This is a genomic window from Paraburkholderia dipogonis (assembly GCF_046027395.1).
Taxonomy (GTDB): domain Bacteria; phylum Pseudomonadota; class Gammaproteobacteria; order Burkholderiales; family Burkholderiaceae; genus Paraburkholderia; species Paraburkholderia dipogonis_A.
Window position 1 is genome coordinate 1 of sequence record NZ_JAQQEG010000048.1, and the last position, 57,671, is coordinate 57,671.

48 protein-coding genes and 1 pseudogene (1 of these 49 running past the window's edge) are annotated in these 57,671 nt (G+C 63.8%); 31 read left to right on the forward strand and 18 right to left on the reverse strand.

Translation table 11 applies throughout. The features are described from left to right. Positions 1–60: 60 nt before the first annotated feature. The 3 genes from PQR32_RS35360 to polA all read right to left on the reverse strand — a co-directional run bounded on the left by PQR32_RS35360 (position 61) and on the right by polA (position 5,294). Positions 61–933: a dienelactone hydrolase family protein gene (locus tag PQR32_RS35360; RefSeq protein ID WP_408238475.1), complete on the reverse strand. Its 873-nt coding sequence runs from the start codon at positions 931–933 to the stop codon at positions 61–63. A gap of 101 nt (positions 934–1,034) precedes the next feature. Continuing rightward, positions 1,035–2,387 carry an NAD(P)/FAD-dependent oxidoreductase gene (locus PQR32_RS35365; protein WP_408238478.1) on the reverse strand — a complete coding sequence of 451 codons (1,353 nt, stop codon included), beginning with the start codon at positions 2,385–2,387 and terminating at the stop codon, positions 1,035–1,037. 165 nt (positions 2,388–2,552) lie between these two features. Next, positions 2,553–5,294 carry a DNA polymerase I gene (gene polA, locus PQR32_RS35370; RefSeq protein WP_408238481.1) on the reverse strand — a complete coding sequence of 914 codons (2,742 nt, stop codon included), beginning with the start codon at positions 5,292–5,294 and terminating at the stop codon, positions 2,553–2,555. Between the two features lies 1 nt (position 5,295). Between polA and PQR32_RS35375 the strand changes: the two genes are divergently transcribed. Then, positions 5,296–6,039: an LOG family protein gene (locus PQR32_RS35375; RefSeq protein ID WP_106282655.1), complete on the forward strand. Its 744-nt coding sequence runs from the start codon at positions 5,296–5,298 to the stop codon at positions 6,037–6,039. 65 nt (positions 6,040–6,104) lie between these two features. Here PQR32_RS35375 and PQR32_RS35380 read toward each other — a convergent pair whose 3' ends face one another. Continuing rightward, positions 6,105–7,022 carry a transcriptional regulator GcvA gene (locus tag PQR32_RS35380; protein ID WP_408238484.1) on the reverse strand — a complete coding sequence of 306 codons (918 nt, stop codon included), beginning with the start codon at positions 7,020–7,022 and terminating at the stop codon, positions 6,105–6,107. Between the two features lie 97 nt (positions 7,023–7,119). Here PQR32_RS35380 and PQR32_RS35385 point away from each other — a divergent pair, with 97 nt between their 5' ends. Both PQR32_RS35385 and PQR32_RS35390 read left to right on the forward strand, forming a co-directional pair. Continuing rightward, positions 7,120–7,689 carry a chromate transporter gene (locus PQR32_RS35385; RefSeq protein WP_408238487.1) on the forward strand — a complete coding sequence of 190 codons (570 nt, stop codon included), beginning with the start codon at positions 7,120–7,122 and terminating at the stop codon, positions 7,687–7,689. Then, on the forward strand, positions 7,686–8,216 hold the full coding sequence (locus tag PQR32_RS35390; protein WP_408238490.1) for a chromate transporter: 531 nt from the start codon (positions 7,686–7,688) through the stop codon (positions 8,214–8,216). Before PQR32_RS35385 ends, PQR32_RS35390 begins: the two co-directional genes overlap by 4 nt. Positions 8,217–8,275: 59 nt before the next feature. On the opposite strand, the gene PQR32_RS35395 is transcribed toward PQR32_RS35390, so the two are convergent. Further along, entirely contained in the window at positions 8,276–9,802 is a 1,527-nt protein-coding gene (locus PQR32_RS35395) for an AMP nucleosidase (protein ID WP_012428586.1), read from the reverse strand. 199 nt (positions 9,803–10,001) lie between these two features. Between PQR32_RS35395 and PQR32_RS35400 the strand changes: the two genes are divergently transcribed. The 7 genes from PQR32_RS35400 to PQR32_RS35430 all read left to right on the forward strand — a co-directional run bounded on the left by PQR32_RS35400 (position 10,002) and on the right by PQR32_RS35430 (position 15,867). Next, the gene (locus PQR32_RS35400; protein ID WP_408238493.1) at positions 10,002–10,397 is read left to right on the forward strand and encodes a hypothetical protein; all 396 of its coding nucleotides are present in this window, start codon (positions 10,002–10,004) and stop codon (positions 10,395–10,397) included. Between the two features lie 224 nt (positions 10,398–10,621). Next, on the forward strand, positions 10,622–11,617 hold the full coding sequence (locus PQR32_RS35405; protein ID WP_408238496.1) for a homoserine kinase: 996 nt from the start codon (positions 10,622–10,624) through the stop codon (positions 11,615–11,617). Further along, a complete protein-coding gene (locus PQR32_RS35410) occupies positions 11,608–12,414 on the forward strand; it encodes a BPSS1780 family membrane protein (RefSeq protein ID WP_408238499.1) in 807 nt (268 codons plus the stop codon). Before PQR32_RS35405 ends, PQR32_RS35410 begins: the two co-directional genes overlap by 10 nt. 172 nt (positions 12,415–12,586) lie before the next feature. Beyond that, positions 12,587–13,039, forward strand: coding sequence for a MarR family winged helix-turn-helix transcriptional regulator (locus PQR32_RS35415; RefSeq protein ID WP_408238502.1), 453 nt, complete (start codon positions 12,587–12,589; stop codon positions 13,037–13,039). A 174-nt stretch (positions 13,040–13,213) separates the two neighbouring features. Then, on the forward strand, positions 13,214–13,633 hold the full coding sequence (locus tag PQR32_RS35420; RefSeq protein ID WP_408238505.1) for an organic hydroperoxide resistance protein: 420 nt from the start codon (positions 13,214–13,216) through the stop codon (positions 13,631–13,633). Positions 13,634–13,856: 223 nt separating this feature from the next. Beyond that, a complete protein-coding gene (locus PQR32_RS35425) occupies positions 13,857–15,356 on the forward strand; it encodes a cryptochrome/photolyase family protein (protein WP_408238508.1) in 1,500 nt (499 codons plus the stop codon). Between the two features lie 52 nt (positions 15,357–15,408). After that, positions 15,409–15,867: a TspO/MBR family protein gene (locus tag PQR32_RS35430; RefSeq protein ID WP_408238511.1), complete on the forward strand. Its 459-nt coding sequence runs from the start codon at positions 15,409–15,411 to the stop codon at positions 15,865–15,867. An 85-nt stretch (positions 15,868–15,952) separates the two neighbouring features. On the opposite strand, the gene PQR32_RS35435 is transcribed toward PQR32_RS35430, so the two are convergent. Together PQR32_RS35435 and PQR32_RS35440 are read right to left on the reverse strand one after the other, a co-directional pair. Next, positions 15,953–16,129 carry a DUF3563 family protein gene (locus PQR32_RS35435; RefSeq protein ID WP_074766744.1) on the reverse strand — a complete coding sequence of 59 codons (177 nt, stop codon included), beginning with the start codon at positions 16,127–16,129 and terminating at the stop codon, positions 15,953–15,955. A 107-nt stretch (positions 16,130–16,236) separates the two neighbouring features. Next, complete coding sequence (locus tag PQR32_RS35440; protein WP_408238514.1) at positions 16,237–17,433, reverse strand: extracellular catalytic domain type 1 short-chain-length polyhydroxyalkanoate depolymerase; 1,197 nt, start codon at positions 17,431–17,433, stop codon at positions 16,237–16,239. A 418-nt stretch (positions 17,434–17,851) separates the two neighbouring features. Here PQR32_RS35440 and PQR32_RS35445 point away from each other — a divergent pair, with 418 nt between their 5' ends. The 4 genes from PQR32_RS35445 to PQR32_RS35460 all read left to right on the forward strand — a co-directional run bounded on the left by PQR32_RS35445 (position 17,852) and on the right by PQR32_RS35460 (position 20,863). Then, complete coding sequence (locus PQR32_RS35445) at positions 17,852–18,553, forward strand: phosphatase PAP2 family protein (protein WP_408238517.1); 702 nt, start codon at positions 17,852–17,854, stop codon at positions 18,551–18,553. Between the two features lie 135 nt (positions 18,554–18,688). Then, the gene (gene modA, locus PQR32_RS35450; protein WP_408238520.1) at positions 18,689–19,462 is read left to right on the forward strand and encodes a molybdate ABC transporter substrate-binding protein; all 774 of its coding nucleotides are present in this window, start codon (positions 18,689–18,691) and stop codon (positions 19,460–19,462) included. A 23-nt stretch (positions 19,463–19,485) separates the two neighbouring features. Next, the gene (gene modB, locus PQR32_RS35455) at positions 19,486–20,160 is read left to right on the forward strand and encodes a molybdate ABC transporter permease subunit (RefSeq protein ID WP_408205317.1); all 675 of its coding nucleotides are present in this window, start codon (positions 19,486–19,488) and stop codon (positions 20,158–20,160) included. A 1-nt stretch (position 20,161) separates the two neighbouring features. Continuing rightward, positions 20,162–20,863: a sulfate/molybdate ABC transporter ATP-binding protein gene (locus PQR32_RS35460; protein WP_408238524.1), complete on the forward strand. Its 702-nt coding sequence runs from the start codon at positions 20,162–20,164 to the stop codon at positions 20,861–20,863. 27 nt (positions 20,864–20,890) lie between these two features. On the opposite strand, the gene PQR32_RS35465 is transcribed toward PQR32_RS35460, so the two are convergent. Then, on the reverse strand, positions 20,891–21,727 hold the full coding sequence (locus PQR32_RS35465; protein WP_408238527.1) for a TOBE domain-containing protein: 837 nt from the start codon (positions 21,725–21,727) through the stop codon (positions 20,891–20,893). Positions 21,728–21,930: 203 nt separating this feature from the next. Here PQR32_RS35465 and PQR32_RS35470 point away from each other — a divergent pair, with 203 nt between their 5' ends. After that, positions 21,931–22,725: an SDR family NAD(P)-dependent oxidoreductase gene (locus tag PQR32_RS35470; RefSeq protein WP_408238530.1), complete on the forward strand. Its 795-nt coding sequence runs from the start codon at positions 21,931–21,933 to the stop codon at positions 22,723–22,725. 71 nt (positions 22,726–22,796) lie between these two features. Here the strand turns inward: PQR32_RS35470 and PQR32_RS35475 are convergent, their stop codons facing one another. Beyond that, positions 22,797–23,180, reverse strand: coding sequence for a tautomerase family protein (locus PQR32_RS35475; RefSeq protein ID WP_408238533.1), 384 nt, complete (start codon positions 23,178–23,180; stop codon positions 22,797–22,799). 100 nt (positions 23,181–23,280) lie between these two features. Here PQR32_RS35475 and PQR32_RS35480 point away from each other — a divergent pair, with 100 nt between their 5' ends. Together PQR32_RS35480 and PQR32_RS35485 are read left to right on the forward strand one after the other, a co-directional pair. Further along, on the forward strand, positions 23,281–24,132 hold the full coding sequence (locus PQR32_RS35480) for a LysR family transcriptional regulator (RefSeq protein ID WP_408238536.1): 852 nt from the start codon (positions 23,281–23,283) through the stop codon (positions 24,130–24,132). An 83-nt stretch (positions 24,133–24,215) separates the two neighbouring features. After that, positions 24,216–24,428: pseudogene (locus PQR32_RS35485) on the forward strand (LysR family transcriptional regulator); the annotation flags it as partial. A 13-nt stretch (positions 24,429–24,441) separates the two neighbouring features. On the opposite strand, the gene PQR32_RS35490 reads toward PQR32_RS35485, so the two are convergent. Next, the gene (locus PQR32_RS35490) at positions 24,442–25,035 is read right to left on the reverse strand and encodes a hypothetical protein (RefSeq protein ID WP_408238539.1); all 594 of its coding nucleotides are present in this window, start codon (positions 25,033–25,035) and stop codon (positions 24,442–24,444) included. A gap of 112 nt (positions 25,036–25,147) precedes the next feature. On the opposite strand from PQR32_RS35490, the gene PQR32_RS35495 reads away from it, so the two are divergent. After that, complete coding sequence (locus tag PQR32_RS35495) at positions 25,148–25,585, forward strand: MbcA/ParS/Xre antitoxin family protein (protein WP_408238542.1); 438 nt, start codon at positions 25,148–25,150, stop codon at positions 25,583–25,585. Beyond that, positions 25,582–26,283: an RES family NAD+ phosphorylase gene (locus PQR32_RS35500; protein ID WP_408238545.1), complete on the forward strand. Its 702-nt coding sequence runs from the start codon at positions 25,582–25,584 to the stop codon at positions 26,281–26,283. The genes PQR32_RS35495 and PQR32_RS35500 overlap by 4 nt, the downstream gene beginning before the upstream one ends. A gap of 46 nt (positions 26,284–26,329) precedes the next feature. Here PQR32_RS35500 and PQR32_RS35505 read toward each other — a convergent pair whose 3' ends face one another. The 4 genes from PQR32_RS35505 to PQR32_RS35520 all read right to left on the reverse strand — a co-directional run bounded on the left by PQR32_RS35505 (position 26,330) and on the right by PQR32_RS35520 (position 30,959). Continuing rightward, on the reverse strand, positions 26,330–27,067 hold the full coding sequence (locus PQR32_RS35505; protein WP_408238548.1) for a metallophosphoesterase: 738 nt from the start codon (positions 27,065–27,067) through the stop codon (positions 26,330–26,332). 145 nt (positions 27,068–27,212) lie between these two features. Continuing rightward, positions 27,213–28,637, reverse strand: coding sequence for a c-type cytochrome (locus tag PQR32_RS35510; protein WP_408238551.1), 1,425 nt, complete (start codon positions 28,635–28,637; stop codon positions 27,213–27,215). Between the two features lie 19 nt (positions 28,638–28,656). Next, positions 28,657–30,258: a GMC family oxidoreductase gene (locus tag PQR32_RS35515; RefSeq protein ID WP_408238554.1), complete on the reverse strand. Its 1,602-nt coding sequence runs from the start codon at positions 30,256–30,258 to the stop codon at positions 28,657–28,659. A gap of 107 nt (positions 30,259–30,365) precedes the next feature. Next, positions 30,366–30,959: a sugar dehydrogenase complex small subunit gene (locus tag PQR32_RS35520; protein ID WP_408238556.1), complete on the reverse strand. Its 594-nt coding sequence runs from the start codon at positions 30,957–30,959 to the stop codon at positions 30,366–30,368. Positions 30,960–31,303: 344 nt separating this feature from the next. Here PQR32_RS35520 and PQR32_RS35525 point away from each other — a divergent pair, with 344 nt between their 5' ends. The 8 genes from PQR32_RS35525 to treY all read left to right on the forward strand — a co-directional run bounded on the left by PQR32_RS35525 (position 31,304) and on the right by treY (position 50,996). After that, positions 31,304–31,966, forward strand: a complete 663-nt coding sequence (locus PQR32_RS35525) for a DUF1345 domain-containing protein (protein WP_408238559.1) — start codon at positions 31,304–31,306, stop codon at positions 31,964–31,966. Between the two features lie 475 nt (positions 31,967–32,441). Continuing rightward, a complete protein-coding gene (locus tag PQR32_RS35530) occupies positions 32,442–35,882 on the forward strand; it encodes a maltotransferase domain-containing protein (protein WP_408238562.1) in 3,441 nt (1,146 codons plus the stop codon). Then, positions 35,879–39,343, forward strand: a complete 3,465-nt coding sequence (gene treS, locus PQR32_RS35535) for a maltose alpha-D-glucosyltransferase (RefSeq protein WP_408238565.1) — start codon at positions 35,879–35,881, stop codon at positions 39,341–39,343. Before PQR32_RS35530 ends, treS begins: the two co-directional genes overlap by 4 nt. Continuing rightward, positions 39,336–41,546: a 1,4-alpha-glucan branching protein GlgB gene (gene glgB, locus PQR32_RS35540; RefSeq protein WP_408238568.1), complete on the forward strand. Its 2,211-nt coding sequence runs from the start codon at positions 39,336–39,338 to the stop codon at positions 41,544–41,546. Before treS ends, glgB begins: the two co-directional genes overlap by 8 nt. A gap of 107 nt (positions 41,547–41,653) precedes the next feature. Further along, on the forward strand, positions 41,654–43,873 hold the full coding sequence (gene glgX / locus PQR32_RS35545) for a glycogen debranching protein GlgX (protein ID WP_408238571.1): 2,220 nt from the start codon (positions 41,654–41,656) through the stop codon (positions 43,871–43,873). A gap of 138 nt (positions 43,874–44,011) precedes the next feature. Next, entirely contained in the window at positions 44,012–45,934 is a 1,923-nt protein-coding gene (gene treZ / locus PQR32_RS35550) for a malto-oligosyltrehalose trehalohydrolase (RefSeq protein WP_408238574.1), read from the forward strand. Beyond that, positions 45,931–48,141 carry a 4-alpha-glucanotransferase gene (gene malQ / locus PQR32_RS35555; RefSeq protein WP_408238577.1) on the forward strand — a complete coding sequence of 737 codons (2,211 nt, stop codon included), beginning with the start codon at positions 45,931–45,933 and terminating at the stop codon, positions 48,139–48,141. Before treZ ends, malQ begins: the two co-directional genes overlap by 4 nt. Beyond that, positions 48,138–50,996 carry a malto-oligosyltrehalose synthase gene (gene treY / locus PQR32_RS35560; protein WP_408238580.1) on the forward strand — a complete coding sequence of 953 codons (2,859 nt, stop codon included), beginning with the start codon at positions 48,138–48,140 and terminating at the stop codon, positions 50,994–50,996. Before malQ ends, treY begins: the two co-directional genes overlap by 4 nt. A gap of 79 nt (positions 50,997–51,075) precedes the next feature. On the opposite strand, the gene PQR32_RS35565 is transcribed toward treY, so the two are convergent. Further along, positions 51,076–51,525 (reverse strand): nuclear transport factor 2 family protein, encoded by a 450-nt coding sequence (locus PQR32_RS35565; RefSeq protein WP_408238583.1) that lies wholly within the window; start codon positions 51,523–51,525, stop codon positions 51,076–51,078. 163 nt (positions 51,526–51,688) lie between these two features. Between PQR32_RS35565 and PQR32_RS35570 the strand changes: the two genes are divergently transcribed. Both PQR32_RS35570 and PQR32_RS35575 read left to right on the forward strand, forming a co-directional pair. Then, complete coding sequence (locus PQR32_RS35570; protein ID WP_408238586.1) at positions 51,689–52,324, forward strand: TetR/AcrR family transcriptional regulator; 636 nt, start codon at positions 51,689–51,691, stop codon at positions 52,322–52,324. Positions 52,325–52,347: 23 nt separating this feature from the next. Further along, the gene (locus PQR32_RS35575) at positions 52,348–53,796 is read left to right on the forward strand and encodes a dipeptidase (protein WP_408238589.1); all 1,449 of its coding nucleotides are present in this window, start codon (positions 52,348–52,350) and stop codon (positions 53,794–53,796) included. A 15-nt stretch (positions 53,797–53,811) separates the two neighbouring features. Here the strand turns inward: PQR32_RS35575 and PQR32_RS35580 are convergent, their stop codons facing one another. The 3 genes from PQR32_RS35580 to PQR32_RS35590 all read right to left on the reverse strand — a co-directional run bounded on the left by PQR32_RS35580 (position 53,812) and on the right by PQR32_RS35590 (position 56,853). Beyond that, positions 53,812–54,534 (reverse strand): sulfite exporter TauE/SafE family protein, encoded by a 723-nt coding sequence (locus tag PQR32_RS35580; protein ID WP_408238592.1) that lies wholly within the window; start codon positions 54,532–54,534, stop codon positions 53,812–53,814. A gap of 60 nt (positions 54,535–54,594) precedes the next feature. Then, positions 54,595–55,938 carry a hemolysin family protein gene (locus PQR32_RS35585; RefSeq protein WP_408238595.1) on the reverse strand — a complete coding sequence of 448 codons (1,344 nt, stop codon included), beginning with the start codon at positions 55,936–55,938 and terminating at the stop codon, positions 54,595–54,597. A 93-nt stretch (positions 55,939–56,031) separates the two neighbouring features. Then, on the reverse strand, positions 56,032–56,853 hold the full coding sequence (locus PQR32_RS35590; RefSeq protein WP_408238598.1) for a sensor histidine kinase: 822 nt from the start codon (positions 56,851–56,853) through the stop codon (positions 56,032–56,034). 187 nt (positions 56,854–57,040) lie between these two features. Between PQR32_RS35590 and PQR32_RS35595 the strand changes: the two genes are divergently transcribed. Beyond that, on the forward strand, positions 57,041–57,382 hold the full coding sequence (locus PQR32_RS35595; RefSeq protein WP_027803023.1) for an FKBP-type peptidyl-prolyl cis-trans isomerase: 342 nt from the start codon (positions 57,041–57,043) through the stop codon (positions 57,380–57,382). A gap of 32 nt (positions 57,383–57,414) precedes the next feature. Then, positions 57,415–57,671: the 5' end (the start) of an AraC family transcriptional regulator gene (locus PQR32_RS35600; RefSeq protein ID WP_408238601.1), read on the forward strand. The gene runs 523 nt beyond the window's last position; the window shows 257 of its 780 coding nt (coding positions 1–257); it begins with the start codon at positions 57,415–57,417; the stop codon falls past the right edge of the window.

The window sequence follows — 57,671 nt, forward strand, 5'->3', positions numbered from 1 at the left end:
AACGCGGCAACGGCCTTTTTATCGCAAGCGAGGGAACTCGGACCACCTCAAGTCGCCGCCTCAAGCCACCCCGTGCTGCTTGAACCACACCAGCACACGGCGCCAGCCGTCCTCGGCATCAGCCTTTTTGTAGCTCGGCCGGTAATCCGCGAAAAACGCGTGGCCCGCATCGTCATACACGACGAATTGCGAACCGCGTCCCGCTTGCGGACCTTGAGCGATAGCCTGCTTCATCTGCTCGAGTGTGTCCTGCGGGATGCTCTGATCCTGCAATCCGTAAAGCCCCAGCACCGGCGCATGAAGCTGCGCGACCTGGTCGAGCGGATTCGCCGGCATCATCGCGTTCTTTGTGCCTGTTACCCGCCCATACCAGGCAACCCCCGCCTTCAGCCCCGGGTTATGTTCGGCGTATAGCCACGCCATCCGCCCGCCCCAGCAGAACCCGTTCACTCCCAGCCGCTTCAGATCGCCGCCATGCTCGCCAGCCCAGGCAGCGGTCGCGTCGAGATCGCTCATCACCTGTTCGTCCGGCACTTTGCTGACCAGTTGCTCGTTCAGTTGCTGCATGCTCGTATAAACGGTCGGATCGCCCTGCCGTTCATACAGATTCGGTGCGATCGCGAGATAACCCTGTTTGGCGAAGCGCCGGCACACGTCGGCGATATGCTCATGCACGCCGAAAATCTCGTGCACGACGATGATCACCGGCAAGTGCGTCTTGCCCTTCGGCTGCGCGCGATACGCCGGCACCAGCGTGTCGCCGGAGCGCACCGCGATTTCGCCGGCTTCGAGGCCGTCAGTATCCGTATGAACGGTTTGCGCCGAGACCGGCAGCACGGCGGCGGCGAAGCCAGTGCCAAGCGCGGCCTTGATGAAGGTACGCCGGTTGAAGGGGACGTGCGGGACCAGGCTGTCGATGTCGGGTTTCAGCATGCGGCGCTCCTCGGTTGAACGTTGGAGGCAACAGGATACGCCTGACACGCATCCTGTTGCAGATGCAACGTTCCAGAGCGCCGCCGGCGCATCAGCGCATGTCAGTGCAGCTTGACCCGCGGCAGCGTGGTGCGGCGCAACCAGTGCGCGAAGGTATCGAGCACCATTCGCGCATAGCCGTGCAACGCGGCAATATGCAGCCGGTACAGCGACATATACATGAAGCGCGCGAACAGCCCTTCGATCAGCATATTGCCGCCGATCACCCCGCCCATCAGATTACCGACCGCGCTGAAATGCCCGAGCGACACCAGCGACCCGAAGTCGCGATAGGTGAACTCCGGCAACGGCTTGTTTTCGAGCCGTGCTGCCAGCGCCTTCATCAGGAAGCTCGCCTGCTGGTGAGCCGCTTGCGCGCGCGGCGGCACGTTGCGCTCGTTGCCCGGCCACGGACAGGCGGCGCAATCGCCGAGCGCGAAGACGTTGTCGTCGGTTTCGGTTTGCAGCGTGCGGCGCACGATGAGCTGACCCAACCGATTGACCGGCAGGCCGTCGAGCTCGCTCAGAATCGCCGGCGCCTTGATGCCGGCCGCCCACACCGTCAGATCGGCGCGCACGGTTTTGCCGCTCGCGGTGCGGATCATGCCGGGCGCGACTTCGGCCACGGTTTCGCCGATCATCAGCTTCACGCCGAGCTTGGTGAGCAACTCGGCCGTGGCGGTCGAGACCCGTTCCTGCAAAGCCGGCAGAATGCGCGGCCCCGCTTCGATCAGCACGATGCCGACGTCATGCCGCGGATCGAGCTTATGCAAACCGTATGCGGAAAGGACCTGCGCGGTGTTGCGCAATTCCGCCGATAGTTCCACGCCCGTCGCGCCGCCGCCGACAATCGCCACCTGAATCCGCGGCTCGCCGGTAGACGCCACGCCCGGCGTCGATTCGACGGGTTCATGCACCTGATGCTCGGCGCGCATGCATGCCGCGATCAGGCGTTTGCGGAAACGCTCGGCCTGGCTGACCGTGTCGAGTGCGAGGGAAAATTCAGGCGCGCCTTTGACGCCGAAGAAGGCGGTCGTGCTGCCGATCGCGATGATCAGCGTGTCGTATTCGAGCCGGCGTTCGGGCAGCAGCTCGGCGCCGTCGTCGTCGAGCACGGTGCCGAGCGTGAGGCGCTTGTTTGCGCGGTCCAGTCCCGTCAGTTCGCCCTGCTGAAATTCGAAGCCGTGCCAGCGCGCTTGCGCGGCATATTCGAGCTCCTGCGTGAACGGGTCCATGCTGCCCGCCGCCACTTCATGCAGGAGCGGCTTCCAGATATGAGTCGGATTGCGGTCGACGAGCGTGACCTGTGCCCGCACACTACTGCCCTTGCTCTTGTGGGGTGTATAGCGATCGCCCAAACGCGTCGCCAGCTCCAATCCCCCCGCGCCTCCGCCAACGACGATAAAACGATGCATGGAACTCTCCGTGTTTGCCGATGGGTTATGCGTCGTGCGGCGCCCATGCAATTTCACATGAGCGCCGTCTTTCAGCGATTGTCCGCGAGCAGCACGGGTTGTCACAAGCCATCAATACGCATGTGTGACATGCGCACGACGATATCGCGTCCCGTCACACGCACGTCAATGCGCTTCTTCCCAGTTCAGGCCGGCGCCCACTTCGGCGACCAGCGGCACTTTCAGGTCGGCGACACCGCACATCAACTCAGGCAAGCGCTTGCGCACGTCGGACAATTCCGCGTCCGGTACTTCGAGAATCAATTCATCGTGCACCTGCATGATCATGCGCGTGCCGATCTTCGACGCTTCGATCCAATTCTGCACCGCGATCATCGAGAGCTTGATCAGATCGGCGGCCGTGCCTTGCATCGGCGCGTTGATCGCGGCGCGCTCGGCGGCCTGACGGCGCGGACCATTGCCGCCGTTGATCTCCGGCAGCCACAGGCGACGGCCGAACACCGTCTCGACGTAACCCTTGGCCTTCGCGCTCACACGCGTTTCGTCCATGTAACGCGCCACGCCCGGATAACGCGCGAAATAGCGGTCGATATAGAGCTTGGCTGCGTCGCGCGTGATGCCGAGGTTCGAGGCAAGACCAAACGAGCTCATGCCGTAGATCAGACCAAAGTTGATGACCTTGGCCACGCGGCGTTGATCGTTCGACACTTCGAGCGGCGTCACGCTGAAGATTTCCGCCGCTGTGGCGCGGTGGATGTCTTCGCCCTGCGAGAACGAGCGCAGCAACGATTCGTCGCCTGAAATGTGCGCCATGATGCGCAATTCGATCTGCGAATAATCCGCGGAGACCAGCTTGTGTCCGGGCGGTGCAATAAACGCTTCGCGAATACGGCGGCCTTCGCCGGTGCGCACGGGAATGTTCTGCAGGTTCGGATCGTTCGAGGCCAGGCGCCCCGTGACCGCCACGGCTTGCGCATAGTTCGTATGCACGCGGCCCGTGGTCGCGTTGACCATGCGCGGCAACTTGTCGGTGTAGGTGGACTTCAGCTTCGACAAGCCACGGTGTTCGAGCAGGATCTTCGGCAACGGAAAGTCTTCGGCGAGCTTTTGCAGCACTTCTTCGTCGGTGGACGGCGCGCCGCTCGGCGTCTTCTTGACCACCGGCAACTCCAGCTTCTCGAAGAAGATCTGCCCGATCTGCTTCGGCGAACCCAAGTTGAATTCGCCGCCGGCCAGCACATACGCTTCGCTTTCCAACTGGATCAGACGCGTGGCGATTTCGCTGCTTTGCTGGCGCAGTTTCTCCGCATCGATCAGCACGCCGGCGCGCTCCATCTTGCGCAGGACACGCGAGGTCGGCAGTTCGATCGCGCGATAGACGTACTCGAGTGTCTTCTCCGCGGTCACTTGCGGATACAGCGCCTGATGCAGCCGCAAGGTGATGTCGGCGTCTTCCGCCGCGTATTCGGCGGCCTTGTCCAACGCGACTTCGTCGAAGCCGATCTGCCCTGCGCCCTTGCCCGCGACCTCTTCGTACTTGATCGTCTTCACGCCGAGATGGCGCAGCGCGAGGCTGTCCATGTCGTGCGTGCGATGCGATTCGACCACGTACGATTCCAGCAGCGTGTCGTGTTCGACACCGCGCATTTCAATGCCGTAGTTCGCCAGCACCTGCTCGTCGTACTTGAGATGCTGACCGACCTTCTTGTGCTCGGCGCTTTCCAGCCACGGCTTGAGCTTCGCGAGGACTTCGTCGCGCGGCAATTGCACGGGCGCGTCCGGGCCGCGATGCGCGAGCGGCACATACGCCGCCCGGCCGGCTTCCACCGACAGCGACAAGCCCACGATCTGCGCAGTCATTGGGTCGAGCGACGTGGTTTCCGTATCGAACGAGGTCAGCTCGGCCGTGTTTATCTTCTCGAGCCACGCGTCGAATTGTTCCCACGTCTGCACGGTGTCGTAGTGCCGCTCGTGATCCACCGACAAAGCCGGCGGCACATCTGTTTCCGGACCTTCCACGGCGTCCGCGATTTCCACTTCGCGCAGCCACGTCTTGAAGCCGTGGCGCGTGAACACGTCGCGCAACTCCTCGCGCGATTCGGGCCGGCTTTGCAGGCTTTCCTCGATCGACACGATATGGTCGGTCATATCGCAGTTGCGCTCGACGGTGACGAGTTTCTTCGCCATTGGCAGAAAATCGAGCGCTCTGCGCAGATTGTCTCCTACCGCACCTTTAATTTCGTCCGCATGTGCGACGATGCCATCCAGCGACTCGAATTGCGTCAGCCATTTGATCGCTGTTTTCGGCCCGCATTTCTCGACGCCGGGCACGTTGTCGACGGTATCGCCGATCAACGACAGGTAGTCGATAATGCGCTCCGGCGGCACGCCGAACTTGGCGAGCACGCCGGCGCGGTCGAGCGTTTCGTTAGTCATCGTATTGATGAGGGTGACATGATCCGACACAAGCTGCGCCAGATCCTTGTCACCCGTCGACACGATCACATTCATCCCACGCTTTTCCGCTTCGGTGCTGAGCGTACCGATCACGTCGTCGGCCTCGACGCCCTCTATCATCAGCAACGGCCAGCCGAGCGCGCGCACGGCCACATGAATCGGCTCGATCTGGCGCGAGAGATCGTCCGGCATCGACGGGCGATTCGCCTTATAGTCGGGATACCAGTCGTCGCGAAACGTTTTGCCCTTGGCGTCGAACACGCACGCGCTATACTCTGCTGTGACTTCCTTGCGCATGCGCCGCAGCATGTTGATCATCCCGTAGAGCGCACCCGTCGGACCACCGTCGGGGCTGCGCAGATCCGGCATCGCATGGTAGGCCCGGTACAGATAACTCGAACCGTCGACCAATAGCAGGGTCTTACCTTCAAGGCTTCGTTCTTCAGGCATTATGACTAAGAGAAAAGTGATTCCGAGTCTGCGATCACTCGCAGATCAAGAGCGCGCAACGGCCAAAAAGGCCCGCGCATCGTGGCAGATGTTCACGATTATGGCAGAGTTTATCGAGGCGACCGAGTACCTCTCGGAGATTCGTCCGGCTGTCAGCATCTATGGTTCAGCGCGTCTGAAGCCGAACTCGCCCTACTACAAACTGGCCACGCAAATCGCCCGCAAGCTGTCGGATGCGGGCTTCGCCGTGATCTCGGGCGGCGGCCCGGGCATCATGGAAGCGGCCAACAAGGGCGCCCATGCGGGCAAGGCGCCGTCGGTCGGCCTGAACATCGAATTGCCGCACGAGCAGTCGGGCAATCAGTGGCAAGACATCTCGTTGCGCTTCCGCCATTTCTTCACGCGCAAGGTCACGTTCGTGAAGAACTCGGACGCGGTGATCGTCATGCCCGGTGGCTTCGGCACACTGGACGAACTCGCCGAAGTGCTCACGCTGATCCAGACCAAGAAGTCGCGCCATGTGCCGATCATTCTGGTGGGCGCCGAGTTCTGGGAAGGCCTGCTTGCGTGGTTCAAGAACTCGCTCACGCCAATGGGCCTGATCAATCCGACCGACATGGACCTCATGCAGGTCATCGACGATCCGGACCAGGTGCTCGAAGCGGTGCTGAAGTTCTATGAAGACCGCGAAGAAACCGAGCCGCAGCCGACCAAGTCGGATGAAGACCGGATGTTCTATCTGTGAGGCTGCCGCTTCGCGCTCTTGCGCGAGGTGAATGCAACGCAACACAGTGCATGAACACGCGCACGCTAACGGGCAGCCTCGAGGCTGCCCGTTTCCGTTTCATCGGTCTGGTCGCCTTGCGCTTGCAACCATTCGCAGAACTGCGCCACTAGCGGCGCATCCGCCACCTCACGCCTCGCCACCCACCAATAGCCGCGCGCATCGATACGCGGACCCGCCAGCGGCACCACGAGCCGTCCCGATGCCAGCTCATCCGCCAGCAAGGGCAACGGGCCGAGCGCCACGCCGAGACCGTCCACCGCGGCCTGCAAGGCCAGATAGAAGTGATCGAACGATTGCTTCTTGCGGCATTTCACCGTCACTCCAGCCGCCGATAACCAGTTGCGCCAGGCATCCGGACGCGTATCGGAATGCAGCAGCACGTGCCGCGCGAGATCGTCGGCGACCTTGATCGGCGAACGTTGCAATAACATGGGACTGCACACCGGAATCTCGGTCTCGCCGAGAAAATGGCCGCTCGCGCAGTTGGGCCAATGCGCGGGGCCGCGCCGCACCGCGACGTCGAAGCCGTCCAGCGTCTCGACCGGCGCGTTCGAGGTCGCCAATCTCAACTCCACATTCGGCACCTTGCGCTGGAACTGATGCAGGCGCGGCAGCAGCCATTTCATCGCGAAAGTGGGCAACGCATTCACGCGCAGCACACGGACGACGCCGGTATCGCGCAATTGATCCGTCGCGAGCGCGATGCTGTCGAACGCGGCCTGAACGGTGGCGAGGTAGCGGCGCCCGTCATCGGTCAGGCGCACGCGCTTGCCGCGACGCTCGAACACCTGCACGCCGAGCCACGTTTCGAAAGCCGCGACCTGCCGGCTGATTGCACCGTGCGTCACATGCAATTCGTTCGCCGCGGCGGTAAAGCTCTCATGCCGCGCGGCGGCTTCGAAGGCGCGCAGCGCCGGAAAAGGAGGAAGATTGCGGGCCATGCTTGTGATTCTAGATCACAAGGCGGCGCTCAAAAATCGTTTTGCCCGACGCCGGTTCGGCGCTAACCTCCTGAGCTTGAACTGGAAGCTAACCGATATGGACCACGATCTCACTTCGTCCGAGCCCGCGCTGGCGCCTACGCCCACATTGCGGGAAATCTTCGGCGGCTTTCTCGGCCTCGGGCTGATCTCCTTTGGCGGCGCACTGCCGTTGGCGCGGCGCGCATTGGTCGAACAACGCCGCTGGCTGAGCGCCGACGAATTCACCGACTTGCTGGGCCTCTGCCAGTTTTTACCGGGCGGCAACGTGATCAATCTCTCGGTGGCAATGGGCATGCGCTTTCGCGGCGTGCCGGGCGCGCTGGCCGGCCTGCTCGGACTGATCGCGGGACCGTCTCTGGTGGTGATCGGCCTCGGCGTGCTGTACGAACACACGCAAAACGACCCGCACGTTCGTCATCTGTTTGCCGGTCTCGCCGCCGCCGCGGCCGGCCTGTTGATCTCGATGGCCGTGAAAATCCTGCTGCCGCTGCGGCATAGCCCAATGGCCGCGATCATCGCGGCACTCGGCTTCATTGCGATTGCGATCATGCGGCTGCCGCTTCTGCCCACCATGCTGGTGCTGACGCCGCTCAGCATCTATATCGCGTCGAGGAGGGCACGATGAACGAGACACTCATCGCCCTCGCCGTTATTTTCAGTCAGCTTTCGCTGCTTGCGTTCGGCGGCGGCAATACGATTCTTCCGGAGATGCAGCGCCAGGTGGTGGATGTGCATCACTGGATGCCGGCCAGCGAATTCAGCGCGCTGTTCGCACTCGCGCAAGCCGCGCCGGGGCCGAATCTGATGATCGTCACGCTGATCGGCTGGCACGTGGCCGGTTGGGCGGGCATGCTGGTGACGTCGGTGGCGAAGTTCGGGCCGTCGTCGCTGGTGACGATCCTCGCGATGCATGCGTGGGAGCGATTCAAGGACCGCCCGTGGCGGCGCTACGCGCAGTTGGGGCTGGTGCCGGTGACCGCCGGCATCATCGCGGCGAGCGCGGCGCTGATTGCGGAAGCGTCGAACTTGACGGCCATTGCGTGGGCGATCACCGGGTTCACCGCTGCCATGGCGATGACGACGCGCATTCACCCACTCTGGCTTCTGGCGGTCGGCAGCTTGATCGGGCTGACCGGCTTCGGGCAGCTTTGACTTTCATCGAGCAAGAGCGAGCAGAAGTGGCGTTCGCTCTTGCCTGTCAAAAAAACCGCTTACTGAAACGCGACTTCCGCGAAGCTCCGCAGCTTACGGCTATGCAAACGATGCAGCCCGTTCATCCGCAATAGCTCCATCGCCTTCACACCGATCTGCAGATGCTGATCGACCTGCGCGCGATAGAACTGATCCGCCATGCCGGGCAGCTTCAATTCGCCATGCAAGGGCTTGTCCGACACGCAGAGCAAGGTGCCGTAAGGCACGCGGAAACGGAAGCCGTTCGCGGCAATCGTCGCGCTTTCCATGTCGAGCGCAACCGCGCGGCTTTGCGAAAGCCGCTGCACCGGCTCACGGTGATCGCGCAACTCCCAGTTGCGGTTGTCCACACTCGCCACCGTGCCCGTGCGCATCACACGCTTCAGTTCGACGCCGTCCAGTTGCGTGACCTGCGCGACCGCGCGCTCCAGCGCCACCTGCACTTCGGCGAGCGCTGGAATCGGCACCCATAGCGGCAGGTCGTCGTCGAGCACGTGATCCTCGCGCACGTAGCCGTGCGCCAGCACATAGTCGCCGAGGCGCTGCGTATTGCGCAGCCCCGCGCAGTGGCCGAGCATGATCCACGCATGCGGACGCAGCACCGCGATGTGATCGGTAATGGTCTTCGCGTTCGACGGTCCGACGCCGATATTGATCATCGTGATGCCGCTGCCGTCCGCGCGCTTCAGGTGATACGCGGGCATCTGCGGCAGACGCGGCGGCGCCGTGCCTTCCTGCTCCTGTTCGCCGAGATTCGCGTTGTACGTGACCACGTCGCCGGGTTCGACGAACGACGTGTATTCGCTGCGATAGGCGCGCAATTCTTCGTCGTCGGTATGCGCCATCATCGTGCGGCCGAGTTTGACGAACTCGTCGATATAGAACTGGTAGTTCGTGTACAGCACGTAGTTCTGGCAATGCGTGGGCGAGGTCGCCGTATAGTGCTTCAGCCGATGCAGCGAGAAATCGACTCGCGCCGCCGTGAACAACGCGAGCGGATGCGGCTCGCCCGGCAACGGTTCATACGTGCCGTTGACGATGCGGTCGTCGAGCAGCGCCAGGTCCGGCGTGTCGAACACGTCGCGCATCAGGAACAGGCGCTCGCGATCCAGATCGCCTTCGAGGTGGATGCCTTCGGCGAAAGCGAAATGAATCGGAATCGGCTGGTCCGACACGCCGACTTCGATCTGCACGTGATGGTTCTTTGCCAGCAGGCGCAATTGCTCGCGATAGTAGTTGCCGAACAGATCGGGCCGCGTGACAGTCGTCTCGAACACGCCCGGACCCGCGACGAAACCATACGAACGGCGCGAGTCGATATGCGTGTTGACCTCGGTGCACACCCGCACGAACGGATAGCAGGCGCGTACCCGGCGCTCGAACAGTTCGTTGCGGCGATAGCGCGCGAAGGCGTCGCGCAGAAACGAAGTGTTCGCTTCGTAAATCGCCGAGAGGCGGGTGACGGCCTCGGTAGCGTCATCGAAGGATTCGGTTGGGAAGCTGTTGGCGGGAGTCTGCACCGCGCGTTGATTGGTATCGTTGTTCATCTTCATTCGCCTCTAATGATCAGGCCACATTACCACGGAACCGTTGATCGCCAAATCACCTGGCGGTGCTGCAACACACGCTGCAACATGGCTCGCAAGATTGCGCGCACGCCGCGCGAAAGCGGCGCAAAATAAGGCGATCGCGCCCGAGGACCAGGTGGGATTTGCTAGAATCGGGGCACCATATTGGAGAATCACCATGAAGCCGCTCCTTCCCGTCGCCGTTGCACTGGCCCTCGCCTTTGGCAACGCCGCGATGGCTGCCCAGCCTGTCGACGACACACCGGCTCCCGGCGCGCCCCAGTCCGCCAACGAACGGGCCGGTCTGCCCGACCTGGAGAAGATCAATCGTCCGGCCGCCGAGGTCAGCTCGAAGGTTGAAATCAACGTCCCGCGCACGCCGAGCTTCTACGAACGCAGCGCCAACGGCACCGAAATCACCGAATACCGCGACAAAGGCAAGCCCGTCGAAATCAACGTGCATTCGAACCTCGGCACGCGCTATCAAATGAGCGCGCCGCTCGACACGTCGCCCACCGTGCGCGACAACGGCCGCCCGAGCACGCGTTTGCCGTCCGTGAACCTGACCTATTGATGTATGCCGGGGCTGCGCCCGGTGTGGGCGCCGCCCGGATCCAAGTGCCCGCAAGGCGCCATCCCGGGCCTCGGCCTGCTTGCCGAGCTTCACCCTGGCGGTAAGGCGTTGAAATGCCGCAGCGCTTCACGGCTCCGAAAGAACGCGTTTTCGATACTGCATCTGCCGCACATCGCACTGGCCGCACCGCGCCAGCCCGACCAACCTGATCTGACGTTTCCCGCATGGCTGTCTTCACCGCTGTCACCGAACCCCAACTTGCAGAATGGATGAGCCATTACGATCTCGGCGACGTCGTCGAATTTCGCGGCATTTCCTCCGGTATTGAGAACAGCAACTTCTTTCTGACGACGACGCGCGGCGAATACGTCCTCACGATTTTCGAAAAGCTGACGGCCGAACAACTGCCGTTCTATCTCGACCTCATGCGGCATCTGGCCGCGCATCGCGTGCCGGTGCCGGACCCCATGCCGCGCGAAGACGGCGCGCTGTTCGGCACCTTGCATGGCAAGCCCGCCGCCATCGTGACCAAGCTCGAGGGCGCGCCGGAACTGGCGCCGGGCATCGAACACTGCATCGAAGTCGGGCAAATGCTGGCGCGCATGCACCTGGCAGGACGCGACTACACGGGCTATCAGCCGAATCTGCGCAGCCTGCCGTGGTGGCAGGAAACCGTGCCGACCATCCTGCCGTTTCTGGAAGGCGAGCAACGCGAGCTGCTGTCGTCCGAACTGGCGCATCAGGAAGCCTTCTTCGCGTCGACCGATTACGCCGCGCTGCCGGCAGGCCCGTGCCACGCCGATCTGTTCCGCGACAACGCCATGTTCGCGCATGCCGCGCCGGACACGGGCCACGAAGTGCGCCTCGGCGGTTTCTTCGACTTCTATTTCGCCGGCTGCGACAAGTGGCTGTTCGACGTGGCGGTGACGGTCAACGACTGGTGTGTCGACCTCGCCACCGGCAAACTCGACGACGCCCGCACCGAAGCCATGCTGCGCGCGTACCAGACCGTGCGCCCCTTCACCGTCGAAGAAAACCGCCATTGGGGCGACATGCTGCGAGCGGGCGCGTACCGCTTCTGGGTCTCGCGCCTGTATGATTTTCATTTGCCGCGCGCGGCCGAACTGCTCAAACCGCACGACCCCGGCCATTTCGAGCGCATTCTGCGCGAACGCCTAACCGGCGTTGCACTTCCAGGCATCCATACCTCATGCAACTGATCGAAGTCCCCGCGAAAGCCGGCTATGTGTGGTTCCGGCAGGGTATCTGGCTGTTCCGCAAGAACCCGCTCGCGTTCCTGACGCTGTTCTTCACGTATCTGCTGGTGATGACGCTCGTGTCGCAGATTCCGGTGGTCGGCGGCGTATTGCCGCTGGCCTTCATTCCGGGCGTCGCGGTCGGCTTCATGGCGGCGTGCCGCAACACGATCGCGGGCAAACCGGTGTTCCCGACGATTCTGGTAGACGGTTTTCACTCGTACGGCCCGGTGGTCGCCAAACGGCTGCTGGTGCTCGGCGTGCTCTACGTCGTCGCAATGGCGCTGGTGCTAGCCGCTTCGGCGCTCGCCGACGGCGGCATGCTGCTGAAGGTCATGCTCGGCGCCGCCACGATGGATCAGGACGCGATCGCCAACAGCAATATCCCGCTGGCGGTGATCACGGCCTTCGCGGTTTACATTCCGGTGGCGATGATTTTCTGGTTCTCGCCGATTCTCGCCGCGTGGCATGACGTGCCGCCCGTCAAGGCGATGTTCTTCAGCCTCGTCAGTTGCTGGCGCAACCGCGGCGCGTTTATCGTGTTCGGCGCGCTGTGGTTCGCGGTGGCGTTGACCGTGTCGCTCGGCTTGTCGGCGCTGATGCAGGCGCTGGGCGCGGGCGACTTCGCGTTCGCGATCCTGATGCCCGCCACGATGATCGTCACGACCATGTTGTACTGCTCGTTCTACGCGACCTATCGCGGCTGCTTCGGCGTGCAAACGCCCGAAGCACCGGACTTGCCGACCACGCCGGCGGCTTGAGTTCCGCACAGGCGCGGGCGCTGTTCTGGCGCCCGTGCCTGTGCTGCCCTCGCGGCAGCTCATGCCTTCGCCGTTTCCTGACTCTCCAACTGCACTCGTCAAACTGTGCCGATTTGCGGCACAATGGTTTGCGCGCAATCCATTTGCACGCTCTTTTTATACGGGATGCATCATGACCCAGCGGCCCGCTTTACCCTTCACGCTCGACGAGCAACTCTGCTTCGCCCTCTACTCGACATCGCTTGCCATGACAAAGGCGTATAAGCCGCTACTGGACAAGCTGGGCCTGACGTATCCGCAATATCTGACCATGCTGGTGCTGTGGGAGAGCGACGACGTCACGGTCAAAGACATGGCCGCGCGCCTGAACCTCGATTCGGCGACGGTCACGCCACTGCTCAAGCGCCTCGAGACACAAGGGCTGCTGGAGCGGGTACGCGGCGTCGAAGATGAGCGTCTCGTCTATATCCGGCTCACCAAAGCCGGCGCGGCGCTCAAGCGCCAGGCGCGCGAAGTGCCTGCGGAGATCCTGTGCGCGACCCAGCAGACGCCCGAATTTCTGCTGCGTTTGCGCGACGACCTGACTCGACTGCGCGCCACTCTCAACGATTACATGGACCACTAGCCGGCCCGTTGCAGAACGCGCGCTATCGCTATGATGCAAAAATTCATTTGCACACAAATGATTTGTGTACTATCTTACTCACATGCCGCTGCGACAATGCTCCGCCAGAACGGCGGGCTCAGCAAAGAGCGGCAAATTTGCACATCCTGACAACCCAGACATAGGAGCAGCACCATGAACATCCTCTACAAAGCAAGCGCAACGAGCACCGGTGGCCGCGACGGCCGTGCAGTATCGTCGGACAACGCATTGGACGTTAAGCTGGCAGCACCGCGTGAACTGGGCGGCACCGGCGCAGCAGGTACGAATCCGGAACAACTCTTTGCAGCTGGCTACTCGGCGTGTTTCCTGAGCGCAATGAAGTTTGTCGCGGGCCAGAAGAAGCAGACTTTGCCGGCTGACACGCAAGTCACGGCGGAAGTCGGCATCGGCCCGAACGACAAAGGCGGCTTCGCACTGGACATCGATCTGCGCGTGTCGCTGCCGGGCCTGGACGCCGGCGCGGCCAAGGAACTGGTCGACGCAGCGCATCAGGTCTGCCCGTACTCGAACGCCACGCGTAACAACGTCGGCGTCCGCTTGCAAATCGCTTAAGCGGCGGATTCAGCGACGATGCATCGCTAAAGAATCGCGCGAGCGGCGGGAAAACCGCGCCGCCTGCCACGATCAGCGCCCGCACCCTGCAAAATAGGGGCGGGCGCTGTGCTGTTTGCGGACGCGGCATGCGATGTGCGACGCAGGTCCATGCCGCCGCTTGCAGCGCTCGCGGCCGGCGATCGAGCTGCCATCCACTTTAGTTCTACTCTCCACGTTCCTGATGACACGCGTCCGACAACTGAACGACTCCTTCGACACCGGTCTGGTCTGGTTTCGCCGCGACCTGCGCAGCACGGACAACGCCGCGCTCTACTACGCGCTCAAGCATTGCGAGCGCGTGTGGTGCGCATTCGTGTTCGACACGACGATCCTGCAGCCGCTGGTCGACGCATGGCAGGCTCGTCATCCGGACACGCAGCCGCAGGATCGCCGCATCGAGTTGATTCTTGCGGCGCTGGGCGAACTGGACGAAGCGTTGCGCGCGAACGGCGGCGGCCTGATCGTGCTTTACGGCGAGCCCGCCGACCTGATGCCGAAGCTTGCCGATGAACTCGGCGTCGACGCGGTTTTCGCGAATCACGACTACGAACCTGTCGCCATCGAGCGCGACGAGACGGTCCGCGAGCGGCTCGCTGAAGCTGGACGCCAGTGGCTGACGTTCAAGGACCAGGTGATTTTCGAGCGCGACGAAGTGCTCACCGGCCAGAGCAAACCGTTCACGGTGTTCACGCCGTACAAGAACGCATGGCTCAGGCAACTGACGGCTTTCGATCTGAAGCCGTATCCCGTGGAAACCTACACGAAGCATCTGGCCGCGCTGCCGTCGAAGCTGGACCGCCGGTTGCCGGCGCCCGCCCAACTCGGCTTTGCGCCGAGCAATCTTGCGGAACTGGATCTTCCCACCGGCATGAGCGGCGCGCAGCGTCTGCTCGACGACTTCGCGACGCGCATCGACAGCTACAAGGACCGGCGTGACTTTCCCGCTGCCAAGGGCCCGAGCTATCTGTCGATGCATCTGCGCTTCGGCACGGTCTCGATCCGCACGCTCGCGCGCCTCGCCCACGAAATGTCACTGCAACCCGACGGTGAAGGCTCCGCGACGTGGCTGTCAGAGCTGATCTGGCGAGACTTCTACTTCATGATCCTGGCGCATCATCCGCGGCTGGCGAGCGGCGCGTCGTTCAAGGAAGAGTACGACCGGCTGCGCTGGGAACAGGGCTCGCAAGCGGACGAGGCATTCGCCGCGTGGTGCGACGGCCGCACCGGCTACCCGCTCGTCGACGCCGCGATGCTGCAATTGAACCGCACCGGCTACATGCACAATCGCTTGCGGATGGTGACGGCGAGTTTTCTGGTGAAGGATCTGGGCGTGGACTGGCGGCTCGGCGAGCGGTACTTCGCCGATCAGTTGAACGACTTTGATTTCTCGGCGAATAACGGCGGCTGGCAGTGGGCGGCGTCGACGGGATGCGATGCGCAGCCTTATTTCCGGATCTTCAATCCGATCACACAGTCCGAAAAATTCGACGCCGAAGGACGCTTTATCAGACGCTATTTGCCCCAACTCGCGAAGCTGCCGCCGAAGTGGATTCATGCGCCGTGGCTGGCGGGAGCGGACCGGCTCGCGGAATTCGGCGTGGTATTGGGCAAGGACTATCCGGCGCCGATCGTCGACCATGCCGAAGCGCGGACGCGCACGCTAGCCCGTTTCGGCAAGTGAGCACACGCTTACGCCGTTTTGCTTTGATTCTGGATATCTAAGGGACTCGGGGATGCGCCGATTGCCGTCGTTGCTGGTGTTTCTTGTTCTGGCGTTCGCAGCCGCGTTCGTCGCGAGCCGGTTTCTGCCTGACGCCTGGTACGTGGCGCTGCAGAAGCCCGCGTTCAATCCGCCGGACTGGGTGTTCCCGCCGGCGTGGTCGCTGCTGTATGTGCTGATGGCGATTGCCGCCTGGCGCGTGTGGAAACGCGACGGCCTGAGCGCAGCGATCGTTTTATGGCTGGTGCAGTTGCTATTCAACGCAGCCTGGATGTGGCTCTTTTTTGGCCTGCATCGGCCGGGCGTGGCGCTGGCCGATATTTTGATACTGCTGATAATGATCGTCGCGCTGACAAGCGCATTCTGGCGACGGGACCGCTGGGCAGGCGGACTATTGATGCCCTATGTCGCTTGGGTGGCGTTCGCCGCGGTGTTGAATCACGCGTTGTGGCAATTGAATCCGGCTGTCTGAGCGCTTGCGGCGATTTGCGACAGCTTGGGCGCCTCACCCCGAACACCGGCGTTGCAATAAGCGCCGATGCTTTAACTTGCGCAGCTTAGTGCTGGCTCATCCACGACGGTTGGCGAACGTTCGCCTCACGGTCGAGCTTACGCATACGGAATTCCAGATCGTATAGATCGGTTGCTTCAGCGAGGAAAGCGTCAGCGCGTTCCTTCGCGAGTTGATCGGGCGATTTGGTCAGAAACAGAAACAGGCGGCTAAGCAGGTACATGGTCAACCTCGGCAATGAGTTTAGGCGTTAACGCCTAAGGGATAACCCGTATTATAGGGAAAACCCTAGGAATGCGCCAGCACTCATTTCGAAGTGTCGCTCCACCGTCACCGCCCGCCCGCGGAGGCCGCTGCGGCATCAGCTTCCGCGATACGGCCTGTGCCCGTGCGGCGCTGGTGCTTGAAAAATTCCCACACCATGGCGCTTGCGTCGGGACCTTTGGCGGAATGAAACGGCACGGCGTCGTCGCCGCCGCTCCAGGCATGGGCGAGGCCTTGCACGCGGCACAGCCGCACCACGCGCCGCCCGCCGCGCAGGTAGTCGCGCATGACCATGCCGCCCTTGCGGTCCTCGCGGACTTCGCCGGATTTGCGCGCGCCGTTCTGGTCGACGATGCGGTTCAGGCGGAGAAACTGCACGGCCAGTTGGTCGGCATTGATCGGCGAGACCACATGGTCGGCATCGCCGTGGATGATGAGGGCCGGCATGCCGGGGTAACGCGCCACGTCGGCGGTTTCGTCGACCAACTCGGCCGGTTCGCGGCGCGCACCGCGCCGCATCACGTCCATCGCCGCGACGCCGGAGCGCGCCTCGCCGAAAGCGGGGCCCGAGTGCAGCGCGACCGCTGCGAAATGCTCCGGATACTTGACGGCCAGAAGCGCCGTCAGGCCGGCGCCAGCGGAGATGCCGGCGACATACACGCGCTCGCTGTCGAAACCATGCTGCGCGACCAACGCGTCCACCAGCGACACCACCGCGCGCGCTTCGGCGCCGCCGGCGCTTTCGCCGGCGTCGTACCAATGCCAGCAGCGGTGCGAATGCACGTGCTTCGACTGTTCCGGATACACCACGGCGAAGCCGAAGCGGTCGGCGAGCACGTTCATCCGCGTGCCTTCGGCAAATTCATCGATCGACTGCGTGCAGCCGTGCAGCATCACCACCAGCGGCATGGCCTCGAGCGCGTGGCCCGTCGGGACATACAAGCCGTACTGAAGGTGATTGACGAGCCGGCCGGGCGCGGCAGGCGCCGAGTGGAACGAGCGCGTCCACGAGCCGCTCGCCCATGCCGACGCGCGCGGACGCACACGCGACTCGCGGGCGGCGGCGCGCGGCACTTCGCGCTTGGCGGGCGCACGCACCGCCGCTTCGAGCTTGAGCGGGCGAACTTTGGTGGACGGCTTACCAGTGGCGGGCCGGGCCGGTCGCGTCGTGGTGCGCTTGGTGGTTTTGCGAGCGTGCTCGGTTTGGATCGCGAGCAGCCGCTTGAGACCGCGCAGCCAGATTTTCGATAGACTTTTTGCCATTGGCGGATAACCTCGCAAAAAGGGACAGGGTCCGTCCGGTAGAACGGCGCTTTGTTGTGCAATGCACAATAACACCAATCCTCATGCGATGCTGGAAGCCTGGGTTGCTATCCGAGGCCGAAATTTCCGCACGGCGAACCTTGTCATGAGGCTGGCGTCAAAGCCCTGCAAGGCTCGTCCACCGTTTGGTTGCCATTTGTCGGCCGAATCTTTATCGCTTGTTCGCCAACTAACGTTAAGCGGCAAAAAGCTACGCACGCGGCGCGACCGCCCTGCAGCACCCGTCTATACTGGCGGTTGATTCCTTGCCGTGCGGGACCATGCCGCGCCGGCCGAGTCGGCAATTTGTGCCGCTCGTGCCGCTCGTGCATTACCCACCACCAACCCGATTCTACGCGGCCTTGGTCGCGCTTTTGCCATGCCCGATTTACCTGCCCACCTTTGGTATTCGATCACCAGCCTCGGCGGTGCTGGCATGACGCTGCCGCTCGCGTTCGCCATTGCGTTGTGGCTGGCGGTCGGCTACACGTGGCGCATGGCGGCGGGCTGGCTGCTGCTGCTCGGCGCGGCCATCGGCATTGTGACGGTGACGAAGCTGGCGTTCCTCGGCTGGGGTGTCGGCGTGCGAGAGCTGGACTTCACCGGCGTCAGCGGCCATGCCATGCTGTCCACCGCGGTGTATCCGGTCGTGCTGTTCCTCATACTGTTGCCGGCGCGTCCGGGCATCCGTCTGGCCGGCGTGCTGCTCGGCCTTGCCGCGGGGATCGCGGTGGGGTTGTCGCGCGTCGTGCTGAGCGCTCACTCGCCGTCTGAGGCCATCACCGGCTGTCTGACCGGCGCGCTGGCGGCGCTGGTGTTCGTCCGCCTCGCGTGGCATGCGGAGCCGGGCCGGCTGTCGGTCCTGCCCGTCGCCGTCAGCATGATGGTCCTCGCGGTGCTGGTGCACGGCGTGCACGTGCCGACGCAGCGCTGGGTCACGCATATCGCGCTGAAAGTGTCCGGTCATGACCGGCCGTTCATTCGCGCGAAGTGGAAGGCGGTACGCGACGTCCGTCCGGCCACGGCGCCGCTGTCGCAAACGCTCAACACGCTGGCGCCGCCGCATTCGTTCGACGCCTGAACCCTCTCCCGTTGTTCGATGAGGCGCGTCATGCGCACGGCTGAATAATTGTCATGGGCCACCGTTATAACCTTTCATATATTACGATAGCGTTTTAACCCGCCGACCCGGTTCACGCCGGACCTCCAAGCCTTCATGACACTCTCCCGCCGCCTTCTGAAGCAAGCGCTGTTCGTCGCCAGCGCCGTCGCCGTCGCCATCAGCGCCAATGCGCGCGCCGACGAACTGGTGGTCTCCGCCGCCGCCAGCCTGACCAACGCGTTCAAGGCGGTCAGCGAAGTGTTCGAGCAGCAGCATCCGGGCACCAAGGTGTTGCTGAACTTCGGCGCCTCCGACGTGCTGATGCAGCAGATCGTCAAGGGCGCGCCCGCCGACGTGTTCGCGTCCGCGGATCAGAAAGCCATGGACAAGGCTGCCGCCGAAAAAGTGATCGTGCCGGCCACGCGTAAGGACTTCGCCGCCAATTCGCTGGTGCTGATCGTGCCGACCGACAGCCATTTCGCGCCGACCGGTCTGAACGATCTGACATCGGCGAGCGTGAAGCGCGTCGCGTACGGCGATCCGGCTTCCGTGCCGGTCGGCCGATACACCCAGGGCGCGCTGCAGGCCGCGGGCGTGTGGGACGCCGTGAGCGCGAAGGCCGTACTGGCGTCGAACGTGCGTCAGAGTCTCGACTACGTGTCGCGTGGCGAAGTCGACGCCGGCTTCGTGTTCAGCACCGACGCCGCCGTCATGCCTGACAAGGTCAAGGTCGCGCTGAACGTGCCGACGCAAACGCCGATCACCTATCCGATCGCGCAAGTGGAAGGCAGCCGCCACGCAGCGGACGCGCAGGCGTTCATGGACTTCGTGCTGTCGCCGGCCGGCCAGGCCGTGCTCGCCAAGTACGGCTTCAAGCCCGCGCACTAACTTCACCGGGACGACGCACGCTCATGCAACAGGCCTGGATTCCGCTGCTGCTGTCGCTGAAAGTGGCGGGTTGGGCCACCGCGCTCAATCTGGTCTTCGGCGTCGCGGCGGGCTTCGGTTTGTCGCGCTGGCGCTCGGGCGCGCGCGACCTGATCGATTCGATGCTGATGCTGCCGCTGGTCCTGCCGCCCACCGTGCTCGGCTATTACCTGCTCGTCCTGCTCGGACGGCGCGGCGTGATCGGCGGCTGGCTCGACCGCTTCGATATCCAGTTGGTGTTCACCTGGCAGGGTGCGGTGATCGCGTCGACGGTGGTGGCCTTTCCGCTCGTGCTGAAATCGGCGCGCGCCGCCTTCGAGGCCGTCGATCCGCAACTCGAGCGGGCCGCGCGCACGCTCGGCGTCAGCGAGACGGCCGTGTTCTTTCGCGTGACGCTGCCGCTCGCTGCGCGCGGCATTCTCGCCGGCGGCCTGCTGGCGTTCGCGCGGGCGCTCGGCGAATTCGGCGCCACGCTGATGATCGCGGGCAATCTGCCGGGACGCACGCAGACGCTTTCGGTGGCGGTCTATTCAGCCGTGCAGGCCGGCGACGACAGCACCGCGAATTTCCTCGTGCTCGTGACCTCGGTGACGTGCGTCGTGATCCTGTTGCTCGCGGGACGTCTTGTGCCGCAGCACACATTGTTGAAGTCGGGTTGATATGCTGCTCGCCGTCGACATCCGCAAGACCTTCCAGAGCGCCGAACGCCGCTTTACGCTCGACGTCGCCTTCAAGGCGACCTCGCAGCGCGTCGTGCTGTTCGGGCCGTCCGGCGCGGGCAAGAGTCTGACGTTGCAGGCTATCGCCGGCCTGCTGCGTCCCGACGAAGGCACGATCGTGCTGCATGGCAACGCCCTGTTTGACAGCGCGCGCGGCGTCGATCTGAAACCGCAAGCGCGCAAGCTCGCCTTTCTATTTCAGGACTACGCGCTATTTCCGCATCTGAACGTGCGGCAGAACATCGGCTTCGGCTTGCAGCAGGGCTGGCTCAATCCGCGCAAGCGGATCACGCATCCGCAGATCGATTACTGGCTCGAAGCGCTGGAATTGAAGAGCGTGGCGGGCAATCATCCGGCGCAGCTTTCCGGTGGACAGAAGCAACGCGTAGCGCTGGCGCGCGCGCTCGTCGCGCAACCTCAGGTGCTGTTGCTGGACGAACCGTTTTCGGCACTCGACAGCGCCTTGCGTCAACGCATGCGCCGCGAGCTGTCAGAACTGCAAACGCGGCTCGATATTCCGATGGTGTTGATCACACACGATCCCGACGATGTCGCCGCCTTCGGCGATCAGGTCGTGCAGGTCAGCGACGGCTGCGTGCGCGAGGATCATCCATTCGCCGGCTACGCGCACACCGAGCCCTGATTCGAGCGGGAGCGTTTCAACGGGGGCTCAGTCCTTCACACCGAGTATCACACTCGACGCCTTGAACGCCGCGACGGCGCTCCCGCCTTCCACGAGGCCGAGCGTGTCGACGCTTTCATTGGTGACGACCGCGGTGATCACCGCGCCGCCATCCAGCACCAGCGACACCTCGGCGTTGATCGCGCCGCGCTTCACGCTCTGCACCGTGCCGCGCAACTGATTGCGTGCCGAGAGTTTGAGCGGCGCGCCGCTGGCGTTATCGACGAGCAGCACGACCCACGACGCCTTGATCAACGCAAACGCCGCCGTGCCTTCGACAAGGCCTAACGTCTCGGTGCTTTCATGCGTGATGACCGAGACGATCGCGTGGCCGCCGGGCAGCGCCAGCGTGACTTCGTCGTTGACGGTGCCGCGCGTGATCGCCGACACCGTGCCGTAAAGCTGATTGCGCGCACTCGTCTTCACGCCGATGCGGCCAATCAGATCCCAGTCCGTCGCGAATCCTTCGGTCGCCGCGCCCGCGCGTTCGAGAAAGCGCCGATGCTCGCGTTCCACGGCGCGAAACGTCTCGATCAGTTTGACGGCGCGCGGCGTCAGCGTGGTGCCGCCACCGCCTTTGCCGCCGGTCAGGCGCACCACGAGCGGCTCGCCGGCGAGATTGTTCATGGTGTCGACCGCATCCCACGCGCCTTTGTAGCTCATGCCGACGGCTTTGGCCGCGCTGGTGATCGAGCCGGTCTCGCCGATCGCCGCGAGCAGCGCGATCCGCGACGCGCCGCCGAGCGTCTGCGCGCCCGCCTGAAACCAGACGGAGCCGCCGAGTTCGAGAGTTTCGCGGGCTGGATCGGTGTGGTCGGATGTCATGGCGAGAAGCGGTCGATGACCGAGGAAAGGACGACGAATCATTATAGCGACGCGGGCCTGCGCCACCGGCCGCTCGCTCAGCGGACCTCGAAAACGGATAGATGGGATACTTTGAGTTCGACGCTTCGAACACCGGGCCCTTTGCATTTTTCGGCGCGGCCGGCTTTGGCTGGCGCGTTGCAACTTCGATAAGGAGCAACACAGTGAACATCGATCTTTCGGGCAAGACCGCCATCGTCAGTGCATCCACGGCGGGCATCGGCCTTGCGATCGCCGCCGGCATTGCCGCATCAGGCGCACAGACCATCATCAACGGACGCAAGCAGGAAGCGGTGGACCGCGCGATCGACACGATCCGCAAGTCTGCACCGCAAGCGAAATTGCAGGGCTTCGCGGGCGACCTCGGCACGCTGGAAGGTTGCGACGCATTGACGAAAGCCGTGCCGCAGGCGGATATCCTGGTGAACAACCTCGGCGTCTTCGGACCCGGCGACATCTTCACCACCGACGACGACGACTGGGAGCGCTACTTCCAGATCAACGTGATGTCAGGCGTGCGGCTCACGCGCCACTACCTCAAAGGGATGATGGAGCGCAAATGGGGCCGCGTGGTGTTCATCTCGTCCGAGTCGGCACTGAATATTCCGCCGGATATGCTCGCTTATGGTTTTTCGAAGACTGCGCAACTGAGCATTGCGCGCGGCATCGCCAAACAGGCGGCCGGCAGCGGCGTGACGGTGAATGCCGTGCTGCCCGGACCGACCTTGTCCGACGGCTTCCGTTCGATGGTCGAAGACACGGCCAAAGAGCAAGGCAAAACCGTCGAGCAGGTCGCCACGGAGTTCGTCCGCGAGCACCGCAGCAGTTCGATCATCCAGCGCGCGGCCACCACCGAGGAAGTGGCGAACATGGTCGTCTATGTCTGCTCGCCGCAGGCGTCGGCGACGACCGGCGCGGCGCTGCGCGTCGACGGCGGCGTGATCGATACGATCGCGTGACGTTGCCGCTTTTCTAACGAGCGACGGGCGGCCTGGCCGCCCGCGTTCATGTCATAAGACGGCCACAGCCATCACAACGCGTACTGCGCGATCCCGTTGCCGAACGACCAGTTCTCCTTCAGCACCTCGACGAGATTGATGAATACATCCTCTCGTCGCAGCCCTGGCGATTCCGCCAGTTCGTCCGCCATACGCTTGTACAGCGCCTTTTTCATCTCGAGCGTGCGGGTGTTGTTCAGCGTGATCTGAATGATCACGAGATCGTCGCTTCGCTGCACGTTCAGATACTGGTTGTCGTACACAAAATTGCCGGCTTCATGCTCGGTGATCAGCATGAAGATGTCGTCCTTCGGCACGTTGAAGGTGTCCACCAGCGAGCGCTGGATACTCTCCGTCACAGCCTTGCGGTATTCGACGGGCTTGCCTGCACGCAATGCGATTCGTGTGAGCGGCATGATGAAAACTCCTTGGTGCGTTGATTGGGTAAACACAGCTTAGGCGCGCTCAGTCATAATTAACAGACATCATTGATGATTTCATCTATATCCATCCGAAATGAAAGTTCTCGATCTCGATGCCGTCCGGGCGTTCGTTCTGGTTGCCGACCTGCATAGCTTCACGCGTGCCGCGGATGCGCTCGACACGACGCAATCCGCGGTCAGCCTCAAGCTCAAGCGGCTGGAGGCGCATCTAGGCAAGCAATTGCTGGAGCGTACGCCGCGTGTGGTGCGCCTGTCCGCGGACGGCAACGCGTTCCTCAGCGCCGCGCGCGACCTGCTGAACGCACATGAACGTGCGCTGGGGTCGCTGTCGGTCGAGCGACGGCGGCTTGCGTTGGGGCTCAGCGAGCATGTCGCGGGACCGGACCTGCCGCTCCTGCTCGGCAGACTCAATGCGCACGATCCGGGGCTGGTGATCGAATTGCATCTGGGCATGTCCGCCGCGCTGCTCGCGCAATTCGACGAACGTCGCCTCGACGCGGTGATCGTCCGCTATGGCGCCGACGAACCGCCACGCGACGACGCGCAAGTGCTCTTTAGCGAACCGCTCGGCTGGCTCGCCACGCCAGCGTGGTTGCCACGAGTTGGCGAGCCATTGGCGCTGGCGCTGTTGAGCCCACCTTGCAACGTGCGCGACGTGGCGCTGCGAACGCTCGCGCAGGCGGGCGTCGGTTGGCAGGAAGTATTCGTCGGTGGTGGCGTGGCGGCCGTCGGCGCGGCCGTGGCGGCGGGACTGGCGGTGTCGCCGCTGGCGCGCCGCGTGGCGCCGCGCGGGCTGATCGACGTCGGCCCGCGGCTGGGTTTGCCGGCGCTGCCAGAATCGCGCGTCACGCTGCATTCAAGGGTGAGAGACGAGCGGTCGGCGGAGACGTTGCGGTTGGTGACGAATGGGTTGGCGATGCAATGACAAAACGACTCACCGCCTTCCCCTGCGGATAAAATTCGCCGCCTTTCGCTTAAGCTAGAAAATTAACCTTTCCAAATAGATCAGTGGACCTCGACCCCCGACAAACCGCCGCCGTCCGCGCAGTCATCGAAACCGGCAGCTTCAAGCAAGCCGTTGTGCGGCTGAACCTCACGTCGTCGGCGGTATCGCAGCGTGTGCGGGCGCTCGAAACGCGGCTCGGCAATCCGCTGATCGTGCGCGCGCGGCCGTGCCGTGCGACGCAGATGGGTCAGCGTCTGCTGCAATATAACGCGCGGCCTGAGTTCGAGATCAGTGCAGGATCGGCGGCAGCGAACCGCTGCTGGCGGTGGCGGGATTGCTCGTCGGGTTCGCCGGAGTGGCGCTAACGTTTGCGGATGGAGCCGGCCCATTCGCATGGGGTGCGGCCGGTTTCTCCGCGCCGGTTTTCGCCACGACCTTAGCCGTTTGCGGGTGAACCTGAGGAGCCGGGACGACCAGATTCGCGCGCACGACCTTGCCTTGCCCCGCTTTCGTCTGGACGAGCTGCGCGTGCGGCTTTTTACTCTGCGCCATCACGGCCGCTTTCGATTTGGTTTTGCCTGCATGCGTTGCGTTGATCCCGCTTTTCGTGGCGCCCTTGGCAGCCACCTTGTTCACGCTGACATCCGCCACCGGCTTGTTGCCATGTCCTGTCGCCACTGCAACGCGCGGCGCGGCGCCCTTCGAAGCAGCCTTCGACGCTGTCTTCGAACCGGCGCCAGACTTGACCTTGTTGCCCTGCTTCGCGACATGCCCGCTCGCCTCTGGCGGGTTCCACACTTCGGCGTAACCCGCGGCCATAGCCGCGCCCGACACACACCACACGGCAAGCGCCGCTCCTGCCGCAACTGCTCGAATGCCCATCTCCTGCTTCTCCTGATCTTCGGCTTTATGACGAGCCAGGATTATATTCCCTTGCAAAAATCCACATTTAGACTAATATCAATTTCAAGTACAAATTAGGACTTACCCGCTCATGGCTCACGCTGCCCGTGCCACTCAACCCGAAGCGCCGATTCGCCGGCCAGTTTCGGAACCCACGCTAACGGAAATGTCCGCGGCAGGTCTACGCGCGTTCTTCAACATCGCGCGCGACTGGGACCTGAGCGCGGAAGAACAGATCGTGCTGCTCGGCTCACCGGGCCGTTCCACCTACTTCAAGTGGAAGCAGGCGCCTGAAACGGCCCGCCTCGGGCGCGACACACTCGAACGCCTGTCGCTGCTGCTCGGCATCTACAAGGCGCTGCAAATCCTGTTGCCGCAAGCCAGCGTCGCCGACGCCTGGATCAAACGCCCCAACAGCGCGCCGCCGTTCGGCGGACGCCGCGCGCTGGACCGCATGCTGGCGGGCAACATCAGCGATCTCGTGGCCGTGCGCCAGTATCTCGACGCAATGCGAGGCGGCTGGGCGTGACACAACCGCATTGGCAGGACCGCTGGCGCACGGCGCCGCTCGATTGGTCGCCCGCGTATCGCGTGATTCCGACGCGCTTTCCGGCCGTCAGTCTGTTCGACCGGGTCGCCTCGCCGGAAGATTTCGACGCCCTGTACGCGCTCGAAGCGATGACCAACGACCGTCTGCGCACCGAAGTCGGCGAACTCGATCTGGTGCCGCGCGAAGAGCGCCGCTTCGGACCGGGCTACGGGCCGATCATGGCCGCGTTGACGCATCTGAATCCGCTCGGCAGCCGCTTCTCGGACGGCACATACGGCGTGTTCTATTGCGCGCGCTCACGCGCCACCGCGATCGCCGAAACGCGTTATCACACAGGGAAATTTCTGGAAGCGACGGCCGAGCCGCCCATGCGCCAGCAGATGCGTCTATACACCGTCGTCGCGCAAGGCAGCGTCGTGGACATTCGCGGCGACACGTCGGTGGATCTCGCGGTGCTGTCGCCGGATGACTATCTGGCCGGACAGTCGCTCGGCCGGGCCGTCCGCGAGGCGGATGCGCCGGGTATCGTGTATCCGTCGGTGCGGGATGACGGCGGCGAATGCCTCGCCGCGTTCAAAACGACGCTGCTGCGCGGCTGCCATCACGCGGCGTATCTGGAATACAACTGGAACGGCGCGAGCGTGGATATGGTGTTCGAACTCAGCCAGGTCGGCTGATCACGCGGCCTAAATGTGGACTGCGCGTAGCCTGCGCGCGCCGCCGTCACGGCAGCGCCAGCGCCGCCGCGCCTTCCGCGCGGGCCTCTTCGGTTGAGACGGACCAGCGCCGCAAGGCAAGCGGCTCCACGATCGTGAGCTTGCCGCCCGACCCGAACGCGCCGGTGTCGATGAACACCTGTGAGCCGACCTGCTTGATGTCGCGCATCGGCGTGTGGCCGCAATAGGTCAGTGAGAGACCGCGCTGCCGCTGTGGATCGCCATTGCCCAACGCCAGGTCGCGGCCCCACAGCAATCGCTGGCGGGTGTCGTCGGAAAAATTCCCCGCGTCGAGCTCCGCATCCGAGCCAAAGAATTCGGCATGCAGAATATTGAAGCGCTCCTTGCCGCTGCCGACCACGCGCGCAAGCGGCAACCCGCGCAAGAGTTCCGCGTAGTCCTGCAAGCGTTCGTCGGATAATTGCGCCGCCCAGATGCCGCCGATTCCGTACCACCATTGACGCCGCAAGCGGCCGTCGGCGACCGCGCACAGCGTGTCTTCGTGATTGCCGAGCACGGCGAAAAACCACGGCTTGTCGAGCAGCGCCAGAGCCAGCTCGGAATTCTCGCCGCGATCCACCAGATCGCCGACCGAAAAGAGCCGGTCCCGCGCCGGGTCGAACGTGATCACGCGCAGCAGATAGCGCAGTGCATCGACGCAGCCATGCAAATCCCCGACCACGAAGTCGCGGCCGCTCCGGTTGGCCGGGTGATGCTGGACGGAATTGACGAGTACGGTAGCCATGGGTCCATGATAATGCGGCATCCGCAATGCGTATGCGCGCTGCCCATCGTTTCTTGGCGCCGTGGAGGGCGAGAATGACGCAAATCAACGCAAAAGCGGCCTGTTTCCGGCAGGCCTTACCGGAAATACACCGTCTGCGTGGTCACTATTGCTGAGTTCGCAATTTGCCGATCTGATCGGCCGTCACGCTCGATTGGGGATTGCCGAACTGTTTGGTCACATAGTTGGTGATGGCGGCCACCTGGTCGTCGGTGAGCTGGTTGGCAAATGCGGGCATCAACACCTCAGCCTGTTTCGTCGTACGGGTGACGCCGTGCAGGATCACCATCGCCAGATTGTTGGCGTCGCTCGCACCCACCACGGAGTTGTGAATCAGCGACGGATACGCCCCCGGCGCGCTCGCGCCCACGCCTTGGCCCGTCCAGCTATGGCAGCTCGCACAATTGGCGACGAACAGTTGCGCACCGTTCACGGCATGGATGGCGGTGCCGCGCAGCGCCGTGACGTCGTCGGCGGGATTGCCCCACTGGTCGCGCGGGCGCGATTCGCCGCCGCTGACCGGCGGCACCGCGCGCAGATACGCGACGATCGAGCCGAGATCCTCACGCGTCAGATATTGCGTACTGTCGGTCACCACGTCGGCCATCGGACCGGCCGCATTGGCCCGGCCGGGCGCCGCGCCGGTCGACAGATACGACACCAGTTCGTCGTCGCTCCAACTGCCCACGCCGCTGTTCTTGTCGGATGTGATGTTGTACGCGTGCCAGCCGGCCTGCACCGCGCCGGAGAAACGCGAACTCGACTTCAGGCCCTGCGTGAAATTGCGCGGCGTATGACATTCCTCGCAATGCGCGAGCCCTTGCACCAGATACGCGCCGCGATTCCACTCGGCGCTTTGCTTGGGATCGGGCACGAAGCGGCCCTCGGTGAAATTGAACAGGTTCCAGAACACCATCAGCCAGCGCTGATTGAACGGGAATTTCAGGCTGTTGCCCGGCGGCGTGTAGTGGATCGGCGTGAGCGTGTTCAGATACGCGCGAATCGCCAGCACGTCCTGATCGGTGACCTTGGTGTACTCCGCATAAGGGAAGGCCGGATACAGGCGCTCGTCGCTTTTGCCGATGCCCTCATGCATGGCGCGCAGAAAATCGGCGTCGCTCCATTGGCCGATGCCGGTGTCCGGATCGGGCGTGATGTTCGGCGTCACGATGGTGCCGAACGGTGTGTTGATCGGCAGCCCGCCCGCGAAGGGCCGCGCTTTGTCCGCCGTGTGGCACGCCACGCAATCGCCGGCGCGCGCGAGGTATTCGCCGCGCTTGACCAGGTCGCTGCCGCCCGCCGTCGCCGGCAGGGCCGCGCCGTTGATCGCTTGCGCGGCGTCGTCGGCGCGGGCCAGCGTGATCGGCAGTTCATCGTTACGTTGCGTGTTGGGGCCGTGCGCCTCATACCAGGCAACATACAGCGCGAACAGCGAGAAAATCGCGGCCAGCGTCGCGACCCTGAGGTGGCGGCGGCGGGCTTTCTGGATCAGCGTATCGAGCGGCTGCACGTGAGAGGTGTTCTTCGTCATTGTGGCTCTCCGTTCACGCTCAGATTTCACGCTTGAGCTTGTCGGCCAGCTTCAGCGACAAGGCCGCGATCGTCAGCGTGCAATTCACCGATGCCGCGGTCGGCATCACGCCGCTGCTGGCGATGAACAGATTGGAATGGTCATGTGTGCGGCAGTCCGCATCGACGACCGAATCCGCCGGATCGCTGCCCATGATCGTGGTGCCCATGATGTGATTGTTCGGCGCGAAGGTATCGTCGAAGGCGACCTCGGCGCCGCCGAACAGCGCGGCGATCTGCGCATATAGTTCGTGCGTATTGGCCGCACTTTTCTTTACGTAGTCGTTGATCGAGTAGTAGATCTCCGGCTGCGGAATGCCGAGTGAATCCTTGTGATCCGCCGAAGGCACCACACGGTTCTGCGGCTCCGCCAGATGCTCGTGGAAGCTGTTGATATTCAGCGTGCGCGCCGCGCGGTCGCGTATCTGCCGGTCGAGTTCGGCGCCGGTCAGGCCTTTTTTTAGCAGGTCGGCGGTCACGGCCATGGTGGGCACCGCGTTCGAGAGATGCAGTTTTTTCGCGGCGAAGTCCGAACGGAACGCGCCATCGCGGAAGTTGACGATCGAGGTCATCTCCATCGGCCCGCGCCCTGGCCACAGCGGTTCATTGGCGAGGAACGCGACGCCCGTGCCCGGATGGTCCATCAGATTGCGGCCCACCTGATCCGAGCTGTTGCCGACGCCGTGAGGGAATTTATCGGACGTCGACATCAGCATCAGCTTCGGCGTTTCGATGCCGTTCGCGGCGAGCACGAACAGTTTGCCGGTCACGCGCGTGCTGTTGCCGTTCGGGTCCTTGTAGTGGACGGCGGTGATCAGCCCTTTGTTGTCCGCTTCGACGCGATACACCACCGCTTCAGGAATCAGTTTCGCGCCGGCCTGTTCGGCTTTCTCCGCATGCACGACGCCGTTGTACATCGCGGCGATCGGGCAGATCGGCATGCAGTTGTTATTGCCGCAGCAGGTGGGCCGCGCGTCGTACGGACGGCTGTTGCGCGCCACCGGCTCGGGCACGACCTTGAAGCCTTGCGCATTAAGCACGGCGCTGAAACGCTGGTCCATGTAGGAGAGTGGAAGCTGACTCATCGGATACGGCTTCGAGCGCGGCGAGCCGAGATCGATTGAACTGTCGGGACCCGACACGCCGAGCTGCACTTCAGCCGCCGAATACCACGGCTCCAGCGTTTCATACGGATAAGGCCAGTCGCGTCCCACGCCGTACAGCTTGTGCAACTGGAAGTCCGAGGGCAACAACCGCCATGCGGCCGCCGCCCAATGCCAGGTCGTGCCGCCCACCAGCCGCAGGTACTGCGAGCTATACGGATAGTCGCCTTTCTGGATCAGATAATTGTTGGCAGGCGCGTACTCGGGATGCGGCGCGTAGGGCGTCGATGGATACGGCGTCGCGAAGTCGGATTTGACCGGCGAGTTGCGAAAGTTCTCGACGATCTGCCAACGCGGAATGCGCGGCCCGGCTTCGAGCACAATCACCGACGCGCCGGCCAGCGCCATCTGATGCGCGACCAGTCCGCCCGCCACGCCCGAACCGACCACGACGATGTCGGCAGAAGTTGAGTTTGCCATTGTTGCCCTCTTGTGCAGAGCACTTATCGTTGTTTGCTGTACTCGCGTGCCGGCGCTGCGTCGAATGACTCAATCGAACCACGCGGCCCGCGCGAGACGAACATCGCTCACGCGCTCAACGGTTTCTTTGCCCAGTAGAACGGCACGTCCCGGCAATAGGACGGAATCGTGAGCACGTCCTTGACGGGCTCGAACATCAACGCTTTTTCATACGCGACCACATCCACATGCGGCACGTCACCGACGAGGCCGAGATACCACGCGCGCATGATCGCGCTCACGGATTTCGCGAGCGCGGGCTGGTCGATTTGCAAAGCCTGCGTGACGGTATCGGACGGTACGCCGCCATGACCTTGCAGCCATGTGTTGAGCGCGGCGACGTTCTGCGTGAATTGACTGTCGGATTTGGCGAGGGCGTCGTAGACGCGTTTGCCGAGCGGGGCGTCGAAGCCCGGACGGCCGGTGAGACGCTGCGAGAGTGCGAGGAAAGCGTCGAGGCCGCCGCCCGCGGGCGTATCGGCAAACGCCGGGGCGATCCATGAAAGCGAGCGGCTGGCCCCAGCAAACGCGAGCGCCGCGGCCGCGGCACATGCACCGAGCACCCACGCTCTGCGCGAGGCGGAAAACGACGCTGACGACGACAACTCGGCTTGATGCGTCACTTCGTGGTGCGCATCATTGTTGTCGGGTACATCGGTCATGGGGACTCCAGATGGTGAGTGATTCTCAACTTGCCTCGCGACCTTGGCGTGATGCATTCGCGCGTGGCGTCGATCTCGACCCCAAACCTGGGCTATGCGCCGCTTCAGCGGTCTTTTGTGAGCCCACACGCACCTATTGCGAGCTGAGCTACGTGGTGCTGATGACATCCGTATGAAACCGCATGCGCGGCAAAATAAACGTGCCGCCTGCCAATCGCCTTTCAACTGAAAGCGGCGCGCAAGGGCGTTGCGAAAGACTATAGCCTGTGACCCGCCCATTCGACAAACGGTGGTCCAGGCGCAGGTAAAATCCGCGACACCGAGAGCCCTACACCCTATATTCCATGCTCACAAAATACTATCCACAGGTTCTTCGCAATCGACCGCGCATGCTGGTCGGCCTTGCGCTCGGCATCATCGCCGCGCTGGCCGTGCCCGCGCACACACGCCCGATGGTCCGCGTGCTGGCCGGTTGGGACGCGGCCATCTGGAGTTATCTGGCGATGATCTGGGTGCACATGGCCGTTGCCGACGAAGGCCGCGTACGCGAATTCGCCCGTCGCGACGACGAGAATGCCGGCGTGGTGCTGATGGTGATCTGCGTGGCGACCATTGCAAGCATTGCCGCCATTGTGCTGGAACTGGCCTCGGCCAAGGGGACAGCCGGCGCTTCCACTGTCTGGCACTACGCGCTGACGGGGCTCACGATGTTCGGCGCGTGGTTCTTGATCCCGACCATCTTTACGCTGCACTACGCACGGCTTTACTACGACGCCGAAGCAAAGGAAACGCCGCTGCTGTTTCCCGACCACGCGCTCCAGCCGGACTACTGGGACTTCCTGTATTTCTCGTTCACCATCGCCGTGGCCTCGCAAACGTCGGACGTGGTGCTGCGCTCGCGTTCGATTCGCCGCGCCGCGCTCGCGCAATCCGTGCTGTCGTTCTACTTCAACGTCGCCGTACTGGGTTTGTGCGTGAACATCGCGGCGGGCTTGCTCGGTTCGTAACGCTGTCGACACAAAGCCCCTCACCAACACCCCTGCCGCACAAGACTCCGCCTTTTGCGGTCATCACCGCGCCCCTGACGCGTCACGTGTAAATCCCGGACCGCAGCCGCCCGTTTTACACGCGGCGGCCGTCCGTTCAGGCCGTTCAACGTGTTTCAGCGCCTCGCGCCTTCTTTCGCACCTGCCTGCGAAGCTTACTGCGAGGCGTACGCTCACCCCTCCATCGCTGCCGTCCGAGCCGCACTGGCACAGCGTTTGCTGTGTCTTCCGAATCGATCTGGCCAGCCCGTGCCATCGACGCCTGGCGTCAAAGCACCCTTTACTGGCCAGCGGCGTGACGATCTTTGCACTACATTGACCAGTACGCGCCTTCGCTTGATGCATCGCGCGGTATCCGGCTCTGGAAGCCCAATGAGCGCTGTGATCGCATGCCAATTGCATCCACACCGCAGCAGGACGAATCTGGAAACCATCGATGGAACCTCGAAACGGGTACGCGCCGCGGATTTACTTTTTTCATTCACTTCTGGTTGGGCCGCTCGATGCATGGCCTGCGCAGTTCGCGCATGCAGCCGCGCTGGGCTTCGATCACGCGCTGATCGGCAGCCTCTTCGAGCCTGGACAGGCTGGCCACGGGCAGGTGGTCGGCAACCACGCCCGCCTGCATCCGGTCTTCGAGTCCCAGCAGCCCGCTACCGAGGCGATACGCACGCTCGCGAACGCCGCCGGGCAGAACGGCCTGACTTTGCTGGTCGATCTGGTGATCGACCGGATGGCCGCCGATGGCGCGCTGTACGCCGAACATGCCGACTGGTTCCTTCCATTCGAGTCTGAAGAGGCGCGGCTCGACCCGCGCCATGTGCATCGCGAGGACAACGTCGCGTATGCGAACTTCAACGACGCCGGCAGCAGCGCCGCGTTGGTCGGCTGGTGGACGCAGCAGTTGCTGGCGCTCGCCGAGGCCGGCGTGGGCGGCTTCCGGTTCGACTCGCCGCATCGCGTGCCGGCCGCCGTCTGGCGGCAATTGGGCGACGCGGTCCGCGCGAGGCATCCCGAGGTGCGTTTTCTCGCAGCCACGCCCGGCCTCGCTCGCGGCGATCTGCTCGCCCTGCAAGGCGCCGGCTTCGACAGCGTGTTCTCGTCGGTGCGCTGGTGGGACTTCCGCGCAAGCTGGATGGTCGAGGAACATGCCGCGCTCGCGCGCATCGCCGCACCAATTGCCTTTCCCGAAGCGCCTTACGGCACCCGCCTCGCCGCCGAGTTGAGCGATGCGCACGACGCCGCCATCGTCGAGCGGGCATACCGGCGCGCGCTGTTCACGTCGGCTGCCATTGGCACGGGCTGGATGATGCCGATGGGTTTCGAATACGGCATCACCGAGCCGATGTCGCAAACGCGCGGCGATGCTTCGCAATTCGCCCTCGCGGTCCAGGCGAAGCGATTCGATCTCTCAGAACGCATCACGCACGTGAACCAGGTGGCGCGCAATTCAAAGACGCTGCACGCCAACGGTGAATTGCGCCCGCTCAGCGGGCCCGGCGCGCCCGCGGCGGTATTGCTGCGCGCCGACCAGCCCGACCTGCGCGATGCCGACGAAGCGATCCTGATCGCGATCAATCCCGACCTCGGCGCGCCGCTACGCGTCGATCCCGCGCGCTTCCTCGCGGGCGTGCCGGGCAACTTCACGCGCTTCGTGCCGCTCGACGCGTCCGGCAACGCTTTGCCTGCCACGCTCACGCCGTTCACACTCACACCCGGCGCGGTCCGCCTGTTCCGCGCGGTCACCGAGAAGCCGATCCGCCTCGCGCCACCCATCGACAAAGCGAATAGCAAGCGCAGCGGCCGCAAGACCGTGATCGAGGCGCTGAGCGCGCCACGCGTGGCGATCGAGAGCGTGACGCCTTCGGTCGATAACGGCCGCTTCGCGGCCAAGCGCAGCGTGGGCGAACGCGCCGAAATCACCGCCGCGATCTTCGCTGAAGGTCATGACAAGATCGCCGCCGCCGTAATCTGGCGCGCCGCCGACGAAACCGCCTGGCACGAAGTGTTGATGGAACCGGCCCAACCCGCCGGCCTCGATATCTGGAAAGCGCGGATTCCGCTCGAACGCATGGGCCGTTACGAGTTCACGGTGATCGCGTGGCGCGACGACTTCGCCTCGCTGGTGGAGCATATCCAGAAGAAACTGAAGGCGGGACAAACCGTCGAACTCGAACTCGACGAAGCGTCGCATCTGTTCGCGCTGGTGCTCGCTGAAGTGGAAACCTCGGAAGGCGCGGTCACCGAACCGCTCGAACACATCGTCAAGGTCTTCACGAAGGCCGACGCGGAAACGAAGCTCGCGCTCCTGCTCGCGCCGACCACGGCGAAGGCGATGATCGCCGCGCGTCACCGGCCGTTCCTGAGCCGCGATCCGGTGATCTACAAGATCGATGCGGACCGCACGGCCGCGCGCTTCGCCAGCTGGTACGAAATCTTCCCGCGTTCGATGAGCGATGACGAATCGCGCCACGGCACCTTCGCCGATGTCACGACGAAACTGCCACGCATCCGCGACATGGGTTTCGACGTGCTGTATTTCCCGCCGATTCACCCCATCGGTGTGGCGAATCGCAAAGGGCGCAACAACACGCTGAACGCGCAGCCGGGCGACGTCGGCAGCCCGTATGCGATCGGCGGGGTCGAAGGCGGTCACACGGCCGTGCATCCGCAACTGGGCACGCTCGACGACTTCAAGGCGATGCTCGCCGCCGCGCATGCGCACGGCCTCGAAATCGCGCTCGACTTCGCGGTGCAATGCTCGCCGGATCACCCGTGGCTCAAGGAACATCCGACGTGGTTCGCGTGGCGCCCCGACGGCACGCTGCGCTACGCGGAGAATCCCCCGAAGAAGTATCAGGACATCGTCAATCCCGACTTCTATGCGCACGACGCCAAGCCCGATTTATGGCTCGCGCTGCGCGACGTCTTCCTGTTCTGGATCGAAGCGGGCGTGCATATTTTCCGCATCGACAATCCGCACACCAAGCCGCTGCCGTTCTGGGAATGGGTGATCGCCGATGTGCGGGCGCGCTATCCCGACACGATCTTCCTCGCCGAAGCCTTCACGCGGCCGCGCATGATGAACCGGCTCGGCAAGATCGGCTTCTCGCAGTCGTACACGTACTTCACGTGGCGGGAATCGAAGCGCGATTTCATCGAGTACATGACCGAGCTCACGCAGACCGGCGCGCGTGATTCGTACCGGCCTAACTTCTTCGTCAATACGCCGGATATCAACCCGCGGCATCTGCAATCGCAAGGACGCACGGGCTTTCTGATTCGCGCCGCACTCGCCTCGACGCTGGCCGGTTTGTGGGGCGTGTATAGTGGTTTCGAGCTATGCGAGGCCGCCGCGCTGCCGAACAGCGAGGAGTATCTCGACTCCGAGAAGTACCAGTTGCGCGCGTGGGACTGGAACCGGCCCGGCAACATCGTCCCCGAAATCGCGGCGCTGAACCGGATTCGCCGTGCGAACCCGGCGCTGCAAACGCATCTCGGCCTGACGTTCCTGCCCGCGCACAACGATCACATCCTATTCTTCGAGAAAGCGACCGAATCGCGCGACAACGTGATCCTCGTCGCGATCAATCTCGACCCGTTCAACGAACAGGGCGCGGATATCGAATTGTCGTGGGAGACTTTCCAGAAATGGAATCTGCACGATCATGGCCCGCTGGAAGTCACCGACCAGATGACCGGCGCCCGCTTCGAATGGCACGGCCGCTGGCAGCACGTCCAGCTCGGGTCGGGCCAGCCGTTCTCGATCTGGCGCATCGCGCCGCTCGGCGGCCTGCCCGCCGAACGGCCCGATGAAGCCGACAGCGACTATCACGCAGACGCTGGCAACCCAACCTCAACGGAAGGTGCGACATGAAGCGTGACGACCCGGCTCAAAGCACGACACAGTCACCGGTGGGCAATGCCCCTGGCAACACGGCCAAGCCGCGCACCAACCGGCGTGGCAAACCCGCGGCCTTGAGCGACGATCCGCTCTGGTACAAAGACGCGATCATCTATCAGGTGCACATCAAGTCGTTCTTCGATGCGAACAACGACGGTGTCGGCGACTTTCCCGGCCTGATCGCGAAGCTCGACTACATTGCCGAGCTCGGTGTGAACGCGATCTGGCTGCTGCCGTTCTACCCCTCGCCGCGGCGCGACGACGGCTACGACATCGCCGATTACCGCAACGTGCACCCCGACTACGGTCAGATCGCCGACGTGAAGCGCTTCATTCAGGAAGCGCACGCACGCGGCATTCGCGTGATTACCGAGTTGGTGATCAACCACACGTCGGATCAGCACCCGTGGTTTCAGCGCGCGCGCCGCGCGAAGCCGGGCTCGAACCACCGCAACTATTACGTGTGGTCCAACACCGATCAGAAGTACCAGGAAACGCGCATCATCTTCATCGACTCGGAGCCGTCCAACTGGACGCACGACCCCGTGGCGGGCGCGTATTACTGGCACCGCTTCTACTCGCATCAGCCCGATCTGAATTTCGACAATCCGGCCGTGTTGAAGGAAGTGCTGCAGGTCATGCGCTTCTGGCTCGACATGGGCATCGACGGGCTACGGCTTGACGCGGTGCCGTATCTCGTGGAACGTGAAGGCACGAACAACGAGAACCTGCCGGAAACGCACGCGGTGCTCAAGAAGATTCGCGCCACCATCGACGCCGAGTATCCGAACCGAATGCTGCTCGCCGAAGCCAACCAGTGGCCGGAAGACGTGAAGGAATATTTCGGCGATGAAGACGAATGCCACATGGCCTTCCACTTTCCGCTGATGCCGCGCATCTACATGTCGATAGCGAGCGAGGACCGCTTCCCGATCACCGACATCATGCGGCAAACGCCGGACCTCGCCGAAACGAATCAGTGGGCGATTTTTCTGCGCAATCACGACGAGTTGACGCTGGAGATGGTCACGGATTCCGAGCGCGACTATCTGTGGAACACCTACGCGAGCGACCGCCGCGCGCGGCTGAACCTCGGCATTCGCCGCCGCCTCGCGCCGCTGATGGAGCGCGACCGCCGCCGCATCGAACTGATCAATTCGCTGCTGCTCTCCATGCCCGGCACGCCCGTGATCTATTACGGCGACGAACTCGGCATGGGCGACAACATCCACCTGGGCGACCGCGATGGCGTGCGCACGCCGATGCAGTGGTCGTCGGATCGCAACGGCGGATTCTCGCGCGCCGATCCTGAACAACTGGTGCTGCCGCCGGTCATGGGTTCGCTGTATGGTTTCGACGCGGTGAATGTGGAAGCGCAAAGCCGTGACCCGCATTCGCTGCTGAACTGGACCCGCCGCATGCTTGCCACGCGCCGCGCGAAGCAAACTTTTGGACGCGGCACGATCCGTTTCCTGAAACCGGAAAACCGCAAGATTCTCGCGTATCTGCGCGAGATGCCAGGCGAGCCGCCGATCCTGTGCGTGGCGAATCTGTCGCGCGCGCCGCAAGCGGTGGAGCTCGATCTGTCCGAGTTCAATGGTTCGGTGCCGATCGAAATGACCGCCGATTCCGTGTTCCCGGCCATCGGCCAACTGACTTATCTGCTGACGTTTCCGCCGTACGGCTTCCTGTGGTTCATGCTGTGCCCGGGCGCCCAGCGTCCGACTTGGGCACAGGCCCATTCGGAATCGCTGCCGGAATTCGTCACGATCGTGATCCGCGAAGGCCAGGTCGGTCCGACGCCGGAGAACGTACGCCTGCTCGAATCGGAAGTGCTGCCTTCGTGGCTGAGCCGGCGCCGCTGGTTTGCGTCGAAGGATCAGAAGCTCAATGCGGTGCGGCTCGCGGCATTGACCACGATTCCGCACGGCGGCTTCGCCTTCACCGAAATCGAAGCGGACGTGGGCGGTCACACCGAACGCTACGTGGTGCCGATCGCCATCACGTGGGGCGGCGAAACGACTTTCCCGTTGTTCAAGCAACTGGCTTTTGCGCGCGTGCGGCGCGGCCGCAACGTGGGACATCTGACGGATGCCTTTGCGTTGCCGATCTTCGCGCATGGCGTGATGCGCAAATTGCGCGAACGCGCCGTGGTGCCGACCGTGCAGAAGAGCGAAATCAAGTTTCTGCCGAGCGAGCGTTTCGCCGAACTCGAAGGGCTCGGCGAACGGCCGGAGATCCGCTGGCTCGCGGCCGAGCAGAGCAACAGCTCGCTGATCATCGCCGACACCGTCGTGCTGAAGCTGGTGCGCCGCCTCGTGAGCGGCGTCCATCCGGAAGCGGAGATCAGCCGCTACCTGACGCAATTGGGTTACGCGAACACCGCGCCGCTATACGGCGAAGTGGTGCGCGTCGATCCCGAAGGCGTGCCGCACACGCTCTGCATCCTGCAAGGCTATATCGAGAATCAGGGCGACGCGTGGAACTGGTCGCTCGACTATCTGCGCCGCTCGGTGGACGAACTCGCCATCGCCGTCGATACCGAAGCGCAGTCGGCGCCGGACCGCACCAACGAGGTGATTCTGGTGGAAGGCTACAGCACGTTGGCCGGCATCATCGGCAGACGGTTGGGCGAACTGCACGTGGCGCTCGCCTCGCCGACGGACGACCCGGCGTTCGCGCCGGAATCCGCCAGCGCGGAACAGGTGAAGGCATGGGTGGACGGCACGCAGGCAATGCTAGCCAGCGCGCTCGATCTGCTCGCGCCACGCATCGAGCAGATGAGCGACCCGGAAACCAAGGCGCTGGCGCAAAGCCTGATCGACCGTCGCAAGGCACTGGTGGCCGCCGTCGACAAGCTGGTTTCCGCCGACGCGGGCGCGCTGCGCATTCGCATTCACGGCGACTTCCATCTCGGCCAGGTGCTGGTCGCGCAGGGCGACGCGTATCTGATCGACTTTGAAGGCGAGCCGGCACGGACGCTCGAAGAACGTCGTCAGAAGTCGAGCCCGCTGCGTGATGTGGCCGGCCTGATGCGCTCGCTGTCGTACGCAAGCGCGGCAGCGCAGTCCACCACGGAGGCCGCGCCGCAACAGACCGCCGACCGCAAGCGCACGTTGTTCGATCGTTTCCGCGCGCATGCCACCGAAACGTTCCTCAGCGAATACCGCGCGGCTGCCGCGGAAGCGTCGACGCCGCTCGTCGCGCCTGAAGCCGAACAGGCCTTGCTCGATCTGTTCCTGATCGAAAAGGCCGCCTACGAAATCCGTTACGAAGCGGCCAACCGCCCGACGTGGCTCAGCTTGCCGGTACGCGGCCTCGCCGCGCTCACCAGCCGTTTGCTCGGCGACACCGGCGCGCAAGCCCACGATTCCTCAACCCAGGCGCCAGGCGCCGCCACACCGCCTAATCCGGCCGAGGGCGACTATGAGTGAGCATGATCCGGCCGCAGGCCTCCAACCGCTCGATATCGACGCGCTCGTCGAAGCGCGCCACCCCGATCCTTTCTCGCAGCTCGGGCTGCATCAGACGGACGCGGGGTCGGTGGTGCGCGCGCTGCTGCCGAACGCCGCGCACGTCAGCGTGATTGCGCGCGCCGACGGTGCGTTGCTCGGCGAGCTCGAACAGTTGCGGCCGGGGTTGTTTGCCGGCCGCGTCACGGCCGCGGCGCCGTACCGTTTGCGGATCGACTGGCATGGCGTGGTGCAGGAAATCGAGGACACGTATTCGTTCGGTCCGGTTCTCGGCGACGAGCCGCTCGGCCGGCTCGCCGGCGGCGATCCGTACGCGGTGCTCGAATGCCTCGGCGCTCACCCGATGGAATTCCACGGCGTGCCGGGCGTGCGCTTCGCCGTATGGGCGCCGAACGCGCGACGAGTCTCAGTGGTGGGCGACTTCAACGCGTGGGACGGCCGCCGTCATCCGATGCGGCTGCGGCATCAGGCCGGTGTGTGGGAATTGTTCGTGCCGCGCGTCGGTCCGGGCACGCGCTACAAATACGAGTTGCTGTCGCGCGATGGTCATCCGCTGCCCTTGAAAGCCGATCCGTGCGCAATGCAAACGGAGAAGCCGCCGGGCACCGCGTCGATCGTGGCGCACGTCGATGAGATCGAGCAGTTTCCGTGGACCGATCACGAGTGGATCCAGTCGCGCGCAAGCAAGCAGACTCCGCGCTCGCCGATCTCGATCTACGAAGCGCATGCCGAATCCTGGCTGCGTGTCGCGGAACAAGGTCAACGCGGACTCGACTGGGATGAGCTCGCGGAACGCATGATTCCGTACGTGAAAAGCATGGGCTTCACGCATGTGGAGTTCATGCCGATTGCGGAGCATCCGTTCGGCGGATCGTGGGGTTATCAGCCGCTCGGGCAGTTCGCGCCGTCGGCACGCTTCGGCAAGCCCGAACAGTTCGCAAGATTCGTCGACAAGGCGCACGAAGCCGGACTCGGCGTGATTCTCGACTGGGTGCCCGCGCACTTTCCGAACGACGCGCATGGCCTGATCGACTTCGACGGCACGCCGCTCTATGAGCACGCCGACCCGCGCGAAGGCTATCACCAGGACTGGAACACGATGATCTACAACCTCGGCCGCAACGAGGTGAGTGCGTTCCTGGTCGCCTCGGGGCTGGCGTGGCTGAAGCGTTATCACGTCGACGGTCTGCGCGTGGACGCGGTCGCCTCGATGCTGTATCGCGACTATTCGCGCGCCGCCGACGAGTGGGTGCCGAATATTTACGGCGGCCGCGAGAACCTGGAATCGATTGCATTCCTGAAGCGCCTGAATCACGAAGTCGGCTACGTTCCGGGGGTGCCGGGCGCGATCACGATCGCCGAGGAATCGACCGCTTGGCCGGGCGTGACGGCGCGTGTCGAAGACGGCGGCCTCGGTTTCCAGTTCAAGTGGAACATGGGCTGGATGCACGACACGCTGCACTACATGGAAGAAGATCCGGTCTACCGCCAATACCACCACCACATGCTGACGTTCGGCATGGTGTACGCGTATTCGGAGCGCTTCGTGCTGCCGCTCTCGCACGACGAAGTGGTGCACGGCAAGGGCTCGCTGCTCGGCAAGATGCCCGGCGACAGGTGGCAGAAGTTCGCCAACCTGCGCGCGTACTTCGGTTTCATGTGGACGCATCCGGGCAAGAAGCTGCTGTTCATGGGCGGCGAATTCGGCCAACTGGCGGAATTCGACCACGACACGTCGCCGCACTGGCATCTGCTCGACGATTCGAACCACCACGGCGTGCAAAAGCTCGTGCGCGACCTGAACCGGCTGTACAGCGAGGAGCCCGCGCTGTATCTGCTCGATTGCGAGCCGGGCGGCTTCGAGTGGCTGATCGGCGACGACAGCGGTAACAGCGTGTTCGCCTATCGCCGCACCGATGGCGCCGGCCGCGAACTGGTCGTAGTCTGCAATATGACGCCGGTGCCGCGGGTGGGTTACCGGATCGGCATGCCGCGCGGCGGACGCTGGTCGGAAGTGCTCAATACGGACGCCGGCGTGTATGGCGGCTCGAACATGGGCAACGGCGGGTTGATTCACACCGACGCCCAATCGAGCCACGGCTGGCCGCATTCCGCTTCACTGACGCTGCCGCCGCTTGCGACGATCGTCTTGCGCGCGGATTGAAGGAGATGCTGTGAAGCGAGCGCGCGGTGTGCGAAATCTTCGCGCCGCGCGCTCGTTGCATGAAGACCCACGATAGCGTTCATAAATCAGAACAAGGAAGGGGAATCATGTCGCATGCAATGCCCGACCGGCTTCTGCCCGGTTCGCCCTATCCGCTCGGCGCCAGCTGGGATGGCCTCGGCGTCAACTTTGCAGTGTTCTCGGCGAACGCGCAAAAAATCGAGCTTTGCCTGTTCGATCCCACCGGCCGCAAGGAAATCCGCCGCTACACGCTGCCCGAATGCACCGACGAAGTCTGGCACGGTTATCTGCCCAACGCGCATCCGGGCACCGCGTATGGGTTTCGCGCGCATGGTCCGTATCAGCCGCAGTATGGGCATCGCTTCAACCCGCACAAGCTGCTGCTCGATCCGTACGCGCGCAAACTGGTCGGACAATTTCGCTGGTCGGATGCGCTGTTCGGTTATCGCGTGCATTCGAATCGCGCGGACCTTTCCATCGACCGGCGCGATTCGGCGCCCGCCATGCCGAAGTGCGTGGTGATCGACGAAGCGTTCGACTGGTCGCACGACAAGCGCCCAAATGTGCCGTGGGGTGAAACCATCGTCTACGAGACGCATGTACGCGGCGCTTCGATGTTGCGCGCCGATTTGCGTCAGCACGAACGCGGCACGTTCGCGGCGCTGGCTTCGCCGGAGTTCATCGAGCATCTGTTGAAACTCGGCGTGACTGCGGTCGAATTGCTGCCCGTGCATGCGTTTTTGAACGACCGCTTCCTGGTGGAGCGCGGTCTGCGCAACTACTGGGGTTACAACACGGCGGCATTTTTCGCGCCGGAACCGTCGTATCTCAGCACGCACCGGCTCGACGAAATGCGCATCGCCGTCCGTCAGTTGCACGCGGCCGGCATCGAAGTGATTCTGGACGTGGTCTACAACCACACCTGCGAAGGCAACGAGATGGGGCCGACGGTGTCGTGGCGTGGCCTCGACAACGCCAGCTATTACCGGCTGATCCCCGGCGACGAGCGTCACCATATCAATGACACCGGCTGCGGCAACACCGTGAATCTGCCGCATCCGCGTGTGCTGCAAATGGTGATGGACTCACTGCGCTACTGGTCGACGGCGTTCAATATCGACGGCTTCCGTTTCGATCTCGGCGTCACGCTCGGCCGCGAACAGCACGGCTTCGATCCCGGCTCAGGTTTCTTCGACGCGTTACGCCAGGACCCGATCCTGTCTCAGCGCAAGCTGATTTCCGAGCCGTGGGACATCGGTCCTGGCGGTTATCAGCTAGGCAATCATCCGCCGGGCTTCAGCGAATGGAACGACCGTTTCCGCGACACCGTGCGACGTTTCTGGCGCGGCGACGCCGGCTTGCGGCCCGATCTTGCCGCGCGGTTGACCGGTTCGGCGGATCTCTTCAACCGGCGAGCGAGGAAACCGTGGGCATCGGTCAATTTTGTCACGTCGCATGACGGTTTTACGTTAGCCGACGTCACCGCTTACGAGCAGAAGCACAACGAAGCCAACCGCGAAGACAACAACGACGGCCACAACGAAAACTGCAGCCGCAATTGGGGTGTGGAAGGCCCGAGCGACGACCCCGCGATTCTCGCCACTCGCAAACGCGTGGCGCGCTCGCTGATCGCCACACTGCTGATGGCGCTCGGCACGCCGATGGTGCTGGCCGGCGACGAATCGCTGCGCACGCAGAACGGCAACAACAACGCGTACTGCCAGGACAACGAAATTTCATGGCTCGACTGGGAACGCGCGGATTCGGCGGACGGCCAGCAGATGACCGCCTTCGTCGCGCGTGTGATCGCGCTGCGCAAGCAACATCCGCTACTGCGCGAAACGCGCTTTCTGTTCGGCGATCGTGAGGTGTTGCCTGGCCTGTTCGATGTGGGCTGGTTCGACGAACACGGCGACCCGCTCACCATCGAGGCCTGGCAGGACCCCGAAGGCCGTGCCTTCACGCTGCGCCGCGCGGGTCCAGGCTTAAACGGCGAAACAGAAGTATTGTTGATGATGCTCAACGCCAACGAGGAAACACTGCGTTTTACGCCGCCCGCCCCGCACCTGGAATGGCACGTGCTGTTAGACACTGCCGAGCCGGAGAGCGCGCCGCACCGCCTGGCGGTTGGGGAGGTCGAAGTGGCCGCGCATAGCCTCGTGATGCTGGCTGCGCAGCCGGTGGGCGAAGCGGATTGGCAGGCGGGCTGGAAGGCCGGCGCGCAGCATGGACCGCGGCTTTTGACTGCACTTCCGCCCGATCCGGGTGCGCATCCGCCCAGTAGCGATACGTCGCCGACCACGTAGGCGGGAGCGGAGCCGCGACACGACAGCATGCACGCTGCGTGATGACGTGTCGTCGTTGTGCGCGTTGTGCATCCAGCAGCGCCGGCGCGAGCGACACGTAACACGCGGCTCGAAAGCAAAACTGAATGGTGACGAATCATGTCCGAAAGTCCGATTGATCCTCATGCGCATCATCACGCGCACTGTTTGCCGTTCGGCGCGCAGCTGCTAGGCGCGACGGGCACGAAGCCGCGCACGCGGTTTCGCTTCTGGGCGCCTTCCTGCCAACGCGTGCAGGTGGAAATCGAAAACGGCCCTGCTCAAGGCGCGCACGATATGACGCCCACCGGTAACGGCTGGTTCGAAGCGAGCGTCGACGGCGGCGCGGGCACGCTGTACCGCTTCCGGCTGGATGGCGAGCATGCAGTGCCCGATCCGGCGTCGCGCTTCCAGCCGCAAGACGTGCATGGGCCGAGCGAAGTCATCGATCCGCGTGCGTACCGTTGGGAACACACGAACTGGCATGGCCGGCCTTGGGAAGAGACGGTGCTGTACGAGTTGCACGTCGGCGCAATGGGCGGCTATGCGGGCGTGCAGAAGCGGCTGCCCGCACTCGCCGCGCTCGGCGTCACCGCCATCGAATTGATGCCGTTGAACGACTTCCCCGGCAAGCACAATTGGGGCTATGACGGCGTGTTGCCGTATGCCCCAGATTCCGCCTACGGCCGCCCGGAAGATCTGAAAGCGCTGATTGACGCCGCGCACGGTCTCGGCCTGATGGTGTTTCTCGACGTGGTCTATAACCACTTCGGCCCGGACGGCAACTATCTGCACGAATACGCTCGCTCGTTTTTCCGCGAAGGCACGCATACGCCGTGGGGCCCGGCGATCGATTTCGAGCGCAGCGAAGTGAGCGACTTCTTCACGGATAACGCCGTCTACTGGATCAACGAATATCGTCTCGACGGGCTGCGCTTCGACGCGGTGCACGCCATCGACAATCATGCGTGGCTGCGCGAATTGTCCGACCATATCCGCGCCAAAGTGCAGCATGGGCGGCATGTGCATCTGGTGCTGGAAAACGAGCACAACAGCGCGAGCCTGCTCGAAACGCATTTCGACGCGCAATGGAACGACGACGCGCACAATACCTTGCACGTGCTGCTGACCGGCGAAACGGAAGGCTACTACCACGCGTACGAAGACCAGCCGATCCAGCGTCTTGCGCGCGTGCTGTCGGAAGGCTTCGCGTATCAGGGTGACCCGTCGCCGATTCACGACGGCAAACCGCGCGGCGAAGCAAGCGGTCACCTGCCGCCCACTTCGTTCGTGATGTTCCTGCAGAACCACGATCAGATCGGCAACCGCGCGTTCGGCGAGCGTCTGCGAAAACTGACCTCGGACGATGCGTTGCGCGCCGCCACCGGCCTGCTCCTGCTGTCGCCGCAAATTCCGCTGCTGTTCATGGACGAGGAATACGGCTCCACGCAACCCTTTCTGTTTTTCACGGACTACAGCGGTGATCTCGCCGACGCGGTCCGCGAAGGACGGCGCCGCGAATTCGCGCGCTTTTCCTCATTCACCGACGAGAAACGCCGCGCCCAGATTCCCGATCCGAACGACGTGAAGACGTTCGCGGCATCCTCGCCGCCGGTGCCGCACGAAGCGCCGAAGCACGACGCCGATGAAGCGAAAGACCGCCTCGACTGGATGCACTTCTACAAATCCGCGCTCGCCGTGCGCGCAAAACTGATCACCCCGCGCCTGCAACATAGCAAGTCGTGCGGCGTGACCGTGCTGACCGCGGCGAATGGCGGCGACGCCAATGCGCTGATCGCGCGCTGGAAACTCTGCGACGGCGAGACCTTGTCGGTCGCGCTGAATCTCTCGAAAGAGAACGTGGCGTGCGCCGAGATTCCCGCCGGCAAAGTGATTTTCGAAACGCCGCCGCGCGTGCGCGAACAGATCGACGTCAAGGTATTACCGCCGTACACGTTCGTCGCGTGGATGACCGGCGACGTCTGCGACTATGCCATCGGCCACGATGCTCGCATTGCGGGACAACAGGAGCGCCACGCGTGATTACCCGACGCCCTACCAACACGATCGTCACTCTCGCCTCGCGCGCCGGCTTCGAGGTGGAATGGCAGGATGCGCACCATACGACGCAACATGTGCCTGAAAGCACACTCGCCGTGCTGCTCGAGCGGATGGGTTTGCCGTGCGGCAACGCCACGCAAATCCGGCAAAGCACCGCCGCGCTGGAAGCAGAACTGTCGGGCCGCAAACTGCCGCCGCTGATGACCGCGGAAGTCGGGCGCGGCATTGCCTTGCCCATCGCGGCGATCAAATCCGGCAGCCACTATCGGATCGAACTCGAAAGCGGCTCGATCATCGACGGCAGGTTCACGGCGCCCAAAGGCGAGGAAGCCTTGCTCGCGCCGATCGACGAGGCCGGCTATCACACGCTCGTGATCCACGAACAGCGGGTGACGCTGGCCGTGGCGCCGCCGCGCTGCTATACGGTCGCCGACGCCTGGCGCACGCTGCACGACGACGTCACGGACAAGGACTCGCCCGCGCCGCCGTTGTGGGGCATGGCCGCGCAGTTATACGGCTTGCGCCGTACAGGCGACGGCGGCATCGGCGATTATTCGGCGCTCGCGCAAATCGCCGTGGAAAGCGCAACGCGTGGTGCGCATGCGCTCGCCGTCAGCCCGACTCATGCGATGTTCAGCGCGGAGCCGGAGCGCTTCAGTCCGTATTCGCCGTCGTCGCGTTTGTGGTTGAACGTTACGCATATCGATCCCGCCGCCGTGTTCGGCGCGGATGCGGCCCATGCCGCGCTCGAAGCCGCACAGGCCGGCGACGCGTGGTCGAAACTCGAACGCCTGCCGCTGATCGACTGGCCGAACGCCGTCGTGCTGAAGCTGAAAGTCTTGCGCAAGCTGTACGAGCACTTCAGCATTGACGAACGCGCGCAGAACACGCCGCGCGCGCTGGAATTTCACGGCTTCTGCGAACGCGCCGGGCGCGCGCTCGAAGATCACGCGCGATTTGAAGCGCTACAGGCGGTGCAACTCGCGCAAGAAGGCGGCGACGGACATTGGCGCAATTGGCCAGAAACGTTGCGCGACCCGCGCAGCCCGGAAGTCGAGGCCTTTGCGGAGGCCCATCGGCACGAGGTCGATTTCCATCTGTTTCTGCAATGGCTCGCTGCCAAAGGTTTGTCGCACGCGCAACATGCGGCGCGCGATGCCGGCATGGCCGTCGGCCTGATCGCCGATCTCGCGGTGGGATGCGATAGCGCCGGCAGTCATGCTTGGTCGTATCGCGACGACATGCTGCAAGGCGTATCGGTCGGCGCGCCGCCAGACCTGTTCAACCAGGCCGGCCAGGCGTGGGGACTCACCACGTTCTCACCGCGCGCCATGCGCACGCAGGGCTTCTCTGCTTTCATCGACATGCTGCGCGCGGCGTTCGCGCATGCCGGCGGCATCCGCATCGATCATATTCTCGGCTTGCGGCGGCTGTGGCTTGTGCCGGAAGGCGAAAGCGCGCGTAACGGCGCTTATTTGCGCTACCCGCTCGAAGATCTGCTGCGTCTGATCGCGCTCGAATCGTGGCGGCATCGCGCGATCGTGATCGGCGAGGATCTCGGCACTGTGCCGCCCGGTTTTCGTGAGCGGCTCGAGGAGCACGGCATCGCCGGCATTCGCGTGCTGTGGTTCGAGGGCGCGCACGACGGCAAAGGATTCAAACCGCCTTATGCGTGGGACCGCAACGCAGTCGGCACGACGACCACGCACGATCTGCCGACAGTCGCCGGCTGGTGGCGCGGCAGCGACATCACGTGGCGCAACAAGATCGGCCAGACGATGGCGCGCGCCGACGGCCGCGATCCTGAGGAAGCGGCCCAGGAAGCGCGCGCGAAAGATCGCGCCGAGTTGTGGCGAGCGTTCCAACAGGCGGGCGTGGCCGCGCCTGACGTCGCTGCACCGCCGCCCGACAGCGCACCCGTGGACGAAGCGCTTGCCTTCGTTGCCGCGACGCCCGGCCCGCTGGTGACGTTCCCGCTCGAGGATTTGCTCGCGCAAGTCGAGCAGCCGAATCTGCCTGGCTCGATCGACGAACATCCGAACTGGCGGCGCCGCGTGAGCGTGCCGATCGACGAACTGTTCGAGGACGACACCTTCTGCGATCGTCTGCTCTCGGTCGATCGCGCGCGCCGCGCCGCGATCGCCCCGGTTCCTTCTGCCAACGCTTCTTCGGAGCCTGATACGCCATGACCGTCCCGCGCTCCACGCTTCGCCTCCAGTTCCATCGAGGCTTCACCTTCGACGATGCCGCGAAGCACGTCGAATACTTCGCCGCGCTCGGCATCAGCCACGTCTACGCGTCGCCCATCACGACGGCCGAGCCAGGCTCGATGCACGGCTACGACACCGTCGACTACACCCAGGTCAGCGCCGAATGCGGCGGCGAGGCGGGCCTGAAGCGCCTCGTCGACAAACTGCGCGCACGTAACATGGGGCTGATTATCGACACCGTGCCCAACCACATGGGCGTCGGCGGATCGAGCAACGCGTGGTGGCTCGATATCCTCGAGTGGGGCCGTCATAGCGCTTATGCGCGGCATTTCGACGTGGACTGGCATTCACCCGACCCTGCCTTGCGCGGCAAGGTGCTGCTGCCGACGCTCGGCGCGCCGTACGGCGAGGAACTCGCGGCGGGCCGCATCGCGCTGCATTTCGCGGCCGACATCGGGCGCTTCTATATCGGCTACGGCCCGCACGTGTTTCCGGTGTGTCCGACCGATTACGCGTCGATCCTGCAAAGCGCCGACCGCGCCGATCTCAACGCGCTCGCCGAGCGTTTCCACGGACTCACGACACAGCCCACCGATCACCCGCGCGCCGCCGAAGGCCGCGACATGCTGCGCGAGTTCGTCGCGCAAAACGGTGACTCGGCAATCGAGATCGCGCTGCAGGCATATGCTCCGGACGACCCGGTGGCGCGTGACCGCCTGCATCGGCTGATCGAGCGGCAGCACTTCCGCCTGGCGTGGTGGCGCACCGCGTCCGATGAAGTGAACTGGCGGCGTTTCTTCGACATCTCGACGCTCGCCGGTGTGCGTGTGGAACGGCCCGAAGTGTTCGAGGCCGTGCATGCGCTGCCATTCCGTCTCTATCAGGAAGGCGTGGTAGATGGCTTGCGGATCGATCACGTCGACGGCCTCGCCGAGCCGCGAGAATATTGTCAGCGTTTGCGTCAGCGTCTCACGGAACTGCGCGATACCGCGCCGTATGTGGTGGTCGAAAAGATTCTCGGACGCGGCGAACCGCTGCGCGACGATTGGCCCGTGGACGGCACGACCGGTTACGATTTCATGAGCGACGTCGGCGCGCTGCTGCACGATCCCGCCGGCGCCGAACCGCTCGCGCAAACGTGGGCCGAACTGACCGGCCGCAGCCCGCGTTTTGCAGACGAAGCGCTAATCGCGCGCCGCAAGATTCTCGCGGAAAACCTTTCGGCGGAACTCGACCGCGCGGCACGCGCGTTGCATCGCATTGCCCGCGATTCGCTGACCACACGCGATTTCACCTTCACCACGCTGCGGCGTGTGTTGACCGAACTGGTCGTGCATTTTCCGGTGTATCGAATCTATCCGCAGAACGGTCTGCGCAGCGCCGCGGATAACGTCTATTTCGAGCAGGCTTTGGAGGGCGCGCGACGCTCGCTTTCGCGCGCGGACCTTGTCGCGCTCGATCGCGTGAACGCATGGCTCGGCGGCAGCGCCGAAGAGCCGCCGCCCGGACGAAGCGGTACGCCGCAGCAGCAAGGCCAGAACGGCGCGCCGCCAAGCCATGCTGGTTCCGCGCGACGCACCGCGCAGACGCTGTTTTCACAGTTGACCGCGCCGGTTGCCGCGAAGGCGGTCGAAGATACGGCGTGCTATCGCTATGGCCGGCTGTTGTCGCGCAACGAAGTTGGCTCGGACCCGGGCGAGTTCGCGTTGTCCGTCGAAGCGTTTCACGCGGCAAATCTGGAGCGTTCGCAGCGCTTCCCGCACGCGATGCTTGCGACGGCCACGCACGATCACAAACGCGGCGAAGACGTGCGCGCGCGGCTCGCTGTGTTGAGCGAGATCGCGCAGGATTGGAGCACGACGTTGCGCGCGTGGTCCACGCTGAATGCGCCGCATCGGCGTGCGCTAGACGGCAAGCCGGTCAGCAGCGTCGGCCAGGACACGAGCTACGACTGGGCGCCCGGCCCCGCCGCCGAAGCGATGCTCTATCAAACACTGGTGGGATGCTGGCCGCCGGATCTGCAACCGGACGACGAAGCCGGCGTGAAGGAACTGGCCGAACGCGTCGCGCAATGGCAACTGAAGGCGCTGCGCGAAGCCAAGCTGCAAACCAACTGGCTCGCGCCCGACGAAGGGTACGAGGCCGCCTGTCGCGATTTCCTGTTCGACATCCTCGCACCGCAGCGGCGCGACGGCTTCCTGAAGGCGTTGTCCGCGTTCGTCGCGCGAATCGGCCGCGCCGGCGCGCTCAATAGCCTGCAGCAGACCGTGCTGCGGCTGGCATCGCCTGGGATTCCCGATCTTTATCAGGGTACCGAGTTGTGGGACTTCAGTCTGGTCGATCCGGACAACCGCAGGCCCGTCGATTTCGCCAAACGCGAGGCGTGGCTCGTGCAGACGCCACCGTCGGAATTCCTGCCGAACTGGCGCGATGGACGCGTGAAGCTTGCGGTGGTGCAGCGCGTGCTCGCGTTGCGAGCGCATTTGCCGGAGCTGCTGAGTCAGAGCGAATATCTGCCGCTCGCCGTGCGCGGTAAGCACGCGTCGAGTGTGATCGCGTTTGCGCGGCGGCATGGCAATGCGTGGGCCGTGGTGGTGGCGAGCCGGCTCGCGGCCGGCTTGCTCGGCGACGAAAGCGATTTGCCGATGGTCGATCCGGCGAAATGGGAGGACACGGCGCTGGAGATGCCCGCCGATCTGTCCGCGAGAGCGCTGTTCGACTGGCTGAGTCCCGCTGCGCCGAAGGTCGATGAAAACGGCCTGCTGTTTCTGCGCGATGCGTTGGGCGCGATGCCGATCGCGGTGTTGGTGGAGGATGGCGTGCCACGCAGTTGATCTTCCAGGTCTTCCGGGCGAAGGCGGTTGGAGCGCACGTGCTCTGACCGCCTTTTTTACGCCTGTTCGAAATGACGCGTCATTGCGTTGAGCTGCTCTGTTGCGCGCGTTTGACGGCTTCGGCCATCTGCTCCGCGACACGCCGCGTGTCCCAATACACCTGCCCTTTGTACATGCGGTCGCCGCGAACGTTGAAGCGGTCGACGCCCTGCCAGCTAAGCACCTGGCCCGCCACGGTGGCTGACGCTCGCCATTCGATCATCACGGCGTCGCCAGTGGGAGCCCATTGCAGGACATCCACTTTCAAGTCCGGCAACTGCGTTAGCACCTGACGGAAATGCTCGACGACCCCTTCGCGGTTGGCGGGTTCTGTCATGGGTGGAATGAGGTTTTGCGTGTCCTCGTGCATGAGGACTCTCAAGTTATCGGCGACGGGGTTTTGCCACTCCGCGGCGAACCGCTGCACGACTTTCTGCGCGTTGGATAGCTGCTCCGCACTGGGCAAAACGTATTTTCCTGCTGAGGTCATTTGGGTCCGCTCCTGAATGGGTTGCTTATCTACGGCGTTGTTTGTTGCCCGCGTCTCCGTGTCGTGATGAACTGCCGCAATTACATACACAGAGATTTTCACATACACCGCGTATGTATACTACAATTAGAATGTGAAAAATCAAGGGACACGAATCGACTCCATGCCAACCGCAGGCGCGCCCCCAAAATCCCGCCGCGAGGAATACGCGGACGCCACCCGTCAGGCGCTCATTGCCGCTGCAGGCGAGCTATTCGCAGCGGAGGGTTATCAGCAGGTCGGCATCGAAGCGATTGCGCGCAGTGCACGCGTGACGCGCGGCGCGTTCTACCATCACTTCGCCGATAAAGCCGAGCTCTTCGACGCCCTTGTCGAGTCCCTGCAGGCGGCCGCCGCATTGAAAGTGAAAGCTGCGGCCGAGGCCGCGCCAAAGGCAAAGCGCGTCAGCGCGGGTATCCGCGAATTCCTGGAAGTCTGCTGCGAACCCGTCTACCGGCAACTCGTCATCGAAACGGCTCCCGCGGTGCTCGGACCGGCACGCTGCCGCGAGATCGAAGAAACGCACGTCTATGGGCTGCTGATCGGCGCGCTGACCAGCCCGCACACCGGCAACGCAAAAACCAAAGCGAGCGCCTATCTCGCCGCACGCATGATCGGCAGCATGGTGTGCGAGGCGGCGCAATTGCTCGATGATGCCGATGATCCCGCCGCGCTGAAAACGGAAGCGTTGAAGCTCGTCGAGCGCATGGTGGGCACGCTGGCTACTGACAAAAGCCGGGCAGCTACGGCTCGCAAATAAATCACCCTCGAGGGGAAGCGTCGATGAACATCGACTGGCCGACGATCCGCACCGGCGACGCCGACGCACTGCACGGCGCGACCATCGAGTTATCGGGTTGGATGATTCCACTCGATCCGCTAGCGGGCTCTGTCGACTATTTCTTACTGGGCGCTGACGAACCCTGCTGCGGCGGCTGCGTGCCGCGCAATCCGTTGACCTCGATCGAAGTGCATGCGGCTATGCCGATCGCGCCGCAAGCGGACGCCTTGACACTGCGCGGGCGCCTCGTGCGCCTGGTCGACGATCCGGCGGGCTGGCGGTATCGATTGGTCGATGCGACGCCGCTCGAGCGTGTCGAAATGCCGCCGCGAACGTTTAGCCGCCGCGCGTTTCTGGCGTCCGGCGCGGCGCTTGGACTCACGGCCTGCGCGCCCGGCCGCTTCGGCGGCTACACGGAGGCGCACGAGGGCGCCGCGCAAACCGAAAGCGCTCCTGCGCCGGCATGGCAGCCGCCCGCGGGCACCCTCACCATCGACATGCACAGTCACGGCGGCCGCGTGATCGTGTCGCGCAATCTCTCGATCGGCGCGCATCGTCCGTTCATCCCGCTCGCTGCGCCGATGCGCGCCGGGGGCATGAACGTCATTTGCCTCGCGATCGTCACCGATACGACCGTCACGCGGGTCGCCGACAACCGCAAGCGTTTCGAAGCGTGGCGCGATCCGCAGCCCGGCGAACTGTATGCGCTCGGCCAGACCGAATTCCAGCGAGCCCACGAGTTGATCGAACGTCAGCAGATGCGGCTGGTGACGAACGCGGCGTCGCTAACGACTTCCGGCCCGCTCGGGCCATGCGCGATCATCTCAGCCGAAGGCGCGGATTTTCTCGAGGGCCAGGTGGATCGGGTCGATGAGGCCTACACGCAGCACCAGTTGCGGCATTTGCAACTGACGCACTATCGCGTGAACGAACTCGGCGATATCCAGACCGAACCGCCAGTGCACGGCGGCCTGACCGATACCGGCGTGCAGGTGATACGCCGCTGCAATGCGTTGGGAATCGTCGTCGATGTCGCGCACGGCACGTACGATCTGGTCAAGCGCGCGGCCGACACGTCGACCAAACCGCTCGTGCTGTCACATAGCGCGTTGGCCACGCATCCGGGGGCGCGAAGCCGGCTCATCACGCCGGACCATGCGCGCGTGATCGCCGGCACGGGTGGCGTGATCGGCGTTTGGCCAAGCTCGGGGACGTTCAAGGATTTGCACGCGATGGCCGAGGGCGTCAAGCGCATGGCGGATGTCGTCGGCGTGGAGCATGTCGGCCTCGGGACGGACATGCTCGGGTTTATTTCGCCGCCGGTGTTCCGCAGCTACGAGCAGTTGCCCGATCTGGCGAGCGCGCTGCTGCTTGCCGGATTTTCGCCAGAGGAAGTGGGTGCGATTCTCGGCGGAAATTATCGGCGCGTGTTTCAGGCGTCTGTCGGCTAGACCGATCGGTCAAACTTAGCGCCCCGCTGCCCACAACAGTGAAAGTCCCGAAGACAACATCAAGCCGTCGACGACCAGTTTGAAGGTCGAGGGGCTCATGCGAACCACGATGGAGCGCGCGGCAAACGAGCCGATCATCAACGCAGAGCCGGTGATCAAGCCATCGATCACCACATGCAAAGGCAGCGCGCCGAAATGATTGAAGACCGCGACTTTGGCGGCGTAGACGGTCAAGGAGCCCGCCGCTTCGGTCGCGAGAAAAGCGCCCTTCACGAGGCCATAAGACATGAACACGGGCACCGTGATCGGCCCCGTGGACACGACGATGCCGGTGAGAAAACCCACCACGCCGCCGATCAGGGAAAGCTGCAATAAAGAGAACTTGATATCCCGGCGCGCGAGCCAGCGCCGCGTAGGCACCATCGCGACGAAGAACAACCCCAACGCAATCTCGACCGCGTGCGGCGGCAACGCAAGCAGCGTTCGCACACCTAGCGCCGCGCCCGGCACGGCGGTCACGCAGTAGGCACCGCACGCCCGCCAGTCGATCTCGCGCCACCACGCGAGGACCTTGCCGAAGTTGCCCATGATCGCGGCGATCGCCATGATCGGCACAGCCTGTTGCGGACCGAACAGCATGACGAGAACGGGCATCAGCATCATCGACGAGCCGGTGCCGACCACGCCGCTCAACGTGCCGGCCAGCAACCCGACGCACAGCACCAACAGATATCCCATGTCGCCCCCAACGGTGTGGACGACCATTCTACCTGTGGCGTGTTGCAGCGCTATCGCGGCTTAGCCACCTTCGTCGTCGAAGGTTTTCGGATAGACCCGCACGAGCACGATACGCGGCCCTTTCATCTTCTTGACGACGACGTCGAAGCGGTCGAACTCGACTCTCTGCCCTTCGGTGGGCAGATCGTTGAGCGCCTGAATCACGAGGCCGCCAACCGATTCGGCCTTGCCCTCATCGATGTCGATCCCCAGCGCGCGTTCCAACGACACCACCGGCAAGCTGCCCTTGCCCATCAAGGTGCCGTCGTCCATGCGCGTCCAGTCGGCGTCGCCTTGACGGAACTCGTCGTGGATCTGGCCGACCAGTGCGCCGAGCAGATTGTCGAGCGTCAGGAAACCGATCGGCTTCTCCCGCTTGTGGCCGACCAGCGCGAAGTGCGGCGCGCCCTTGCGAAAGCGGCGAAACAGTTCGAGCGCCGGCATTTCCGGCGTGACGTATTGCACAGGCCGCGCGTATTTGGAGAGGTCCTCAAGTGTGCTGCCCGCATGGCGGGCCAGCAGCAAGTCCTTCAAGTGGATCATGCCGGCCACGCGTTCGCCGGACGCGTCTTCGAACAGCGGATAACGGCTGAATCGATGCCGCGCCACCACCTGCATGTTTTCGCGCAACGGCAGATCGCGGCGCAAGCCGATCATTTCGTAGGCCGGACGCATGAGGTCCGACACCGTCATGCGCGAAAAATCCAGCGAGTGCGCGATCGTGTTCCACTCGTCCTGACTGTAGGCGCCGTCCGGCGAACCCAGTTCCGTTGCGACGTTGGCGCGGCGGCCGCGCAGGATCAGCTTGAGTTCGTCGGTTGAGTAATGCGAGTCGTGGCCGTGGTCGGCGTCGAGCCCGGCGAGTTTGAGCACGGCGTTGGCGCTCGAATTGAGCACCCAGATCGCCGGATACATGGCCCAGTAAAAGCCGTAGAGCGGCGTGGCGGCCCAAAGCGAAACCTTCTCCGCCTCGCGGATCGCCAGCGACTTCGGCGCGAGTTCGCCCACGACGATGTGCAGGAACGAAATGCACGAGAACGCGAAGAACAGCGAAATGCCGTGGATCAGCTTCTCCGACTCCACACCGAGCAGGCTGAAGAGCGGTGTGAGCAACTCCGCGAACGCGGGTTCGCCGATCCAGCCGAGCCCGAGTGACGCCAGCGTGATGCCGAGCTGACAGGCGGACAGATAGGCGTCGAGGCGCCCGTGCACCTTGGCCAGCAGACGTCCGCGCATGCCATGTTTGGCGGCGAGGCTTTGCACGCGCGTCTGCCGCAGTTTGACCAGACCGAATTCAGCGGCAACAAAGAAACCGTTGAGGGCAACGAGAAACAACGCACCGATAAGGGCGACGACCTGGATCAAAGCGAAAGGCTCCGGCAACAAAAGTTGTCAGTATAGAGGGTGAAAGCTCGGTGAAATCTGAATCGCGCAAACGAAGGGGCTGAGTCCAACCGTTCACTTTGCTGCTGTTGCGCTCAGCGGGATGCGTAGCGCAAGCGTCGCCGCATTGCTGCCGGTTGCATCAACGCCGTTTGCTTCGCCTTGCTCGAAACTGCCGCCGTGCGCTTCCGCGACACGCTTGCACAACGCCAGCACCCACGCGATGCGTTTCGCTTCGCGCGGCTCGCGCGCCTGCTTGCGGGCAAACGCTTCGAGCACATGAGGCAAGGCGGGATCCTCCAACGTGGCGCTGTTAGCGTCGTACGTGAGGCTGGCGTGCCATGCGCTCCTGTCGGCTTTCGTGGACAGGATGACCGTGGTGCCTTCCGGGCTCGTTTCGACCGCGAAGGTCAGCATCAGCCATAGCGCGGCCGCGAGGCGCTCGCGGTCGCCGTTGAGCTGTTCGGTGGCAAGTTGCGAGTCGAGCGTGACCCCCACGCCGCGCGTGCGAGCCAAGCCCGAGCGGACTTCTTCCACGGTTTCATCGAGTAACGGATGCAGCGGGAATGACGCATAAGCCAGCGCCAGCGATTTGGTTTCGGCGCGCGTGGCGTCGACGATCGTCTCCAGCAGCTTGACCTGCTGGTCCACGCCATTGCGAATGCCGGTGACGGCGCGCTGCGCGTTGGGGTCGTTCGCGTCGAGCTTGCGCTCCAGCACGTACGCCCAGCTATGAATGGCGTTCAAAGGACCGCGCAGATCGTGCGACACCAGCGAGAGCACATGGTCACGCATGAACAGCGCGGTTTCCGCGCGCAGATGCGCGGTGCGTTCGGATACGGCGAAGCCGGAAGGCGCCGGCTTTTCGCCGGCAGTTCCGGTTGAAGACGTTGTCACGATCGAGCCCTCTCAGGCGGTGCATGATGATTGAAAGAAGCCCCATTATAGGCATGCCGTCCGGCGCGATCAGCCTGGCCGGACGGCCTATTGGCACGCAATCCGCGTGCCACGTGGCAATCCTCGGCATGCGGCGCGAACACGCCTACAATGTCGGTTTTTACGTTTTTGACCTGAGGAGCGACATATGTCGACTGTGACTACCGAATCCGGCTTGAAGTACGAAGACATCGTTGAAGGCACCGGCGCCGAAGCGGTGGCCGGCAAGACCGTCAGCGTGCACTACACCGGCTGGCTGACCGATGGCCAGAAGTTCGACTCGAGCAAGGACCGCAATGACCCGTTCGCTTTCGTGCTGGGCGGCGGCATGGTCATCAAGGGCTGGGACGAAGGCGTGCAAGGCATGAAGGTCGGCGGCACGCGCAAGCTGACCATTCCGCCGCAACTCGGCTACGGCGTGCGCGGCGCGGGCGGCGTGATTCCGCCGAACGCAACGCTCGTGTTCGAAGTCGAATTGCTCGGCGTTTAAGTCTTTCTCTGAACTGTCACTGCGCACCGTCGATGAGCCACGCCGCCGTTACCGCTCCTAGCGTTTCGCTGCGCCGCTACCGCGCGATCGAAGCATCGGACGTGCACGACTTCCACCAGGTCGTACTCGGGATCGACGGCGCGATGGTGATGGCGGTGAACGGCGTCGCGCAACAAATCGACGCCGGTTCCGCCTGGCTCATCCCTGCGGGCGCTCGGCACGATTACGCGGGCGTCGGCGAGAACCGGCAGTTGGTGCTGGATTTGCCGGCCGCGTCGCTGGCCGTGCC

Bases quoted from the DNA above. Each gene is read 5' to 3' on its own strand.
- PQR32_RS35360 (WP_408238475.1), bottom strand. From the start codon at position 933: ATGCTGAAACCCGACATCGACAGCCTGGTCCCGCACGTCCCCTTCAAC.
- PQR32_RS35365 (WP_408238478.1), bottom strand. From the start codon at position 2,387: ATGCATCGTTTTATCGTCGTTGGCGGAGGCGCGGGGGGATTGGAGCTG.
- polA (WP_408238481.1), bottom strand. From the start codon at position 5,294: ATGCCTGAAGAACGAAGCCTTGAAGGTAAGACCCTGCTATTGGTCGAC.
- PQR32_RS35375 (WP_106282655.1), top strand. From the start codon at position 5,296: ATGACTAAGAGAAAAGTGATTCCGAGTCTGCGATCACTCGCAGATCAA.
- PQR32_RS35380 (WP_408238484.1), bottom strand. From the start codon at position 7,022: ATGGCCCGCAATCTTCCTCCTTTTCCGGCGCTGCGCGCCTTCGAAGCC.
- PQR32_RS35385 (WP_408238487.1), top strand. From the start codon at position 7,120: ATGGACCACGATCTCACTTCGTCCGAGCCCGCGCTGGCGCCTACGCCC.
- PQR32_RS35390 (WP_408238490.1), top strand. From the start codon at position 7,686: ATGAACGAGACACTCATCGCCCTCGCCGTTATTTTCAGTCAGCTTTCG.
- PQR32_RS35395 (WP_012428586.1), bottom strand. From the start codon at position 9,802: ATGAACAACGATACCAATCAACGCGCGGTGCAGACTCCCGCCAACAGC.
- PQR32_RS35400 (WP_408238493.1), top strand. From the start codon at position 10,002: ATGAAGCCGCTCCTTCCCGTCGCCGTTGCACTGGCCCTCGCCTTTGGC.
- PQR32_RS35405 (WP_408238496.1), top strand. From the start codon at position 10,622: ATGGCTGTCTTCACCGCTGTCACCGAACCCCAACTTGCAGAATGGATG.
- PQR32_RS35410 (WP_408238499.1), top strand. From the start codon at position 11,608: ATGCAACTGATCGAAGTCCCCGCGAAAGCCGGCTATGTGTGGTTCCGG.
- PQR32_RS35415 (WP_408238502.1), top strand. From the start codon at position 12,587: ATGACCCAGCGGCCCGCTTTACCCTTCACGCTCGACGAGCAACTCTGC.
- PQR32_RS35420 (WP_408238505.1), top strand. From the start codon at position 13,214: ATGAACATCCTCTACAAAGCAAGCGCAACGAGCACCGGTGGCCGCGAC.
- PQR32_RS35425 (WP_408238508.1), top strand. From the start codon at position 13,857: ATGACACGCGTCCGACAACTGAACGACTCCTTCGACACCGGTCTGGTC.
- PQR32_RS35430 (WP_408238511.1), top strand. From the start codon at position 15,409: ATGCGCCGATTGCCGTCGTTGCTGGTGTTTCTTGTTCTGGCGTTCGCA.
- PQR32_RS35435 (WP_074766744.1), bottom strand. From the start codon at position 16,129: ATGTACCTGCTTAGCCGCCTGTTTCTGTTTCTGACCAAATCGCCCGAT.
- PQR32_RS35440 (WP_408238514.1), bottom strand. From the start codon at position 17,433: ATGGCAAAAAGTCTATCGAAAATCTGGCTGCGCGGTCTCAAGCGGCTG.
- PQR32_RS35445 (WP_408238517.1), top strand. From the start codon at position 17,852: ATGCCCGATTTACCTGCCCACCTTTGGTATTCGATCACCAGCCTCGGC.
- modA (WP_408238520.1), top strand. From the start codon at position 18,689: ATGACACTCTCCCGCCGCCTTCTGAAGCAAGCGCTGTTCGTCGCCAGC.
- modB (WP_408205317.1), top strand. From the start codon at position 19,486: ATGCAACAGGCCTGGATTCCGCTGCTGCTGTCGCTGAAAGTGGCGGGT.
- PQR32_RS35460 (WP_408238524.1), top strand. From the start codon at position 20,162: ATGCTGCTCGCCGTCGACATCCGCAAGACCTTCCAGAGCGCCGAACGC.
- PQR32_RS35465 (WP_408238527.1), bottom strand. From the start codon at position 21,727: ATGACATCCGACCACACCGATCCAGCCCGCGAAACTCTCGAACTCGGC.
- PQR32_RS35475 (WP_408238533.1), bottom strand. From the start codon at position 23,180: ATGCCGCTCACACGAATCGCATTGCGTGCAGGCAAGCCCGTCGAATAC.
- PQR32_RS35480 (WP_408238536.1), top strand. From the start codon at position 23,281: ATGAAAGTTCTCGATCTCGATGCCGTCCGGGCGTTCGTTCTGGTTGCC.
- PQR32_RS35490 (WP_408238539.1), bottom strand. From the start codon at position 25,035: ATGGGCATTCGAGCAGTTGCGGCAGGAGCGGCGCTTGCCGTGTGGTGT.
- PQR32_RS35495 (WP_408238542.1), top strand. From the start codon at position 25,148: ATGGCTCACGCTGCCCGTGCCACTCAACCCGAAGCGCCGATTCGCCGG.
- PQR32_RS35505 (WP_408238548.1), bottom strand. From the start codon at position 27,067: ATGGCTACCGTACTCGTCAATTCCGTCCAGCATCACCCGGCCAACCGG.
- PQR32_RS35510 (WP_408238551.1), bottom strand. From the start codon at position 28,637: ATGACGAAGAACACCTCTCACGTGCAGCCGCTCGATACGCTGATCCAG.
- PQR32_RS35515 (WP_408238554.1), bottom strand. From the start codon at position 30,258: ATGGCAAACTCAACTTCTGCCGACATCGTCGTGGTCGGTTCGGGCGTG.
- PQR32_RS35520 (WP_408238556.1), bottom strand. From the start codon at position 30,959: ATGACCGATGTACCCGACAACAATGATGCGCACCACGAAGTGACGCAT.
- PQR32_RS35525 (WP_408238559.1), top strand. From the start codon at position 31,304: ATGCTCACAAAATACTATCCACAGGTTCTTCGCAATCGACCGCGCATG.
- PQR32_RS35530 (WP_408238562.1), top strand. From the start codon at position 32,442: ATGGAACCTCGAAACGGGTACGCGCCGCGGATTTACTTTTTTCATTCA.
- treS (WP_408238565.1), top strand. From the start codon at position 35,879: ATGAAGCGTGACGACCCGGCTCAAAGCACGACACAGTCACCGGTGGGC.
- glgB (WP_408238568.1), top strand. From the start codon at position 39,336: ATGAGTGAGCATGATCCGGCCGCAGGCCTCCAACCGCTCGATATCGAC.
- glgX (WP_408238571.1), top strand. From the start codon at position 41,654: ATGTCGCATGCAATGCCCGACCGGCTTCTGCCCGGTTCGCCCTATCCG.
- treZ (WP_408238574.1), top strand. From the start codon at position 44,012: ATGTCCGAAAGTCCGATTGATCCTCATGCGCATCATCACGCGCACTGT.
- treY (WP_408238580.1), top strand. From the start codon at position 48,138: ATGACCGTCCCGCGCTCCACGCTTCGCCTCCAGTTCCATCGAGGCTTC.
- PQR32_RS35565 (WP_408238583.1), bottom strand. From the start codon at position 51,525: ATGACCTCAGCAGGAAAATACGTTTTGCCCAGTGCGGAGCAGCTATCC.
- PQR32_RS35570 (WP_408238586.1), top strand. From the start codon at position 51,689: ATGCCAACCGCAGGCGCGCCCCCAAAATCCCGCCGCGAGGAATACGCG.
- PQR32_RS35575 (WP_408238589.1), top strand. From the start codon at position 52,348: ATGAACATCGACTGGCCGACGATCCGCACCGGCGACGCCGACGCACTG.
- PQR32_RS35580 (WP_408238592.1), bottom strand. From the start codon at position 54,534: ATGGGATATCTGTTGGTGCTGTGCGTCGGGTTGCTGGCCGGCACGTTG.
- PQR32_RS35595 (WP_027803023.1), top strand. From the start codon at position 57,041: ATGTCGACTGTGACTACCGAATCCGGCTTGAAGTACGAAGACATCGTT.